At 67.3% G+C, this 57,671-nt stretch carries 46 protein-coding genes (1 of these 46 running past the window's edge); 6 read left to right on the top strand and 40 right to left on the bottom strand.

Annotated elements, in window-relative coordinates; translation table 11 throughout:
- A protein-coding gene (locus ACMGEZ_RS24220) for a type VI secretion system protein (RefSeq protein WP_436824834.1) crosses the window boundary here: on the top strand, nt 1-716 show its 3' portion. 367 nt of this gene lie to the left of the window's left edge; 716 of the gene's 1,083 nt are visible here — the last part of the coding sequence; its start codon lies beyond the left edge, outside the window; its stop codon occupies nt 714-716.
- A 130-nt stretch (nt 717-846) separates the two neighbouring features.
- On the opposite strand, the gene tssJ is transcribed toward ACMGEZ_RS24220, so the two are convergent.
- Nucleotides 847-1,374: a type VI secretion system lipoprotein TssJ gene (gene tssJ, locus ACMGEZ_RS24215; protein WP_436824833.1), complete on the bottom strand. Its 528-nt coding sequence runs from the start codon at nt 1,372-1,374 to the stop codon at nt 847-849.
- 103 nt (nt 1,375-1,477) lie between these two features.
- On the opposite strand from tssJ, the gene tssA reads away from it, so the two are divergent.
- The 4 genes from tssA (at nt 1,478) to ACMGEZ_RS24195 (ending at nt 5,229) form a co-directional block, all read left to right on the top strand.
- Nucleotides 1,478-2,548 carry a type VI secretion system protein TssA gene (tssA, locus tag ACMGEZ_RS24210; protein ID WP_436824832.1) on the top strand — a complete coding sequence of 357 codons (1,071 nt, stop codon included), beginning with the start codon at nt 1,478-1,480 and terminating at the stop codon, nt 2,546-2,548.
- A gap of 51 nt (nt 2,549-2,599) precedes the next feature.
- Nucleotides 2,600-3,136 (top strand): type VI secretion system contractile sheath small subunit, encoded by a 537-nt coding sequence (tssB, locus tag ACMGEZ_RS24205; RefSeq protein WP_436824831.1) that lies wholly within the window; start codon nt 2,600-2,602, stop codon nt 3,134-3,136.
- A 34-nt stretch (nt 3,137-3,170) separates the two neighbouring features.
- Nucleotides 3,171-4,667 carry a type VI secretion system contractile sheath large subunit gene (gene tssC, locus ACMGEZ_RS24200; RefSeq protein WP_436824830.1) on the top strand — a complete coding sequence of 499 codons (1,497 nt, stop codon included), beginning with the start codon at nt 3,171-3,173 and terminating at the stop codon, nt 4,665-4,667.
- 82 nt (nt 4,668-4,749) lie between these two features.
- On the top strand, nt 4,750-5,229 hold the full coding sequence (locus tag ACMGEZ_RS24195; protein WP_436824829.1) for an Hcp family type VI secretion system effector: 480 nt from the start codon (nt 4,750-4,752) through the stop codon (nt 5,227-5,229).
- Nucleotides 5,230-5,286: 57 nt separating this feature from the next.
- Here ACMGEZ_RS24195 and ACMGEZ_RS24190 read toward each other — a convergent pair whose 3' ends face one another.
- The 21 genes from ACMGEZ_RS24190 to ACMGEZ_RS24090 all read right to left on the bottom strand — a co-directional run bounded on the left by ACMGEZ_RS24190 (nt 5,287) and on the right by ACMGEZ_RS24090 (nt 37,104).
- Nucleotides 5,287-6,075 carry a PP2C family protein-serine/threonine phosphatase gene (locus ACMGEZ_RS24190; RefSeq protein ID WP_436824828.1) on the bottom strand — a complete coding sequence of 263 codons (789 nt, stop codon included), beginning with the start codon at nt 6,073-6,075 and terminating at the stop codon, nt 5,287-5,289.
- A 40-nt stretch (nt 6,076-6,115) separates the two neighbouring features.
- Entirely contained in the window at nt 6,116-7,675 is a 1,560-nt protein-coding gene (gene tagH, locus ACMGEZ_RS24185) for a type VI secretion system-associated FHA domain protein TagH (RefSeq protein ID WP_436824827.1), read from the bottom strand.
- Nucleotides 7,676-7,700: 25 nt separating this feature from the next.
- Nucleotides 7,701-8,102: a DUF4150 domain-containing protein gene (locus ACMGEZ_RS24180; RefSeq protein ID WP_436824826.1), complete on the bottom strand. Its 402-nt coding sequence runs from the start codon at nt 8,100-8,102 to the stop codon at nt 7,701-7,703.
- 4 nt (nt 8,103-8,106) lie between these two features.
- Nucleotides 8,107-8,733, bottom strand: coding sequence for a DUF3540 domain-containing protein (locus ACMGEZ_RS24175; RefSeq protein ID WP_436824825.1), 627 nt, complete (start codon nt 8,731-8,733; stop codon nt 8,107-8,109).
- A gap of 58 nt (nt 8,734-8,791) precedes the next feature.
- Entirely contained in the window at nt 8,792-9,844 is a 1,053-nt protein-coding gene (locus ACMGEZ_RS24170; protein WP_436824824.1) for a pentapeptide repeat-containing protein, read from the bottom strand.
- Nucleotides 9,841-12,438 carry a DUF2169 family type VI secretion system accessory protein gene (locus ACMGEZ_RS24165; RefSeq protein WP_436824823.1) on the bottom strand — a complete coding sequence of 866 codons (2,598 nt, stop codon included), beginning with the start codon at nt 12,436-12,438 and terminating at the stop codon, nt 9,841-9,843. The genes ACMGEZ_RS24170 and ACMGEZ_RS24165 overlap by 4 nt, the downstream gene beginning before the upstream one ends.
- 2 nt (nt 12,439-12,440) lie before the next feature.
- The gene (locus ACMGEZ_RS24160; protein ID WP_436824822.1) at nt 12,441-15,251 is read right to left on the bottom strand and encodes a type VI secretion system Vgr family protein; all 2,811 of its coding nucleotides are present in this window, start codon (nt 15,249-15,251) and stop codon (nt 12,441-12,443) included.
- 17 nt (nt 15,252-15,268) lie between these two features.
- Nucleotides 15,269-16,636 (bottom strand): tetratricopeptide repeat protein, encoded by a 1,368-nt coding sequence (locus ACMGEZ_RS24155; protein WP_436824821.1) that lies wholly within the window; start codon nt 16,634-16,636, stop codon nt 15,269-15,271.
- Nucleotides 16,637-16,721: 85 nt separating this feature from the next.
- Entirely contained in the window at nt 16,722-19,400 is a 2,679-nt protein-coding gene (gene tssH, locus ACMGEZ_RS24150) for a type VI secretion system ATPase TssH (RefSeq protein WP_436824820.1), read from the bottom strand.
- 37 nt (nt 19,401-19,437) lie between these two features.
- A complete protein-coding gene (gene tssG, locus ACMGEZ_RS24145) occupies nt 19,438-20,502 on the bottom strand; it encodes a type VI secretion system baseplate subunit TssG (protein WP_436824819.1) in 1,065 nt (354 codons plus the stop codon).
- A complete protein-coding gene (tssF, locus tag ACMGEZ_RS24140) occupies nt 20,499-22,403 on the bottom strand; it encodes a type VI secretion system baseplate subunit TssF (RefSeq protein WP_436824818.1) in 1,905 nt (634 codons plus the stop codon). The genes tssG and tssF overlap by 4 nt, the downstream gene beginning before the upstream one ends.
- A 4-nt stretch (nt 22,404-22,407) precedes the next feature.
- Nucleotides 22,408-22,929, bottom strand: coding sequence for a type VI secretion system baseplate subunit TssE (tssE, locus tag ACMGEZ_RS24135; RefSeq protein ID WP_436824817.1), 522 nt, complete (start codon nt 22,927-22,929; stop codon nt 22,408-22,410).
- On the bottom strand, nt 22,922-23,764 hold the full coding sequence (locus ACMGEZ_RS24130) for a type VI secretion system accessory protein TagJ (RefSeq protein ID WP_436824816.1): 843 nt from the start codon (nt 23,762-23,764) through the stop codon (nt 22,922-22,924). Before ACMGEZ_RS24130 ends, tssE begins: the two co-directional genes overlap by 8 nt.
- Before the next feature lie 26 nt (nt 23,765-23,790).
- Nucleotides 23,791-24,345, bottom strand: a complete 555-nt coding sequence (locus tag ACMGEZ_RS24125) for a hypothetical protein (protein ID WP_436824815.1) — start codon at nt 24,343-24,345, stop codon at nt 23,791-23,793.
- 229 nt (nt 24,346-24,574) lie between these two features.
- The gene (gene mltA, locus ACMGEZ_RS24120; RefSeq protein WP_436824814.1) at nt 24,575-26,215 is read right to left on the bottom strand and encodes a murein transglycosylase A; all 1,641 of its coding nucleotides are present in this window, start codon (nt 26,213-26,215) and stop codon (nt 24,575-24,577) included.
- A gap of 56 nt (nt 26,216-26,271) precedes the next feature.
- Nucleotides 26,272-28,140, bottom strand: coding sequence for a protein kinase domain-containing protein (locus ACMGEZ_RS24115; protein ID WP_436824813.1), 1,869 nt, complete (start codon nt 28,138-28,140; stop codon nt 26,272-26,274).
- 859 nt (nt 28,141-28,999) lie between these two features.
- Nucleotides 29,000-29,644 (bottom strand): type VI secretion system-associated protein TagF, encoded by a 645-nt coding sequence (gene tagF, locus ACMGEZ_RS24110; protein ID WP_436824812.1) that lies wholly within the window; start codon nt 29,642-29,644, stop codon nt 29,000-29,002.
- The gene (gene tssM / locus ACMGEZ_RS24105; protein ID WP_436824811.1) at nt 29,641-33,246 is read right to left on the bottom strand and encodes a type VI secretion system membrane subunit TssM; all 3,606 of its coding nucleotides are present in this window, start codon (nt 33,244-33,246) and stop codon (nt 29,641-29,643) included. The genes tagF and tssM overlap by 4 nt, the downstream gene beginning before the upstream one ends.
- Entirely contained in the window at nt 33,243-34,568 is a 1,326-nt protein-coding gene (locus ACMGEZ_RS24100; protein ID WP_436824810.1) for a DotU family type VI secretion system protein, read from the bottom strand. The genes tssM and ACMGEZ_RS24100 overlap by 4 nt, the downstream gene beginning before the upstream one ends.
- Complete coding sequence (gene tssK / locus ACMGEZ_RS24095) at nt 34,565-35,896, bottom strand: type VI secretion system baseplate subunit TssK (protein ID WP_436824809.1); 1,332 nt, start codon at nt 35,894-35,896, stop codon at nt 34,565-34,567. The genes ACMGEZ_RS24100 and tssK overlap by 4 nt, the downstream gene beginning before the upstream one ends.
- A 161-nt stretch (nt 35,897-36,057) precedes the next feature.
- Entirely contained in the window at nt 36,058-37,104 is a 1,047-nt protein-coding gene (locus tag ACMGEZ_RS24090; protein ID WP_436824808.1) for a CAP domain-containing protein, read from the bottom strand.
- 223 nt (nt 37,105-37,327) lie between these two features.
- Here ACMGEZ_RS24090 and ACMGEZ_RS24085 point away from each other — a divergent pair, with 223 nt between their 5' ends.
- Nucleotides 37,328-37,702 (top strand): VOC family protein, encoded by a 375-nt coding sequence (locus tag ACMGEZ_RS24085; protein WP_436824807.1) that lies wholly within the window; start codon nt 37,328-37,330, stop codon nt 37,700-37,702.
- 343 nt (nt 37,703-38,045) lie between these two features.
- Here the strand turns inward: ACMGEZ_RS24085 and ACMGEZ_RS24080 are convergent, their stop codons facing one another.
- From ACMGEZ_RS24080 to ACMGEZ_RS23995, 18 genes are all read right to left on the bottom strand, one after another.
- The gene (locus ACMGEZ_RS24080; protein ID WP_436824806.1) at nt 38,046-38,411 is read right to left on the bottom strand and encodes a hypothetical protein; all 366 of its coding nucleotides are present in this window, start codon (nt 38,409-38,411) and stop codon (nt 38,046-38,048) included.
- 1,665 nt (nt 38,412-40,076) lie between these two features.
- Nucleotides 40,077-40,529: a DUF7832 domain-containing protein gene (locus ACMGEZ_RS24075; RefSeq protein ID WP_436824805.1), complete on the bottom strand. Its 453-nt coding sequence runs from the start codon at nt 40,527-40,529 to the stop codon at nt 40,077-40,079.
- On the bottom strand, nt 40,526-41,062 hold the full coding sequence (locus tag ACMGEZ_RS24070) for a hypothetical protein (RefSeq protein ID WP_436824804.1): 537 nt from the start codon (nt 41,060-41,062) through the stop codon (nt 40,526-40,528). Before ACMGEZ_RS24070 ends, ACMGEZ_RS24075 begins: the two co-directional genes overlap by 4 nt.
- Nucleotides 41,063-41,172: 110 nt before the next feature.
- Nucleotides 41,173-41,529: an Imm8 family immunity protein gene (locus ACMGEZ_RS24065; protein WP_436824803.1), complete on the bottom strand. Its 357-nt coding sequence runs from the start codon at nt 41,527-41,529 to the stop codon at nt 41,173-41,175.
- A gap of 145 nt (nt 41,530-41,674) precedes the next feature.
- Nucleotides 41,675-41,959 carry a hypothetical protein gene (locus ACMGEZ_RS24060; RefSeq protein ID WP_436824802.1) on the bottom strand — a complete coding sequence of 95 codons (285 nt, stop codon included), beginning with the start codon at nt 41,957-41,959 and terminating at the stop codon, nt 41,675-41,677.
- 297 nt (nt 41,960-42,256) lie between these two features.
- Complete coding sequence (locus ACMGEZ_RS24055) at nt 42,257-42,430, bottom strand: EndoU domain-containing protein (RefSeq protein WP_436824801.1); 174 nt, start codon at nt 42,428-42,430, stop codon at nt 42,257-42,259.
- Nucleotides 42,415-42,588 (bottom strand): hypothetical protein, encoded by a 174-nt coding sequence (locus ACMGEZ_RS24050; RefSeq protein WP_436824800.1) that lies wholly within the window; start codon nt 42,586-42,588, stop codon nt 42,415-42,417. Before ACMGEZ_RS24050 ends, ACMGEZ_RS24055 begins: the two co-directional genes overlap by 16 nt.
- Nucleotides 42,585-43,331: a hemagglutinin repeat-containing protein gene (locus ACMGEZ_RS24045; protein WP_436824799.1), complete on the bottom strand. Its 747-nt coding sequence runs from the start codon at nt 43,329-43,331 to the stop codon at nt 42,585-42,587. Before ACMGEZ_RS24045 ends, ACMGEZ_RS24050 begins: the two co-directional genes overlap by 4 nt.
- Before the next feature lie 101 nt (nt 43,332-43,432).
- Complete coding sequence (locus ACMGEZ_RS24040) at nt 43,433-44,350, bottom strand: hypothetical protein (protein WP_436824798.1); 918 nt, start codon at nt 44,348-44,350, stop codon at nt 43,433-43,435.
- 23 nt (nt 44,351-44,373) lie between these two features.
- Entirely contained in the window at nt 44,374-44,634 is a 261-nt protein-coding gene (locus tag ACMGEZ_RS24035; RefSeq protein ID WP_436824797.1) for a CPCC family cysteine-rich protein, read from the bottom strand.
- Between the two features lie 113 nt (nt 44,635-44,747).
- Entirely contained in the window at nt 44,748-45,023 is a 276-nt protein-coding gene (locus tag ACMGEZ_RS24030) for a hypothetical protein (RefSeq protein ID WP_436824796.1), read from the bottom strand.
- A 103-nt stretch (nt 45,024-45,126) separates the two neighbouring features.
- Complete coding sequence (locus ACMGEZ_RS24025; RefSeq protein ID WP_436824795.1) at nt 45,127-45,483, bottom strand: hypothetical protein; 357 nt, start codon at nt 45,481-45,483, stop codon at nt 45,127-45,129.
- A 93-nt stretch (nt 45,484-45,576) separates the two neighbouring features.
- Nucleotides 45,577-46,308: a hypothetical protein gene (locus ACMGEZ_RS24020; RefSeq protein WP_436824794.1), complete on the bottom strand. Its 732-nt coding sequence runs from the start codon at nt 46,306-46,308 to the stop codon at nt 45,577-45,579.
- 16 nt (nt 46,309-46,324) lie between these two features.
- Nucleotides 46,325-46,582 (bottom strand): hypothetical protein, encoded by a 258-nt coding sequence (locus ACMGEZ_RS24015; RefSeq protein WP_436824793.1) that lies wholly within the window; start codon nt 46,580-46,582, stop codon nt 46,325-46,327.
- 273 nt (nt 46,583-46,855) lie between these two features.
- Complete coding sequence (locus ACMGEZ_RS24010) at nt 46,856-47,119, bottom strand: hypothetical protein (protein WP_436824792.1); 264 nt, start codon at nt 47,117-47,119, stop codon at nt 46,856-46,858.
- Between the two features lie 233 nt (nt 47,120-47,352).
- Entirely contained in the window at nt 47,353-47,637 is a 285-nt protein-coding gene (locus ACMGEZ_RS24005; protein ID WP_436824791.1) for a hypothetical protein, read from the bottom strand.
- Complete coding sequence (locus ACMGEZ_RS24000) at nt 47,634-56,054, bottom strand: hemagglutinin repeat-containing protein (protein ID WP_436824876.1); 8,421 nt, start codon at nt 56,052-56,054, stop codon at nt 47,634-47,636. Before ACMGEZ_RS24000 ends, ACMGEZ_RS24005 begins: the two co-directional genes overlap by 4 nt.
- Nucleotides 55,942-57,671, bottom strand: a 1,730-nt coding sequence (locus ACMGEZ_RS23995; RefSeq protein ID WP_436824790.1) for a beta strand repeat-containing protein, incomplete at its 5' end; no start/stop codon positions are given. The genes ACMGEZ_RS23995 and ACMGEZ_RS24000, both read right to left, overlap by 113 nt.

Raw genomic sequence — 57,671 nt, 5'->3', positions numbered from 1 at the left:
ACGAGAGCGGGGACTTCTGGCGCTGGCACTTCCTGCCGACCCTCATCGCCATCGAGACCCGTGCCGCCGCGGTGCATGAGCCGGCCACGCCGCACGAGCGCGGCCTCTGGTACCGCGCCCTGCTGGCGCTCGCCGACCAGCGCGAGCGCCTGCCGCTCAACGGCATCGTGGTCTGCGTCAACGCGGCCCGCCTGCTCGGCGACGCGCAGCATGTGGCCGCGGATGCGTCGCGCCTGCGCCAGCGCATCGACGAGGCGGCCGAGCTGCTGCGCCTGCAGTTGCCCGTCTATCTGCTGGTGACCGGGCTGGAGCGGCTGGCGGGTTACGAGGCACTGCGCGAGGCCCTGCCCTCCGCGGTGCGCAACCAGGCCCTGGGCCATCGCCTGCCCGACACCGCCGCGGCCGTGGCGCGACTCGATGCGTTGTTCGAACCGCTCGTGCTGCGCCTGCATGCCTTGCGCATGGGCCTGCTGCGCAGCCAGCCGGAGCCGGCCCCACGCCATGCGATCCATGCCTTCGTCGAACAGGTACGCGCGCTGCAGCCCGGCCTGCGCACCTTCGCGCAGCGGCTCTTCGAAGCGCCGCGCAGTGGCCATGCGGGCGCACGCTGGCGCGGCCTCTACCTCGTCGCGGCGCCGGACGACAGCGACCAGTCCGCCTTCATCTCCGACCTGTTCCAGCGCTTCCTCCCCGCCGACCAACCGCTAGCGAGATAGCCGATTGCCTCGCGGCCGGCGAAGCCAGGCCCCTTCGTGGAACACCGCGGAACCGGCTTTGCCGGGCCGCTGGTGTTGCCCCCGGTGAGGGGGTGGGCGGCTACACGAAGTGAGCCAACCTGGGGGCGAGCTAGTTGTTCCGAATGCTTATCTGGCGCGCACCGAAGGTGGTGGTCAGCACCAGCGGCTTGCCCGGCTCGACCACGCGCACCTCGCGCCAGCGCGCGCGATCCAGGTCGCGGTAGGCGGCCATCACGCCGATCGCCTTGATGTCGGCAGCCAGCGTCATCTCCAGCTTCCTGCTGTCGCCCGGACGCAGCAGCAGCTCTTCGCGCTGCGCCATCTCCGCGCCCAACGTCGCCTGGTCCTTCTCGAACAGCGAGAAGAAGTCGGCCGACTCGAAGGCACCGCTGGTCTTGAGCGCATAGACGCGCACCGTGAGCGGCGAGGCCCGGCCGCGCGCATCGGGATTGGCATCGGCACCGGCCACCAGCGTCATCGCCACGCGCGTGGTGACCGGTGGGGGCGGCGGCTTGGCGCATCCGGACAGCAACAGGCCCGCGGCCAGCAGGCCCAGGCCCCAGCCCGAGAGCATGCGACGGCAATCCGCGTTGCGCAGGCGTCCATAGGACGAACGGCGTGTACCCAGCTCACTCATGCTATTCCCTTCGTTGCATTGACCCGCCCCGGGGCATCTTTGATTATCACCAGCGTCTGTCGACACATGAATCAGCCGGAGGGCCGGGGAGAAGGAAATCCTCATGCGACGGGCTCTGTCCATTCCAACAGGCAACATGCTGACACCCGAACTCGTCGATGCACTGCAGGCTCCCGTCAGCGAGGCATCGCCATGCGGCGACGATCTGGAATACGACCCCGCCTTTACCGCGCTCGATGCTGCCGCCCAGGGCAAGGCCGAGCAGCAGTTCGGCGACACGGTGATCCCAGCGGTTGAGCCCGACTGGCGCGCGGTCGCCGACCAGGCACAGGCGCTGCTCGCGCGAACCAAGGACGTGCGGCCTGCCGTGCTGCTGCTGCGAGCCGGCACACGGCTGCAGGGTGCATCCGGCTTCGGCCTGGGCCTGCAGTTGCTGAGCGGCTTGCTCGAGCGCCATTGGGACGGCATACATCCAAAGCTGGATGCCGACGACGACCACGATCCCACCATGCGCCTCAACGCGCTCGCGCCGCTGGCCGACGAAGGCATGGTGCTGCGCGACCTGTACGACGCGCAGGTCGGCATCGCGCGCGGCGTGGGCCCGATCCGCGTGCGCGACATCGCGATCGCGCACAACGCGCTGGCCGCCGTGGGTGGCGACGCGGCCTACTCGCAGGCGCAGATCCAGGGCGGGCTCGAAGCCATCCACGCCGAGACGCCCGACGTGCTGCATGCACTGATGGCCACGCCGGCGCAGGTCGCCCGCCTGCAGGCGCTGATCACCGAGCGCACCGGCCGCGCCGATGCCATCGATCTTTCTCGACTGCGCGCGATCGGTCAGGTGCTGCACAAGGCCTGCGCAGCGGTCGCCGGCGCGGCACTGTCCGCCGAGGCCGCGGCCGATGCCGGCGAACACTCCGCCGGCGCCACCGGCCATGCACCGGCGCAGCGTGCCGCGGTCTCCGGCGAACTCCGCACCCGCGAGGACGTGCTCCAGACCCTGGATCGCGTGATCCGCTATCTCGAGCAGGCCGAGCCCGGCAACCCGGCGCCGCTCCTGATCGCGCGCGCCAAGAAGCTGATCGGCGTGAGCTTCCTCGAGATCATGGCCGACCTCGCGCCGAATGCGCTCGACACCATCGAAGCCGTGACCGGCAAGCAGACCACCGAGTAAGGCCCCTGCCGCCGCGCTCGCCTTCCCATCCATCCCGCAAGGAGTTCTTCCATGTCCACCAAGAGCAGCCAGAAGTTCATCGCCCGCAACCGGGCGCCGCGCGTCCAGATCGAGTACGACGTGGAGCTCTACGGCGCGGAGAAGAAGATCCAGCTGCCCTTCGTGATGGGCGTGCTGGCCGATCTCTCGGGCAAGCCGGCGGACCCGCTCGCGCCGGTCACCGACCGCAAGTTCCTCGAGTTCGACGTCGACAACTTCGACGCCCGCATGAAGGCCATGAAGCCGCGCGCCGCCTTCTCGGTGCCGAACACGCTCACCGGCGAAGGCGAGCTCAAGGTCGACATCAGCTTCGAGAACATGGACGACTTCTCGCCCGCGGCGGTCGCTCGCAAGGTCGACGCGCTCAACAAGCTGCTCGAGGCCCGCACCCAGCTGTCGAACCTGGTCACCTACATGGACGGCAAGGGCGGCGCAGAAGACCTGCTGGCCAAGGTGCTGGAGGACCCGGCCCTGCTGCAGACGCTCGCCGGCAGCAAGAAGCCCGAAGAGGGCGCCCCGTCCGCCCCGTCCGCCGCCTCTGCCGCCTGACATCCGACGAACCGAATCACCAGGAGAAAGCAACATGGCCGAAGCACTCGAACAGGGGAGCGCACTGAAAGACGTCGCCTACGCCGGCAGCGACTTCGCGTCGCTCCTGCAAAAGGAATTCAAGCCGCGCAGCGACGAGGCGAAGAGTGCGGTCGAGGCGGCCGTGCTCACGCTGGCGCAGCAGGCGCTGGCGAACACGCAGGTCATCGGCAAGGACGTGACGAAGTCGATCCAGGCCATGATCGCCGCGATCGACCAGAAGCTCACCGAGCAGGTCAACAAGATCCTGCACCACGAGGACTTCCAGAAGCTCGAAAGCGCCTGGCGCGGCCTGCACTACATGGTGAACAACACCGAGACCGACGAGAACCTCAAGATCCGCGTGATGGACGTCTCCAAGAAGGAGCTGCACAAGACCCTCAAGAAATTCAAGGGCGCGGCCTGGGACCAGAGCCCGCTCTTCAAGAAGATCTACGAGCAGGAGTACGGCCAGTTCGGCGGCGAGCCCTTCGGGGCGATCGTGGGCGACTACCACTTCGACCAGAGCCCGCCCGATGTCGAGCTCCTGGGCGAGATGGCCAAGATCGCAGCCTCGGCCCACGCGCCCTTCATCACCGGCGCCAGCCCCAACCTGATGCAGATGGAGTCCTGGCAGGAGCTCGCCAACCCGCGCGACCTGACCAAGATCTTCTCCACGCCCGAATACGCCGGCTGGCGCAGCCTGCGCGAGTCGGACGACTCCAAGTACATCGGCCTGTGCATGCCGCGCTTTTTGGCCCGCACGCCCTACGGCGCCAAGACCAACCCGGTGGAGGACTTCGACTTCGAGGAAGACGTCGCCGGTGCCGACCACAGCAAGTACGCCTGGGCCAACGCGGCCTACGCCATGGCCACCAACATCAACCGCTCCTACAAGCTCTACGGCTGGGGCTCGCGCATCCGCGGCATCGAATCGGGCGGCGCGGTCGAGAACCTGCCGCTGCACACCTTCCCGAGCGACGACGGCGGCGTCGACCAGAAGTGCCCGACCGAGATCGCCATCAGCGACCGGCGCGAGGCCGAGCTGTCCAAGGCCGGCCTGCTCTCGCTGATCCACCGCAAGAACTCCGACTTCGCGGCCTTCATCGGCTCGCAGTCGCTCAACAAGCCGACCGAGTACGACGACCCCGACGCCACCGCCAACGCCAACTTGGCCGCACGCCTGCCCTACCTGTTCGCCTGCAATCGCTTCGCGCACTACCTCAAGTGCATCGTGCGCGACAAGGTCGGCAGCTTCAAGGAGCGCGACGAGATGCAGCGCTGGCTCAACAAGTGGATCACCAACTACGTGGATGGCGACCCGGTCAACTCTTCCGAGGAGACCAAGGCGCGCAAGCCGCTGGCCGCGGCCGAGGTGGTGGTGGAAGAGGTCGAGGGCAACCCCGGCTACTACACCTCCAAGTTCTTCCTGCGCCCGCACTACCAGCTCGAAGGGCTGACGGTGTCGTTGCGCCTGGTGTCCAAGCTGCCGTCCGTCAAGGGCGGCAAGTAGCACGTGCCGAAGCGCAACCTGCCTTGCAGTTGCCGATCAACCCCCCGCCCGCCGCAATCGGGCTTCCTGAAGGAGCATCGAGATGAGTTCTGACTATTTCGCCAAGATCACGAAGGCCGACGGCGAGTCGAAGAAGGAAGGCCACGCCAACGAGATCGAGGTGCTGAGCTGGAGCTGGGGCGTGTCGAACGCATCCAGCGCCGGCGTGGGCGGCGGCGCGGGCAAGGGCAAGGCCACGCCCTCCGACATCACCTTCATGCACAACTACGACAAGGCCTCGCCCGTACTGGCCAGCTTCTGCGCCAAGGGCACGCACATCGACGAGATCAAGCTCACCGCCCGAAAGTCCGGCGACGGCCAGGAGGACTACCTGATCATCACGATGAACGGTGCCTTCATCACCAGCACCCAGTTCAGCGGCTCCAGCGGCGGCGACATGGTCGAGAGCGTGTCCTGCGCCTTCAAGAAGATCAAGATCGAATACAAGCTCCAGGACGACAAGGGCAAGCTCAGCGCCGGGCCCGAGATGACCTGGGACCTCGAAGCCAACAAGGTCACCTGAAGGTCGATACCAGCCCGGCAAGTACAAGCGACGAGCCGGGCGGGCCGCCTCGCGGCGCTACGGCCGCGGCGGTTCGGCCAGCGGCCGCGTGACTTCGTCGTCCTCGCCGTCCCGGTGCAGCCAGAGCGCGACCGCCGTGTAGTTGTCGTGACCGGGTTTGGCGCGTGCCCGTATCTCGGCGTCGAGCTGCTCCACCCATCGGCTGGGGTCCTGCGAACCCTGCAGCGTCTCGCACAGACACGCGTCGCCCAGCGGCTCCCAGACGCCGTCGCTGCACAGCAGCAGCACATCGTCGACTGCGAGCGTCATGCGCTCGGACACCGTGATCTCCGGCAGCGACTCGAGCGAGCCCAGCGCCGACAGCAGCATGTTGCGCTTGGGATGCAGGCGCGCGGCTTCTTCGTCGATCATCCCGCCCGCCACCATCTGCTGGACCACGCTGTGGTCGATGGTGCGCGCCACCGGCACCCCGCCGCGGAACAGGTAGGCGCGGCTGTCGCCGCTGTGCGCCCAGACCACCGCGTTCTCGTGCAGGTCGATGGCGGCCAGCACCACCGTGGAGCGCATGGCGGCCAGCTTGCCGCCTTCGGCCTGGCGCGCGACCACGTCGCGGTTGGCCTGCTCCAGCAGGTGCCGCAGCCCCTCGGCATCCAGCCCCGGCGCCGCCGCGAAGCCGCTGAGCACGCTGCTGCGCACGATCGACGCGGCCACGTCGCCGCCGCCGTGGCCGCCCGCGCCGTCGGCCACCAGGCAGGCCAGGAAGCGGCCGTCGTTCCACTGGCCGAACACGTCCTCGTTGTAGCTGCGGCCGCCCTGCCTCGACAGGGTGACGATCTCGATCTCCATGGGGCCTCCCTCGTCCTCGTCCCTCTTGCTGATGCTCTTGCTATTGCCGGCCTTCGCCCGACTTCAGGCGCGCCATCTGTTCCTCGTAGGCCTGCACGAAGGCCTTGCCGAAGAGGGCATGGAAATCGTCCTCCGCCTCGCTCGCGATGCCCGCGTAGAGCGCGATGAACTGGTCCCACAGCTTGGCCTTCCGGTTGGAGGCGAACAGGCTGTCGAGTGCCGACTTCGCGGCGATCTTCTTCTCGAGCTCGCCGGGTTCGAAGCGCTCGATGAGCTGGGACAGCGCGGCGCGCATGCCGACCATCACGCCGAACTGGTGCGCGCGCAGGTCGTCGAAGGCATCGCGCATCGCCGCCTCGGCCGGCATGAAGCCGCGCACGCCGGGCCCCAGCAGATGCGCCAGCGCGACTTCGGCGGTGGGCGAAAACTTGAGCGGGTTGTTGGCCTGCGCCGCGATCATCGTCACCTCGGCGCGCAGCTCGCGCTTGAACTCCTGGCGCGTCAACAGCAGCTGCAGCGTACCTTCGGTGGCCGAGCGCAGCAGCACGCCGATGCGCTCCATCAGCCCCGGTGTCAGCATCTCGGGCGTCTGGTGCGTGCTGCCGAGCCCGCGCAGCAGGGCGGCCAGCAGTGCATCGGGCGAGGGAACGGTCGTCGGGGTCGAGGCGGACGCCGGAGCGGGCTGCGGCGCCGCGCGGACCGGCTCGCCCGTCATGTCGTCGAAGCGCGGCTCGGACGAAGGCGCGGCGGCCTGCACTTCGCGCGGCGGCACATAGCCGAACTGCCCGATCGGAAGATGATCCCCGCGCGGCGCCGCGGCCGCGGACGGCGTGCTCTGCAGCGCCGCGAACGGATCGGCCGCCCCGGCGGTGTTGGGCTGGCGCAGCGGGTCCGCCAGCGGCGACAGCGCAAGCGGATCGTCGCCGAGACCTGCGCCCGCGCCGCCACCGAACAACTGGTCGATGCCTGTCCCCTTGGCCGCCGGCGACCTCAGGCCCAGATCGGAGAAGTCGTCGTCGAGCAGGCTGCGCGCCGGCGCTGCAGCGACACCTGGAGCCGCCTCCGGCGCCAGAAGATCGGCGAAAGGATCTTCGGCCGAAGCAACCGGACGCCCGGCGCCCAGCGGGTCGCCGAGCGGAAGGCCCGGCACGGCCGGCACCGCACCCGGTGCCGGTGCGGCCGGCCCGAGCCCGGCGAGCAAGTCCGCAAAGGGATCGTCCTCCGCAGGCCGCGCACCGGCAGCCGGCATTGCGGCAGGGGCCGCTGCAGCGCCTGCGGACACCGCGGCGGGTGCCGCCTCCACCATCAGCTCGAAGCCGCCGATGACCAGGCGCATGCCCTGCGACAGCGCGGCCTCGTTGCCCGCGCCCAGCGGCCGTCCGTTGCACAGCATCGGATTGCTGCCGCGGTCGACGATGAAGTACTGCCCCTCGCGGCACAGCACCTGCGCATGCACGCGCGAGACGGTGCGGTCGGGATCGTCGAGCACCAGCGTGTTGGCCGGCGCGCGCCCGATGGTGCCGCCCTGTGCGTCGAATTGCGCGCTCAGCGTGCGGCCCGCATGCGCGCCCTGGTGGGTGAGAACCGATATGCGAATCACGATCGTGGCTCCGTCGAGTGAGGCGTCACGGCGCCAGCATCAACACCAGCGCCTGGCTGGGCACGATGCGTGCGCCCGGGCAGTTGGTGCTGTTCTGCAGCGACATGCTGGTGAGGCGCGTCGCCGGCATGCCCATGTAGAGCACGGTGAAGGCACCTGTGAGGTGCCGGCTCGGCCCCATCACCGTGCCCGAGGCCACACCGGTCGCCACGCCCGGGTTGTCGCCGTTGGTCATGGGAATGGTGGTCGCGAGGTTGTGCACCGGCATGCCCATGATCAGGATGTTCGGGCAGTTGGGCACCGCCATCGGCCCCATCGCGATGTTGGGATAGGGGATCGGGATCGGCGAGGGCGAGGGCGGCGCGGGCGTGAGGCACACGTCGGGAAAGCCCATGTCGGTGCCCATCATCTGGCAGTTGGCGAACATGGCGTCACCCGAAGTGGATCTGCCCGCCGCGGGTCTTGACCAGCTTGTCGCCGTTGATCAGCGCATGCTCGCCCGACAGCCGCAGCAGCTGGTCGGCGTCGATCTCCAGGTGCGTGGCCTGCACCCGGTCGATGCCCTGGGTCGTCCGCAGGTGATGCTTGCTGAAATGCGTGACACGGTCGAAGACGCTGTTCAGCGCCGCGCCCACCAGCTTGATCGCACCCGCCACCACGCGCAGCCGGCTGCCGCTGAACTCGGCATCGTCCGCGACCATCTCGGCGCGGGCGGCGCGCAGTTCGAAGCACGTGGTCTCGAAGCTGAGCGCCGGTGCCTCGACCTTGAGCGGCGCCTCGCTGCGCAGCAGGTGCGCCGTGCCCTCCTCGCGCTGCAGGACGGCCACCACCCAGAGCTCGTCCGGCGCCACCAGCAGGCAGGCGACCGTGTCGCCCGCCACCGGCTCCAGCAGGCAGCTCGCGGCACGCCGCCCGAGGGCTTCGAGCCCGCCGCTGCGGATGGCGAAGGACCGGCCCGTCACACCGGTCACCAGGCCCACGCAGGACTGCGCCGGTGTCGCGCCGCCCGGCAGGCCGCGCCGGGCCGGCTGCCCGGCGATGGATGAGGAATCGGTCATGGTCGCGTGCTCCTTGTCATTTCCTTGTTCCTTGTCATCGCCCGTCTGCCGTGCCGCCTCAGGCCGCCACGGGCTGCCAGTCCTCGGCCTGCGCCAGCGCAGGATCGGTCTCCAGCGCGCGGACGCGGTCGGGCAGCTGCGCATGCTCGGTGGCCGCGCGGTGCAGCACGGCGCGAAAGAGCGTGGCCTCGCGCGCGTCCGCCGCGCGCAGGTCGGCATGGCTGAAGTCCGCGTAGGTCAGTTCGGCGCCGCGCAGCACCGCACCGGGCAACTGCGCGCGCGCGAAATGGCATTGGTAGAGATCGGCACCGTCGAAGCGCGCGGCCGGGAAGATGCTGGCGGTAAAAAGCGCCTGGCGCAGCCGGGCACCCGCGAAGCTCACGCCCGTTCCGCGGGCCTCGCAGAACACGGCGCCGGGGGCCTGCACGCCGGTGAAGTCGGCGTTCTCCAGCATTGCCCCCTGGAAGTTGCACTGCGGCATCGTCACCTGCGCGAAGCGCGCGCCGCTCAGGTCGAGGTAGGAGAACTGGCAGCCGTCCAGCGCCAACCCCACGAAGGGCTTCTGTGCGAGCCCCGTCTTGTGGAAGATCACGCGGCGCAGGCTGGCGCGCTCCCAGCTCAGGCGTGCCAGGTCGCATTCCATCACCGAGGTGTGCAGCCAGCGGCTGTCGTCGGCGTTGACGTCGACCAGGCTGCTGCCGAGGAAGGCGGCCGATTCGAGCGAGCAGCCGGCCAGCCCCGCATGGTCGAGCCGGCAGGCGGAGAAGGTCGCCATGTCGAGCGCCGCGCCGGCAAGCTGCCCATGCGGGAGCCGGCAGTTGGTGAAGGTGGCGCCGTGCAGGTTGGCCTCGCGGAAATCCACATGATCGAGCTCGCACCGGTTGAAGACGGCGCGCCGCAGGTTGGCGCCGTTGAAGAGCGCGCCGCGCAGGTCGCACTGGTCGAACAGGGTCTCGCGCGCATCGGCGCCGCGGAAATCGGCCTGCTCCAGCTGCGTGCGCGTGAAGATGCCGCCGCCCACATAGCTCTTCGCGAAGGCGGCCTTGCGCAAGTCCTGGCCTTCGATCGGTTCGCCCAGCGCGGCGGCATAGGCCAGCAGTTGCGCCTTCATGGCGTGCCCTCCGCATGCTGCTGCGGCGCCAGCCGCGGCCAGGTGCGGGCCCGCTGCAGCAGCGCGCCCTCGAGGCGTGCGTCGCCGTCCAGCCGGATGCGCGACAGGTCGGCACCGAACAGGTTGGCGTTGCGCAGATCGGCGCCGCGCAGGTCGGCGCGCTGCAGGATCGCGTCCTTGAAGTCCACGCCCGCGAGCCGCGCCCGCACCAGCACCGCCTTGCGCAGCAGCGCGCCCTTGGCGCTCGCCAGCCGCGCATCGCAGTCGGCCAGTTGCGCCATGCCGAGGTTGGCTCCGTCGAGCCGGGCGCGCACCAGCCGCGCGCCCGCGAGATTGCATTCGCCGAGGTTGGCGCCCTGCAGGTCGGCGCCGGAGAAATCGGCTTGCGCCAGGACGGTGGCCTGCACGAAGCTCGCGCCCCTCAAGTGCGCGCCCGTGAAATCGGCGCGCTCGAGCCGGCAGCCGAGGAAGTTGCTGCCCGCCAGCTTCGCACCGCGGAAGTCCAGCCCCTGCAAGTCGCACTCGATGAAGTTGCACCCGGCAAGCTCGGCCTCGGCCAGCACCACGCCCTTCATGTCCAGCTTGTAGAAGAGCAGGCCCGGGCCCACCGCGCCGCTCCAGTCGGCCGCGCCCCAGCGCGTATCCATCAGCTCGGCGCCGGCCAGGCGGGCCTGGCGCAGCTGGGTCGACTCGAAGGCGCAGTACTGCAGGTTGGCGCCCGAGAACTCGGCGCGGTCGAAGACGGCGCCGCCCAATTGCGCGTGGCCCAGGTTGGCGGACTGGAAGACGGTCTCGATCGCGATGGCGCCGCGCAGGTCGGCATGGGCCAGCACGGCGGCGCGAAAGATCGCGCCCGACAGGTTGGCGCCCGCAAACCGGGCGCTTTCGAGCCAGGCGCCGGTGAAGTCGATGCCGCGGAGGTCGAGCCTGGAAAAGTCCGCGCCGGTGAAGTTGGCGGCCGGCAGCTGCTTCGTGCCGCGCGCGAGCAGCCATTCGATCTCGCGCCGGGCTTCAGCCGCACGCTCGCCCGCGAGCGGCGCCACCGGCGGCTGCATGTGGGCGTTCTTCAGGTAGTCGAGGTGGTGCGCCACTTCCTGCAGCAGGAGCTGCGGTGCCATGGTCGCCCGGTCGAAGATGCGATCGCCCAGCGCGAAGCCCTTCTCGATCTCGGCCAGCTGCGCGCGCGCCCGGTAGCTGGGCGGGCCGCGGTGCACCAGCCGCTCGGGGTCCAGCTGTTTCTCGCGCATGAAGGCCTGCGCGTTCTCCAGCTGCGTCACCGCGTCTTCGACGGCGGCCCACTGCTGCTGCTCCATCTCGGCCTCGAGCTTCTCGAGGTACGCCGGCAGCTCCGGCGCGCTCGGCAGCTTCTCGCGGGGCGCGAGGCGAACGCCGAGGGCGTCCGGGTCCTTGCCCTGCGCTCGCAGCTGGTCGCGCGCCATCTCGACGTCGATCTGCGCGCGCCGGTACTGCGCGTCCTCGCGCAGGCCGTCGGACTTCATCACTGCCTGCGCCTGCTCCTGGCTCGGATCGACGGTGTCCAGGCCCGCCGGGACCAGGTCCGCATCGTTGAGCGCCTGCACCGCGGCGCGCCGGCCATCGAGCCGCTTGCCGAGCACGTCCAGGTAGTGCTCGGGCGGGCGCGGCTCGTCGAGGCGCTCGACCGCGCCGAGCAGCTGGCGCACATCGGCGCCGTCGTCCTCGCCGGTCTCGGCCAGGCCCTGGTGGATCAGCACCATGCGCTCGGCGTGCGGGAAGAACCACACCGTCGTCAGCCGCATCGGGATCTCGCGCAGTCGCGTGTCGCCATTGATCCTGTAGTTGGCGAAGGCGCGCACCCGCAACGCGGGCAGCGTGCCCTCGATGTGGGGGCGCTCGGGATGCATGTGGTCGAGCGCGTAAGGCTCGTCGCCGCGCAAGGGTGCCTCCAGCCATTGGTCACTGGGCGCGAGGTTGAAGTAGCGCCAGTCGACGTCGGGCGGGAAGCCCGGCGCGTGCGCCTGGAGCCAGGCCTCGTCAAAGGTGCCGCGCAACGCGGCGCGCTGCGGATGCATGACGTCGAGCGGGCCGAAGCCGGCCGGCGTCACCGCCTGGTCCGGCCGTTGCAGCCGCGCCCCGGGCAGTTCCAGGTTCGGCAGCCAGTGCACGCCGCCTTCGGCGCTGCGGCCGCGGCCCTGCGGATTGGGCGCGAAGCCGGCACCGCCGTAGGCGTGCGTCCAGGCCAGCGGCATCCGCTCGAAGGGGCGCGGCCGGCTGGGCGCGCCAGTGTCCCAGTAGCGTTCGCCGAACACCAGCAGCGTCTTGTCGCGCGCGCCGAGGCGCGCGCGCACCGCCACCGCTTCCGGCCGGCCGGGTGCGGGCCAGGCATGGCCATGCACCAGGAACTCGGGGGTGAGCTTGGCGATGCCTTCGTCGATCAGCGGCACCGCCATCTCGGCGGTGAGGAAGTTCCACATCGACTGCTCGTTCCACAGCGTGCCGCGCGCCGCCTGCGCGAAAGGCACGTGCAGATAGCCCGAGACGCACAGGCCGAAGCGCTTGCGGTACTCCATCGGCCGTGCCGACAGGCCGAGCACCTGGGGCTTGATGACATGCATGGCTAGCCGCCTCCGGAGCCACCACCGGACCCCGGTGCCGGCGGCAGCTGGAAGGGCGCATCCGCGGCCGCGATGCCGTCGCCGCTGGTGGCCTGCGTGCTGGTGGGCGCCGGTCCGCTGGTGAGCGCGCCCACGTCGTTGCCGGTGGCGCCGCCCGATTGCGACAGACGGTTGAGGCGCGCCGCCAGGCCCGGATGCCCGGCATCGGCCGCGGCCTGCGCCGCATCGCGCAGCTCCTTGCGTGCGTCGCTGTACTGGCTCGACAGTTCGCCGAAACCCATGCCGGCGGAGAACACGCTGAGGCCCGCCAGCACGCCCAGCACCTCGGCCGCCACCGCCGCGTCGGCCGCCGCCAGCGGGGCGCCGCCGCCCGCGCCACCGCCGCCCGGCGAATAGACCTTCATCGTGACCAGCTCCAGGTGCGGGCCCACGGTGGCGCTGATCTTCGCCGCCGCCACCGCCTCCATCTGCACCGCCAGCGTCGTGCTGATCTGCGCGCCCATGAAGGTGTCCACCGCCAGGCCGAGGAAGGTGCTGCGCGCCAGGCCCATGTTGGTCTCGCTCGCGTGGCCGATGTAGCCGCTGGTGTTGGTGCCCAGCACCGTCGTGTTGTTCTCGATCGATGTCTGGTTGATCTTGCCGACCGCCAGGATCGAGGCGTCGGTGTTGCTCAGCAGCGAGAACTTGTTCGCCATGATCGTGTACGGGCCGTTCGGCGAGGTGTGGACCACCGAGTTGGCGCCCGTCACCTTGTGCTCGATGTGGCCGGCCTCGAAGGTCATCTTGGCGGCCTTGTACGACAGGTTGCCGGTGATGTTGACCGTCTGGTTGCCGCCGATGGTGCGGGACTCGTTGCCGGTGGTGTTCTCGGTGCGGGTCGCCTTGGTGTCGGTGTTGATCGCGCCCTTGACCACCAGCGTGTGCACGCCGTCGACCTGGGTGCTCTGGTTACCGACCACGTGGTTGTCCTGGTTGGTGCCGACCTTGAGCTTCTGTGCCAGGTCCACCACGTGCGACTCGTTGTTCTTGACGTGGATGCTGCGGTCGCGCGTGACCGCCAGCGTCTGGTCGCGCTGCACGATGCTGCTCTGGTCGCGCTGCACCACCAGGCTCTGGTCGCGCCCGACGGTGGCCGAGTCGTCCAGCTCCACGCTGCGCGCCATGTTGCGCTCGGCGTGGATCGACAGCACCTCCTCGCCCTTCTTGTCCTCGAACTGGATCTCGTTGTAGTTGTTGGCGTTGCCGCCCGGCGTCGAGCGGCTGCGGAAACCGCTCTGCGTGGGCGACTTGTACGGGATCGGCTGCTCGTCGTTGTAGACCCGGCCGATGACGATCGGGCGGTCCGGATCGCCGTTGAGGAAGTCGACGATCACCTCCTGGCCGATGCGCGGGATGAAGTAGCCGCCCCAGCCCTTGCCGGCCCAGGGCTGCGACACCCGCACCCAGCAGGTCGACTTCTGGTCGCGCTGGCCGTAGCGGTCCCAGTGGAAGTGCACCTTGATGCGGCCGTGGTCGTCCACGTGCAGTTCCTCGCCCTCGGGACCGACCACGATCGCGGTCTGCGGCCCGGGCATGCGCACCCGCGGCGTCAGGCGCGGCGGCTTGAAGGGGATCTCCATCGGCAGCACCGTCAGCAGGAAGGCACTGGCGCCGCGCACGCCGTCGCGCAAGACCGGCGTGTCCTCGATCAGCTGCTGCAGCAGCTCGCGCGACTCGAGGTTGACGGCGTCGTCGGCCAGCGCCTGGCGCAGCAGCTCGGCCGGCAGCGCAGCGCCCTTGTAGCCCTCCAGGCCCTCGTAGCCCGGATGGGTGGCGACGAAGGTGCAGCCGGCGATGATGTATTCGCCGTTGCGCGTGCCGTCCGGGTCGCCCTCGAACTTGAAGGCCATCCCCGCCGCCACGTCAGGCCAGGTGGTCAGCGCCCAGTGGCGGTCGCGCCGCGCGCCGAGCTCGTCGGCGCGGATCTTGGCCGTGTTCTCGGCGTCGTCGGTGCTGAAGTAGCCGCCCGGGAACTCGAAGGCCTCGAGGTCGGCCAGCTCGTGGTTGTCGGAGGCGTCGATGTCCACGCCCAGCTTCTTGCGGATCGCCTTGAAGTCGCTGTCGCGCGCCGCGTGCTTGCCGGTCTCGAAGCGGCGCGCCGCGACCCAGCGGCTGATCTCGTTGAAGCGGCCCTCGCTGGCGCCGTCCTGCGCGAAGCGCAGCGTGTCCATGACCGGCAGCTTGGCGTGTGCCACGTCGCTGCTGTCGGCCAGGTGCATGGTGCCCGGCGCCTCGTGGGCGTCGAACCAGTAGTAGATGCCCTCGTCCTCCAGCAGGCGCGACAGGTAGTCGTAGTCGCTTTCCTGGTGCTGCACGCAGTAGCGGCGCGCGTTGTGCGTGCCGATCACGTTCTCGGACTTGAGCTTCTTGAAGCGCTTGATCGGGCTGTCCTCGAACACCGCGTCGAGCACCTCCAGCACCGGCTTGTCCTGCAGGATGCGCGAGTTCGTGCGCTTGCTCAGCAGCCAGAACCAGGAGCGCAGCTGGATGCGGTACTCGAAGTAGCGCCCCACCTGTCCGCAGCGCATGAAGCGCACCGCATGGCCCTGGCAGTGTCGCTCGTGCTTGCCGCCGTCGGCATCGAGGAATTCCATCACCACGTCGAAGGCGCGGCCCAGGATGTCCTTGGCATCGAGCTGCCGGTTCTTCGACAGCACCGTCAGTTCGTAGACCGAGGGCCGCGACAAGCCCTCGTGGCCGGCCACGCTCCAGAACATCAGCTCGCCGGCAACGGGCGAATCGCTCTTGATGGTGAACTGGGTGTCTTCGGCCATGGCTCTCCTTCTGCTTGCTAGTGCGCCGGGGACAGCGCCCCTTTCCTGCATGACACCACCCAGCCGTCCACGGGCTCGCCAGCCTCCGCGCGCAGCAGCACGCGCTCCAGGCTCTCGACCGCCAGGCCGGCGGCTGCGAGCACCTGGCGCAGGTAGCCCTCGCGGTGGCTGTAGCGGCCGTGGGCGTGGAGCCGGAAGCCGGCGCCCTCCTCGCCGGCCAGGGCCTCGACGGTGAAGACCAGCCAGCCCCCCGGCCGCAGGGCCTTCGCCGCGGCCTGGAAGCAGCGGCCCAGCTCGCCGAAATAGATCAGCACGTCGGCCGAGACGATGAGGTCGCAGGAGGCCGGCTCCGCGTCCTCGAGGAAGGCGGTGAGCTCGGCCTTCGTCAGCGTGTCGTAGACCTGCCGCAGCCGCGCCTTGTCGAGCATGCGTTGCGACAGGTCGACGCCGGCCAGGCGCCGCGCGTACGGTGCGATCAGCGGGCCGCACAGGCCGGTGCCGCAGCCGGCATCCAGCACGTCCAGCGCGCCCCGCGGCTCGCCCAGGTGCTGCGCCACGGCCTCGGCGACCTGCGCCGGCGCGCGGTAGTTCAGCCGCCCCAGCGTGCTGTCGAAAGTGTTGGCAAAGGCATTGAAAGTGCGCTCCACATAGGCGTCGGCCGCACGTTCCGGCACGGCCTCGCCCGAGCAGCCTGCGAGATGGTGCAGCGCCGTCGGGTCGCCGGGGTCCCGTTCCAGCCAGTCGCGATACACCTGCGCCGCCGCGTCCAACTGCCCGAGCCTGCGGTAGATCAGGCCCAGCAAGGGGCGCGCCAGCGTGAGCCCGGGGTTCAGGCGCAAGGCGTCGTTCAGGCATGCCAGTGCTTCGTCGTTGCGCGCCAGGCGCAGCAGCACGCGCCCGAGGTTGGCATGGATCTCGGCCCTGTCCGGGGCGAGCGCGAGGGCACGGCGCAGCGTCGCCTCCGCTTCCTTGAACCGCCCCCGTTCGTCCTGGAACACGCCGAGGTTGTTGTGGACGTCGGCGCGCTCCGGCGCCAGCCGCAGCGCCTGCTCGTAGGCCTCACCCGCCGCGTCCGCCTGCTCGTCCAGCAGCAGCACATTGCCGAGATTGCTGTACCAGCCGAACTGCTGGCCGTCCAGTGCGATGGCCGCGCGGATCAGCGTGATCGCCCGCACATGGTCGCCGCGCTGGTGCGCCGCCAAGCCCTTGAAATGCAGGGCCTCGGCATGGTCCGGCGCTGTTGCGAGAACGCGGTCGTAGCCTTGCTCCGCCTCGACGAACCTGCCGGCCTCGTGCAGCTCCCGGGCCCGGGCCCACTCCAGCGCCGGATCGAAGGCTTCGTCCGGCACCGCGGGCTGGACGATTGAATGTGAGAGGTTGCTCATCGGCGTTTGCTCCTTGTCATGTGCCGACGGTGAGTGGCCCGCACTCCCGATCAGTTCCACGACGAGGCCCATCTCTTCCTGGCATTCAGAACCCGTAGGCGAACTGCCCCTCGGCCACGCGCACCTGCACCCGCTCGATCGGCCTGCCTTCCATCATCCGGTTCAGGAACTCGCGGCTGATGTCGGGCAGCATCGTGTTGGTGAGGATCGCGTCGATCATCCGGCCGCCCGATTCGCTCTCGGTGCAGCGGCCGACGACCAGCTTCACCACGTCGTCGCCGTACTCGAAGGGGATCTGGTAGCGCGCCTCCACACGCTTCTTGATGCGCTTGAGCTGCAGCTCGACGATCTTCCCGAGCATCTCGTCCGACAGCGGGTAGTAGGGGATGGTCACCAGCCGCCCCAGCAGCGCGGGCGGGAAGATCTTCAACAGGGGCTCGCGCAGGGCCTTGGCCATGCCCTCGGGGCCGGGCATCAGCTCCGGGTCCTTGCACAGGCTGGCGATCAGGTCCGTGCCGGCATTGGTGGTCAGCAGGATCAGCGTGTTCTTGAAGTCGATGCTGCGGCCCTCGCCGTCTTCCATGAAGCCCTTGTCGAAGACCTGGAAGAACAGCTCGTGCACGTCGGGATGCGCCTTCTCGACCTCGTCGAGCAGCACCACGCTGTAGGGCCGGCGGCGCACGGCTTCGGTGAGCACCCCTCCCTCGCCGTAGCCCACGTAGCCGGGCGGCGCACCCTTGAGCGAGCTGACGGTGTGCGCCTCCTGGTACTCGCTCATGTTGATGACGATCATGTTCTGCTCGCCGCCGTACAGGGCCTCGGCCAGCGCGATCGCGGTCTCGGTCTTGCCCACGCCGGAGGTGCCGGCCAGCATGAAGACGCCGATCGGCTTGCCCGGGTTGTCCAGGCCGGCGCGTGCGGTCTGGATGCGCTTGGCGATCATCTCCATCGCGTGGTCCTGGCCGATCACGCGCTGGCCCAGCAGCGCGGGCAGCTTGAGCACGGTCTCGATCTCGTTGCGCTGCATGCGGCCGACGGGGATGCCGGTCCAGTCGGCGACGACCGACGACACGGCCTGCGAATCGACGGAGGGCAGGATCAGCGGGGATTCGCCCTGCACACTGCTGATGATGGTCTGCAGCTCGTGCAGCTCGGCCAGCAATGCGGTCCGATCCGGGGCGGCGCCCTCGGCCGCCGCCGCATCAATCGGCTTGTTGCCCTCGCGCAGCTTGCCGCGCAGTTCGAGCAAGCGATCGACCAGCCCCTTCTCTTCCTTCCAGCGCGCATCGAGCGTCTCGAGCTGCGCCTTCGCTTCCGCCAGCAGCGACTGCACCTGCGCCGAACGCTTGCCGACGTCGATGCCGATCGCCTCCTCGCGCCCGATGATCTCCTGCTCCACCGTCAGCGCCTCGATGCGCCGCTGGCAGTCCTCCACTTCCGGCGGGGTCGCATGCTGCGAGACGGCGACGCGCGCGCAGGCAGTGTCGAGCAGGCTCACCGCCTTGTCCGGCAACTGCCGCGCGGGGATGTAGCGGTGCGACAGCTTCACCGCCGCCTCGATGGCCTCGTCCAGCAGCTGCACGCGGTGGTGCTTCTCGAGCACGCTGGCCACGCCTCGCAGCATCAGGATGGCCTTGGCCTCGTCGGGCTCGGGCACCTGCACCACCTGGAAGCGCCGCGTCAGCGCCGGGTCCTTCTCGATGTACTTCTTGTACTCGGCCCAGGTGGTGGCGCCGATGGTGCGCAGGTTGCCGCGCGCCAGCGCGGGCTTCAGCAGGTTGGCCGCGTCGCCGGTGCCGGCCGCGCCGCCCGCGCCCACCAGCGTGTGGATCTCGTCGATGAACAGGATGATGGGCGTCGGCGAGGCCTGCACTTCGTCGATCACCTGCCGCAGGCGCTGCTCGAACTCGCCCTTCATGCTGGCACCGGCCTGCAGCAGGCCGATGTCCAGCGTGAGCAGCTTCACCTCCCTGAGCTGCGGCGGCACGTCGCCACGCGCGAGCCGCTGGGCAAAGCCTTCCACCACCGCGGTCTTGCCGACGCCCGCTTCGCCGGTGAGCAGCGGGTTGTTCTGGCGGCGCCGCATCAGGATGTCGACGATCTGGCGGATTTCCTCGTCCCGCCCGGTCACCGGATCCATCTCCCCTTTCCTCGCCTTCTCGGTGAGGTCGACAGCAAACTTCTTGAGCGCATCGCCCTTGCCCATGGCGGCCGGGGCGATCGCGCCGGTGTCCTCGCCGGGGGCACCGCTGCCGATGCCGGTGCCGTCCTGCGCGCGCATCTTCGATTCGGGCGAGGGGTCGCAGATCTTCGCGAAGTTGTCGGCCAGGTCCTCGACCTTGACCTTGTCGAACTGCCTCGACAGGCCCAGCAAGGGGTTGCGCAGGCTGGGCGTCTTGAGCATGCCCACCAGCAGGTAGCCGGTGCGCACCTGCGCCTCGCCGAACTGCAGCGTGGCATAGGTCCAGGCACGCTCGATGGCGTTCTCGATGTGCGGCGAGAAGTCGCTGATGGCGGTGGCGCCGCGCGGCAGGCGGTCGAGCGCGGCCGTCATGTCCTTGGCGATCACTGAAATATCCAGCCCGTAGTGCTGGACCACGCGGTGCAGGTCGGAGTCCTGCTGCTGCAGCAGCTGCGTGAACCAGTGCTCGAGTTCCACATACGGATTGCCCCGCATCTTGCAGAACACGGTGGCGCCTTCTATCGCCTTGTACGCAAGCGCATTGAGCTTGCCGAACAAGGCGGTGCGGCTGATTTCACTCATGGTGCTTCTCCATCCTCAGGACGAACGGCCCGGTTGTTCATTCAAGCGCGGCGCGCAGCAGCAGCGGCGCGTCGCCGTCGATGCGCACGTCGGCCGCGTCGCGCGCCCGACCGCGTGCGCCCAGCCACGACACCCAACCCAGGCGCGGCGCGTTGCCCGTGTGCGCACCCAGCCGCGTGGGCGGCACTCCCTCTTTCTCGAGGATCAGCTCGGCATCCCAGTACAGCTCGCCGCCCAGCAGCTGCTGCATCCAGCGCTGCAGCACCGGCCGCCCCGAGCCGATGGGCAGGAAATCGCGGTAGCGCTCCAGCGTGAGCGGCCCGATGTGCAGGCGCACGCGGTGCTGGCGGTCCCAGGCGCGCCGACCCAGCATCGCACCCATGCCCAGCGAACAGGCGGCCTCGCCGCGGCCAAGGCGGGTGAGCTCCTGCGCAGGCAGGGCCATCCAGTGGCCGACCCAGCGTTCCAGCCGGACCGGCACGCCGAAGTAGCTGGCGAGCACCGCCTCCACGCCTTCGGCGTTGTGCACGCGGCGCACCAGACGGCCCGCGAAATGCAGGCGCGCGTCGTCGTGGATCTCGTCGCGCTCCTGCCGCGCCGCGGTCCCGATGCCGACCAGCGCGCCGACCCGGCGGCGAAAGCCGTCTTCCTGCGGACGGTCCAGCCCGACCGCCGGCCGGGCCTGTGCCCAGGCGCGATAGAAGAAGAGCGCGAAGCGGTGCGAGAAGGTGTCGAGGAAGGCGAGCCAGGTCGGATCGCCGTGGTTGAGCACCCGCTCGCGGATGAAGTCGCTCAGATGCACCGGCAGCGGCCCGTTGGGCCCGAGGTAGCCGAAGAAATGTTGGCGCAGCCGCGGCGGCGAATGAGCGGTTGCAGCCTCGAAGCGGCTGAAGCTCGCGGGCGCGAAGGAAAGCGATGGCTCCTGCCCGACCCGCACCGGCTCCGCCCCCGGCAGCAGCGCGCGGCCCCAGCGCGGCGCAGTAACGGCCAGGCTTTCGAGCCGGCGCATGAGCGCGAAGTAGTCGTAGGCCCAGGGCTGATCCGCGCAGGCCTGCAGGCGCTGGGCCACGGTCTCGCCGCCGCGCGCGGCGTCGAACGTCAAAGGATCGGGCGTGCCCCGCACAGCGGCCTCCAGCGCATGATCTCGCCCCGGCCCGCGCTCGTCAGCACGGTCTCGACGAAATGATTGACCTCCACGTGCCGCGCCAGGTAGCGCGCCAGCACCGCGCCGAAGAGGAAGGCGCTGTGGCCATGGAATGCATTGCGGTCGACGTCCAGCGTGACTTCGAGCCCGCGGCCGAAGGCGATCGGCCCGGCCAGCGGCAGGCGGCGCGCCACCGGCTTCGCGCGTACCGAGAGCAGGCCGCGCACCTGGCTCTGCCGAACCTCGTCGGCATGCGTCGCATAGAGCATCAGCATCTCGCGCAGCGCGGCGGCGCCTTCCTGTGCGCTGCTGTCGGCCAGCGACAGATAGTTGAGCGCGAGGTGATCGATCACGCGCCAGCCCAGCCCCTGGCCCACCACCGGCGAGACCGGCCGCGAGGGCCCGCGCACCATGCGCACGCGCTGTGCCGGAAAGGCGTCGACGCAGTCGAAGTCGTTGTCGCGGCCAGCCGGCATCAGGAGCGGCAGGTCGCGGTTGGTGACCAGGGCGCTGACGGCCAGTTGCCGCAGCGAGCCGGCATAAGGGGCCTGCTGCGGATCGACGATCTGCATGTAGAGCTCGGAGCCGATGTGGCTGCTGCGATGCCCTTCCGTGCGCTGGCGCGTCGACATCATGCGCGGCTCGCGCGTGGTGGTGAAGTAGGCCGGGTGGCTGTGGCGGCTGCCGTGGAAGGCCGCGTAGAAGGGCAGGAAGACCTGCTCCGGCGGCGCACCCGCGCTGCCGGGCGCGCCGTGGCCCACCACCTCGGTGACGGTGTGCAGCTCGAAGTCCTGCGGCCGCGTGCGGTCCGGCACCAGGTGGAACTGGCTCACGCCTTCGCTGACCGGCACCCGGTCCAGCCGCTTGCCGAAGAGGTTGATGGCGGGCACGCAGTGCAGCTGCACGTTGTCGACGCCGACCAGCTTCTCCAATGCCGCATCGCCGCGCGAGAAAAGCACCACGACTTCGATCTCGGTCACCGCCATAGACGACAGCAGCGGCTGCAGCCCCGCGATGCGCGCGAACTGGAAGCGCTGCGGGAAGGCAAAGTATTCCTGCACCAGCCGATGGCCGGAGAAGCCGGTGGCGGTGACGGGCAGCAGCGCCTCGTCGTCCTCGAAGCCGATGGGCTGCAGCGCGCTCGCGGGCAGCGATCGCACCGCGCTGCCAGCCGCACCGGAAGCGCTGCCGCCCGCGGCCAGCGGCTGCACCAGCACGCCCAGCGGCTTGCCGAGCATGCATTCGTGCAGCTGCCAGGCCACGTCGTCGGCGCCGCCGAAATGCAGCACGAGCTCGTCCATCGGAATCTGGTCGAAGCGCAGGCCGGCGGTGGCAGCGAGCGCGATGCGCAGGCCGCCGCGGATCTCGCGCGATTGCGGATGCTGGGCCAGCGGCAGGTCCGGCGCGTAGCTGAAGTACTGCACGCGCCGCACCTCCACGGGCCAGAGCCGCAGCGCGCGCGAGGTGCGGAACTCGCAGTGCGTGTTCTGCCCCACCGCCGCACGCGCGCGCAGGCCGCTGCCGCGCGGCAGCGTGGGGCCGGTGGCGAGGCCGGCGTCGTCGGGATCGATGGCCATGGAGACCACCGCCATCGACGGCGTCGGCGCCATGAAGTTCGGATAGACGATGTCCAGCAGGTGCCCGGTGAAGCGCGGGTACTCGGCATCGAGCTTGAGGGCCACGCGCGCCGACAGGAAGGCGGTGGCCTCGATCAGCCGTTCGACATACGGATCGGCGACTTCCTGGCCCTCGATGCCAAGGCGGTTGGCGATCTTCGGAAAGGCCCGCGCGAACTCGGCCGAGCTCTCGCGGAAATAGCGCAGCTCCTGCTCGTACAGCGACAAGAGGCGCGGATCCATTTTCTTAGCGCTGCGGCCCCGGGTTGGACAGATCCTGGATCTCGATGCGTCCTTCTTCAAGGTCGATCCGGCTGCGCATCAGGAACTCCAGCGGCACGGGCTGGGCCCAGAGCATCCCGCGTACCTGCAGGCCGATCCGGTTGTGGGAGTCGAGTGCCGAGCCTTCCATGACGAGTTCAACTTCGAGTGTGCGAGCCAGGATGCGGGGCTCGAACTGCAGGATGGCGTTCTTCAGAGCCTGTTCCATGCTGACACGCTGCACCGATGAAGTGAACTGGCCGGACAGCATAGGCAATCCGTAGTTGAGCACCGAGCGTGCCGCGTGCGGGTAGCGCTTGTCGTCGTACGCGAGACCGTGGCCGGTGGCATTGAAGAGCCAGCCCAGGTCGCGCAGCACGGCCTGGCGCAGTGCCTGCCGCGTCAGCGTGCGCTTGTCGTCGCTCTCGCGCTGCTCGCCGGGCGCATGGTCCACGAGGCGGTCGAGCAGCGAGGGCTGCAGGCGCTCCTGGGCGGTGAGCTCAGGCATTCGCGGCGCCCTTTTGTTCCTCTTCTGGCGCTTCCTGCTGCGGCTCGAAGACGATCTCGCGCACATCGAGCAAGGCATGCTCGCCGGCATCGCTGCCGAGCATGCGCTGCCCGAGCCCGGCCCAGGCTTCGGCGCCAAGGTCGCGCCACTCGGTCTTGCGTGCGAGCTGCAGCGCGCCGTCGGCGCTCTTCTCGCTGCCCTCGTAGCGCACCGGCACCAGCGCGAGGCTCTCGCCGCCGTTCTCGAACTGCAGGTGCGCGGGCAGCCAGACGCAGTCGCGCAGGTCCTCCGGCGCCTCGAACCTGACCTGCGCCAGGCGCGCGAAGGGAATCCAGTAATAGCGGCCGTTGACGAAGGCCTCGAGCACCGGGCCCAGGCGCATGTCGGCATCGGCCAGCCACTCGAATCGCTGGCCGTCGAGCGTGCCGGCGGTGGCGGGCGCGGCATCGAAGGCGCGCCGGCGCAGGTCCTCGGCCAGCTCGGCTTCGCCGCGCCCGCGGCGCAGCAAGGACTCGATCAGCAGCGCCAGCCATTCGTCGGGCTGGCCGAACACCATGGGCGTGCGGGTGCCGGCGAAGACCTCCGCGCGCAGGCCCTCGCAGCGGATCGCCTCGCCGTAGACCTGCTTCATCGGCACGGCCAGCGCATCGAGCTCGGCCGCGACGCCGAGCTGGTTGAGCGCGCGTTCCCACTGCCCCAGCACGCACAGCAGCTGTGCGAGGAAGACGCGCAGCTTGCTGTCGGCCGGCCTGGCGCGCACCTCCTCGGTCAGGGCCTTGAGCGCGCCGGCGGCATCGGCGGCTTGCAGGTACTCGGCGGCATTGGTGGTGGTCATGCTTGTGGCCCTCGCTCTTTCTTTCTTCACTTCTTGAAGCTGCAGGTGCGCACCGCGCCGCGCAGGCCGCTGCCGCCTTGCGGCGCGGTGCGGATCTCGAGGTCGCGGTACTCGATCTGGAGGATCTCGCGCGGCCGCTTGGGACCGGGGCCGGTCAGGATGGTGTGGTTCAGCAGCCGTGCCTGGCCGAGCTCGATCTCGAGCTGCGCCTGCATGTCCCTGGCGGTGTCGCCGCCGGCATGGAAGACGGAGAGCACCACCTTCAGGTCGCTCACCTGGTCGCGCAGCAGGCTGGCAAGCGAGGCGCTGGCGGCGTCGCAGTCGCGCACCACGAAGATGGCGGCCGCGCGCAGCTGGCCCTTGGTGGAGCCCGGCGGCGAGAGCACGTCCATCTGGTAGCGGAAGCCGGCCACCTCCAGGCGCGGCTTGCCGTCTTCGAACTCGCGCTTCGCCTCGCCTTCGATCGGCTTGCCCTTGGCCTCGACCAGCATCCAGAAATCGTCGCCGTCTTCGCGGGGCACGAGGTCGAGCAGGCGCAGGGCCTCGTCGGGGTCCACTGCTCCATCCATTGTCCAACCCATGGCTTTCTCCTCAGGAACTTCGAACGTGGGGAAACAGCAAGGGGACTTTTCGGTACGTTGCTGTTGTGTTGAGTGCGGGGGCCGGGATTTCGCCCCGGCTCCAGCCCTTGATCAAGCGCAACGTCCCCATCAAAGGCCCGGTGCCCCCACCCCAACCCTCCCCCGGAGGGGGAGGGAGAGGGAGAGGGAGTGGCAGCGAGACAGCAGCACTCATGGCGCCTCCACCGATTCAGTCATCGACGCAGGCGTCCTCTTGCTGCACCAGGCATTGCGGCAGGTCCGCGCCCACCGCCGCGCCGCGCGTGCGAATCGACGAACTCGCCGCCGCCGCCACTGCAAGCCCGCGCGGCAGCAGGATCCAGAGCTGCCCCCGCTCCTTCATGCGCCGCGCCTGGTTGGCGGCGTGCTGGCCGTTGCCGAAGAAGTAGTCGGCCCGCACCGCGCCGCGGATCGCGCCGCCGGTGTCCTGCGCAATGGTGAGCCGCTGCATCGGTGCGCCGCTGTCCGGCGCCCGCGTGGAGACGAAGACGGGAAAGCCCAGCGGCGTGCTGCGCGGATCGACGGCGATCGAGCGCCCGGCCGACAGCGGCACGCCGAAGGCGCCGACCGGCCCGCCGGCGCCGCTGTCGGCTTCCTTGAAGAAGACGTAGCTCGGGTCCTTGATGCCCGAGCCGATCACCGGGCCGGCGGCGCGCCGCCCCGGCACCACCACCGCGCCGCTGGCCGCCGGCAGCGCCAGGGTGAAGCCGCGGGTGCGGATGGCCGGGGTGTCCGCCACCTCGTCGTCGCCGTCGTCCAGCTCGAGCTCGAGCGACAGGCCGCGCGTCTTCACCCGGCTGAGCGTCTTGCCCGATCTCGACTGCGCGAGCGTGGGCCGGAAGGGCTGGCCGTTCTGCTCGGCGTACGCGACGCGGACGATTTCGCCGCTGGGCAGGCGGATGCGGCCCGAGCCCTGGATCTGCATTTCATAGAGCGCGGTGGCGCTGCTCACGAAGGCCAGCACGCGGGCGTTGGGCGCGCCCTTGGTCTCGATCTCTTCGCGGGTGTAGTAGGGCAGCAGGCGGCGGCCCTCGATGCGCAGGCGCACCTTGCGGTCCAGCGTGTCGCGCGTGATGCCCGAAAGGTCCAGCGCATAGAGGCCCGGCGCGCCAATGTCGCGCGTCGACAGCCCCTGCTGCACCACCACGTTGCGGCCCTGCACGCGCGCGGCCACCGTGCCGGTGCCGGGCGGCAGCTTGCGCGCGTCGGCGAACAGCATGTCCTCGGGCTGACCGTAGACCGGGTAGATGTGGGGCGGCGCGTAGTTGCGGCTGCCGGCGATCTCGGGCTCGAAGTAGCCGGTGACCACGCCGTCGGGCCTGCGGTCGTCGTCGCGGATCTGGTAGGCCGAGAACTCGCGCTCGAAGAAGCTGCGGATGGCCGGGTTGCTCTTCGCGTCCACCACGAGCGCGCGCTGGCAGATCTGCCGCCACTCGGCACCGCGGCCGGTCAGCACCTTGCAGCTGCCGAGGAAGGCGGGCCAGGTCTCGGCGAAGTCGTCGCGGCCCCAGCCGGGCAGGGTCTCGTAGGTCACGGCGGTATAGGTCGCGAGCTGGGTCGAGAAGCTGCGCGCCTGGCCGGCCACGCTGGCATTGGCGCTGGACGGGCGCGAGGCCACCGGTTCCGGCGCGGCGGGCGCGAGCGCCGATGCCGGCGCGGCCACCGCCGGTGAAGTAGGCGCGCTCGGCGCGGTCGATGCGGTCGAGGCCGTCGATGCGGCATTGGGCGCCGGCATCGTGGCGCAGCCCGCGAAGAGGGCCGACGCGGCCGCGGCGAGCGCCAGGCGCATGGGTGCGAGAGGCTTCGGGCAAAGAGGCTGGGTGCTGCTCATGCGGATCTCCTGGTCTCTGAAGGATGGGGCGCGACGGCCCGTCGCCTTGAAGACGATTACTTCTCCGTGATCTTGAAAAAGGCCGTGCCATAGGCGTCGTTGCACGGCGTGCCGGGCGCACACACCGGCTTGCCCAGCAGCGGCGGCGGCCCGCTGCCGCGCGTGGCCTCGAGCGCCGCCAGTACCGGCAGCGGGAATTGCGGAAACACGCCCTCGCTCTGGATGCCCGAGCCGCTGAAGTCGCGCTCCTGCGCGCTGACCAGCACCGCGAACTGGTTGACGCCGGCCGGCCCGCCCGCGTTCATCGGCCAGGAGGCGCGCGGCAGCGCGAAGCTCTGGCCGGCGCCGATCTTGTTGTGCTTGTCGAGCAGGTTGGGGAACAGCAGGAACAGCTCGCCGCCGCTGGACAGCAGGTAGACGTAGACGTAGCCCTCGCGCTTGCTGCGCAGCTCGAAGCCCAGCTTGTCCTTGCCGATCGTGACCTCGCTCTTGCGCGCGCTAGCCGTCACTTCGAAGCCGGGCGCGGCGCCCTCGGCCAGCGACAGCAGCGACTCGGCCGGCGTGCGCGGCTGGGCGGATGGCGGCGGCGGTGCCGGCGGCGGCGGTGCGGGCGCCTGGGCAACGTCGGCGGGAGGCGATGGCGCGGCGACGATCGGCGGCTTGCCGTCGTCGATGCCGACAGCGCGGCCTTGCCACCACCACCAGCCGCCGGCTGCAGCCAGCACGACCACCGCGGCCACGCCGCCGAGGGCCGCGCCCTTGCCCTTGGGGGGTGCCGCGGGCGCAGGAGGCGGCGGCATCCGCGCGCGCCCCGACGAGGGCGATGGACCGGCTGGCGGCCGGATCAGCGTCGCACTGCCATCGAGCCCCAGCGCCTCGCGCAGCGCCGCCATGGACTGCGGCCGCGACTCCGGACGCACGCCCAGGCCGGCATCGATGGCGGCGAGCAGGCGGGATCCGTAGCGTTGGCGCAGCGCCTCGTTGCCAGACAGCGGCACGTAGCTGTCGGCCAGCAGCCGGGCCACCGAGGGCGGCGGCGCGCGCCCGCTCACGGCCACGTGCATCACGGCCGCGAGCGCATAGACGTCGGTCCACGCGCCCTGCGTCATGTCGGGCATCTCGGCGTACTGCTCGATGGGCGCGTAGCCGGGCTTGAGGATGACGGTGATGGCCTGCGTCTTGTCGGTGATCACCCGCCGCGCAGCGCCGAAGTCCAGCACCACCGGCCGGCCCGAGTCCTCGAGCAGGAGGATGTTGTCGGGCGCGATGTCGCGGTGATAGCAGTGGGCCGCATGCATCACCGCCAGCGCCTGCGTCACGCCATCCATGATGTGCAGCAGCCAGCCCTCGTCGGCGCCGCCCGGCATCGCGTGCAGGGCCTGGCGCAGGGTGTCGCCGCGGTAGAAGGGCATCACCATGTAGGCGGTGCCGCGCTCCTGCCAGAAGCGGTAGACCTTGAGCAGCGAGGGATGGTCGAACTGCGCCAGCAGGCGCGCCTCGTTGATGAAGCTGCGCATGCCGAGCTCGAAGGTCTCGCGGTGCCGCTCCGACAGGGGTGCAACGGTGCCGTCCCCCTGGCGGGTGGACAGCGAGCTGGGCAGGTACTCCTTGATCGCGACCACGCGCTCGAGCGTCGGGTCCCAGGCTTCGTAGACCACGCCGAAGCCGCCCTGGCCGACCACGCGCGTGACCTCGAACTCTGCGAGGTGGCTGCCGATGGGGAGCAGGCCGGGCTGGTCGGTGTTGCTCGGTGGCGTGCGCGAGGTCGGTGCGAGGGTTGGTGCCTGGGTGGACGGGATCGTCGGACTGCCAGTGGTGATGACGGTCGCGCCATCGTCCTGCTTTGGGCGGGCGGTGATGACCTGCGTGGGGTCGTCGGCGCCTGTTGACGGCAAGGTCCGCGTGTTGGGGTCCGGCTCGGTCATGGGGAAACCTCTTCCGGGGTTCTTTCGGACCTTGCGCTGGGTCCGAGGCAGGAGCCGGGAATTCGCCCCGGCGGGCGAGTCACTTTCTTTGTCTCGCCAAAGAAAGTAACCAAAGAAAGGCGACCCCACTGCGCGCGTCCCTCCGCTTCGCTACGGGCAACCTGCGGTGCTCGCTTTTCGCGGGGTCCGCGCAAACTCGCCTGCGGCTCAAACACGCGCGGCCCTTTATCCGCGAAAAGCTGCGCTCCTCGGCACGCGCAGAGGGGATTTGAACTCCAACGCGCCATGGCGCGTCCTTGAGTGGGGTGCAGGTTGGCGTGAGCTCCGGGTCCTCGCTCGCGCTGACACTCGCGCACACGCACACGCACACGCACACGCACACGCATGTGCTGGTGCTGGTGCTCGTGCTCGTGCTCGTGCTCGTGCTCGTGCTCGTGCTCGTGCTCGTGCTCGTGCTCATGCTCACGTCCGAGCGCACACGCATGCATCTGTTCCAGGCCTCGCGCAGCGAGGCCGTTGGTGGCCGAGCGAAGCAATGGCCCGACCGTCCCCCAATCCCCTCTGCGCGCGCCGAGGAGCGCAGCTTCAGGCGGAAAAAGGGCCGCGCGTGTTTGAGCGAAGCGAGTTTGCGCGGACCCCGCCTGAAGCGAGCACCGCAGGTTGCCCGCAGCGAAGCGGAGGGTCGCGCGCAGTGGGGTCGCCTTTCTTTGGTAACTTTCTTTGGCGAGACAAAGAAAGTGACTCGCCCGCCGGGGCGAAATCCCGGCTCCGCACTCAACAAAAACACAACGTACGAAATCACCCGAACAAGCGCCCTCACCCCAACGAGGGAGAGGGGAAGGGACCAACACAGCCGCCGTCATGACCCCGCCTCCTGCCGCCCACTCGTTTCCCCCCCAAACCCGAACAGCGCCTCGAACTGCTCATCCTGCGGCAACCCCTGACTCGTCATGCCCGGCCCATGCTCGCCCCCCGGATCGGTGAACCACAGCGAGTGCCCCACCTCCGGCAGCGCCAGCGGCGAACGCTCCCCCGCCGCCACCTCGGCTCCGTAATCGGCGAACAGCTCTTCAAGACGCGCATCGAATCGCGGCGCATCGAAGTCCTGCTCCAGCCCTTCGACCGCAGCCTGCGCAGCCAGGGTCCACCAGCGTTGCGTGCGCGCCAGCACCTCGCCTTCCAACGCCGTGCGCGAGGACACCAGCTCGGCCGCCAGCGTCAACGGGAAGTAGCGCCCGACGCCGTCGACCGAGGGCATCAGCACGCCGAGCCAGCCGGGGGTGCCGATCACGCCTTCGCCCAACACGAAGCACCACAGCGGCGCCTTGAGGTAGCGCTCGGTCCAGTCGGGATGCCGCGCGCGCAGCCTGGCGAAGCCGTTCTGCAGCCACCGGTCCCACGCATCGCGAAACACGGTCGGCATGCGCCGCTGCGCGAAGTCGCCCATGCCGGGTAGCTTGCCGAACCAGCCGGGCGCGGCCGTAGAGCCTTCCTCCTGAATCACAGCCCCTCCGGACAAGCGAACTCGCGCAACTCGCGCAGGCGGATCGGATGCTGCACGCTGTTGGTCGTGACCTCGAAGCGGGTCTTGCGCGCGCCGACCTGGAAGGTGATGAAGAACTTCTCGGGCGCGTCGCCGGCCTCCAGCTGCCCGTCGTCGAGCACGCGGAACAGGGCCCACGGCCCATCCACCGCCATGCCCGAGGGACCGCTGGCCGAGGGCGGGGCGACCTGCACCCGCACCTGGTTGCTGCCCTTGGGGCCGGGCCACTGCACGGCCATCGGCACCACCGGGCCGTGCGCGTACTTCACCAGCTGGCCGTCGACATCGAGGATGAACTGGGTGATGCCGGCATCCATCTCCACCGGCTTGAAGTCCAGCCGCATCGCGGGCGTGCGGCCGGCGGCGCGGAAGAAGATCTCCTTGATGCGCGCGGCGCGCTCGAACTGCGCGACGGCCTGCGCGGTGATCGCGCCCTGCTCCGCCACCGGCTTGTAGCGCCAGGGCCGGGTGCTGGTGTCGACCAGCGCGGCCAGCCGCTTCTGGAAGAACTCGTCCATCATCCCGCCGGGGCCGAACATCTGGCCGAAGTCCTCGGGCAGCACATCGCGCTTGCTGCCGTTGACGAAGGGGTAGCGCCCGGCAATCGCGCGGTGGCAGAACTCGGTGACCGGCCGCAGGTCCAGGCTCAGGCTGCCGCGCTCGGCCACGCGGGCCTGGGTGGCGCCGGACTGGCTCAGGTTCTCGACCATCGAGCGCACCGGCTCGGGCAGCCGGCCGGCATCGGACTTGAGCTTGCCCGCGACATCGCCGGGCGGCGGCGAAGTGCGGCTCTTGACCGCGGTGTCCACTGCGGTGAGATAGACGTAGACCTCGTTGAAGAGCTTGAGCGCGTCATCGATGGGCGCAGGCCCGCCGGGCGTGGGCGCGGTGACCATCCGGCGCAGCGGCTCGAAGCGGTCGTCCACGATGCTCTCGATGCGCTTGCCCGCGGCCACCGGCTTGTTGGGGTCGCCGCCGAACAGTTCCTCCAGGCCCTTGCGGGTGTTGCGCACGGTCTCGCTGGCCTTGGCGACGACGTCCTTGCCCTGCTGCTCGGCCGGCGTGAGCGTGGTCTCCTTGACGACCGCGCGCAGGAAGCTCGCGAGCGGCGAGCCGACGCCCGAGAGGATGCGCGCGTTCTCGATGTTCTTCTCGAGGCCGGTGGCGCGAACCAGGCGCACGTCGGCCAGCAGGGCCTCCCACACCTTCGCGTATTCCTCGAGGTAAAGCCGGCGCACGCGATCGGTCAGCGCGCCCAGCGCGGCGGCGTCGCGCAGCCGGTCGGCCGCGCCACGCTCCTGGCCCAGCACCCACGGGTCCTCGCTGGCCAGCAGGCCGGTGACCACGGTCACCTCGTTCTGGAAGCGCTTGTGGTAGCCGTCGTAGGTGAACATCCCCGGCACGCCGTCCGCGAGCGGCTTGCCGCTGGCACGCTCGAAGACCAGCGGGCCGGCGGGGCCGGCAGCCGCGGCGACGCTGAAGGGCGGGATGTCCTTGCCCAGGCGCTGGCGCTTGAGCCGGCTGAACACGCGCTGCTCCAGCGGGTAGCTGGCGAGCACGGCGCGCACGTTGCGCACCAGCGCCTCGTCCATCTTGAGCGGCGAGCGCGGCGGGCCCTGGGCGATGAGCACATCGAGCTGGTCCTCGAGCAGCTTGCGCTGGTCCTCGGGAATGCCACGGTCGAGGTTGCGCGCCCAGTCGAGCGTGATCCAGGCCTTCAAGGCTTCGGCGTCGAAGCGGTCGGGCTGGTGCAGCATCAGGTAGGTCTTGAGCGCCTCGTAGCTGAACTCGAGGTTGTCCTTCTGCGCGGTTCGCAGCTGGTCCTCGATGCGCTTGGCGAGCTGCGGCAGGAAGACCTCGTTGAGCGCGCGCTGGTGCGCCAGCATGGCGGCGGCGTCCAGCTTGTCGCCCTGGTAGAGGCCCAGGGTCATCGACAGGGGCTCGTCGCCCTCGCGGTTCTCGGGCACCTTCCAGATGTTGCGCAAACCCTGCAGCACGGGCGCGACCTCGACCAGGTTCGACACGCGCGCCGGCAGCGCGGCCAACTGCTGGCGCGCGGGTGCGATGCGCGCGTCGACCGCCTTCAGGTACTCGAGGTTGCGCCAGCCGCTCCAGCCCCAGCCCGCCAGCAATGCGAGCGTGACCAGCGCCATCGCCGCCAGCCCGGCCACGCGCAGCCCATGGCGGCGCCGCTCCAGCTTGACGTCGGCGCCGGCCAGGCGCTGTTCGGGGAAGACCACGTCGCGCAGCAGCGAGGTGAGGAAGTAGCTGCGCCCGCTGCTCTTCTGCGGCGGCAGCATCGCGCGCTCCAGCCCGAAGCTGCGCGAGAGCGCGCCCATCACGCGGTCGATGGGGCTGCCCTCCTGCGTGCCGCTGGTGAAGTAGACGCCGCGCACCCAGGGCGGCTGGCTGAAGCGCGAGCCGGTGAAGACCTGGTCGAGCAGGTCGGCGAGCAATGGTTCGATGGAACCGAACTGCGCCGGAAATCCGAAGATCGCGGCGCGCCGCGTGCCCTCGGTCTCGCGCTGCATGCGCTGGATCAGCGCATCGTTGACGCGCGCATGCAGCAGGCCGAACTCGCGATGGAAGGCGGTGGCGAGCCCCTTCTCGTCGACCACAGCGCCCTCCTCGGCCGGCAGCGTGAAGCCGAAGACCTGCGCGCGCTGCTCCTTGCCGAGGTCGGCGAAGTATTCACCGAAGCCGTAGAGCAGGTCGCTCTTGGTGACCAGCACATACACCGGCAGGCGCGTGGCGAGCTTGGCGTCGAGCTCCAGCAGGCGCGCGCGGATCGAGGCCGCGAGCGTGCTGCGCGCCTCGGCGTTCTGCGACAGCAGGTCCTGCACGCTGACGGTGAGGAACACGCCGTTGAGCGGGCGCCGCGGGCGCACCTTCTTCAGCAGGCCGAGGAAGCTCTCCCATGCGCCCTTGTCCTCGGCCTGGTGGCTGTCCTGGGTGGTGTAGCGGCCGGCGGTGTCGATCAGCACCGCGTCGTCGGTGAACCACCAGTCGCAGTTGCGCGTGCCGCCGATGCCGCGGATCGCGCCGGGGCCGAACTTCTCGGCCAGCGGGAAGGACAGGCCGGAGTTGACCAGCGCCGTGGTCTTGCCCGCCCCCGGCGCGCCGATGAAGACGTACCAGGGCAGGTCGTACAGGTAGCTGCCGCCCGAGAGCGAGAGCCAGTCGCGCCAGCCCGGCTTGCGGCCGGCGGCATGCAGGCGCATCTTCTTGAGCGTGGCGACGGCTTCGGTGAAGCGCGCGTCCAGCACCTTGCGCTCGCCGCCATCGTCGCCCGCGGCGGCCGGCGCGGCCTGCGACTTCGTCAGCCCGTCGGTGAGGTGCTGGCTGGCCTTGCGCACGCGCCAGCGGCGCCACGCCGCGCGCAGCAGCACCAGCAGCACGACGGCGCCGATCAGCACGGCGCGCGAGAGCTCGCTCTCCAGCGGGGCCAGCTCGCCGATGCGCACCAGCGGCCCGATCCACCAGACCAGCAGCGCGACGACGAGGAGCGCCAGCAGCGTCAGCAGCACGGGATGGAAGAGCCATCCGAAGAGCTTCTTGATCATCGCCTGGCCTCCGACAGCTCGGCGGCCACACGCTCGGGTGGGGAGAGCAACACGACCTCGACGCGGCGGTTGCGCGCACGATTCGCTGGCGTGTCATTGGCTGCGACCGGCTCGGCGTCCGCCTTGCCGTCGGAGCGCATGCGGGCCGGCTCGACCAGGGTGGAGAGCGCGCCCTTCACCGCATCGGCCCGCGCCGCCGACAGATGCCAGTTCGACGGATAGCGCATCGAACGGATCGGCTGGTTGTCGGAATGGCCGGTGATCAGCACCTCGCCCTTGACCTCGGCCAGCGCCTGGCCGATGCGGTGCAGCACGGGCAGCGTCTGCGCCATCGGCTCGGCGCTGCCGGAGCCGAAGAAGCTGTCGCCACGCAGCCGCACGGTGCTGCGATCGGCTTCGTCGGTGACGGTGACCAGGCCTTGCCTGATCTCGGCCTCGAGAAACTTCGCGAGCCGCGGCGACTTGGCCAGGATGGCCGGCGGCGCGATCTGCAGGTTGGGCACGCGCAGGCTGGAGACGGCCGAATAGGTGGCGTCGGAGCGCTGGTTCAGCGCGAGCCGGAAGCCGAACCAGGCCAGCGCCAGCAGCAGCGCGAAGCCCGCCGCGAACACCCACATCGGCAGCGACTCGCGCAGCCGCACCGTGCCCGCGCCCTGCCCGCGCCAGTGCGGCGAGAGCTCGGGCTCGACCGGCGGGCGTTCCTTGGCGATGAGCTCGGCCAGGCGCTGGCGCACGCTGTCGAGTTGGGCGCGGCCGTTCTCCACCACGCGGTAGCGGCCCTCGAAGCCCAGCGCGAGCACGCAATAGATCAGCTCCAGCAGCGGGCGATGGGTGGGCACGTCCTGCGCGAGCCGGGCCAGCAGCTGGAACACCTTCTCGCCGCCCCAGGTCTCGTTGTGGAACTGCACCAGCAGGCTCTGCTTGTTCCAGCCGGCCTGCGCCCCCCACGGCGTGTTGGCCACCGCTTCGTCGAGAGAAGTGCAGAGCACGTAGCGCGCGGCCATCACCGAGTCGTTGGAGACGCCGGCGCGGCGCACGGCGGCATCGAACTGGTTGACGGCTTCTGCAGTCGAGGCGCGCAGCGCCGGCACGTTGGGCGCGTGGACCATGTTGCGCAGCTGGCCCATCAGCACCAGCAGCTTGCCCGCGGCCGACACCACCGGATTGAGCAAACCCAGCTCGCCGAGCTCGACCGGCAGCGGCTCGACGTTGCCCGTGGGTGCGGGTGGCGGCACCGGCGCCGCACCGCCCGGTGCACGCGGCTTGGGCTTGATGACCGTGCGTTCCGACTCGAAGGCCGCGAAGGGGTCGGGGGTCGTCATGATCGAATCGCCCAGAAGGCGAGGTCCAGTCCGGGGAAGTCGCCGGCGATGTGCATCGCCATGCCGCCGGACTGCTCGAGCTGCCGCCACAGGTCGCTGTTGCGCGTCTCCAGCTCGAAGTAGTTGGCGCCCGCGTGGAAGGGGATCTGCCGCGGCGCCACCGGCAGCGGCATCAGGGTGACGCCCGGCAGCGCGAGGTTGACCAGGTCGCGGATGCGCTCCACCGGCCCGATCTTGACCTGCGTGGGGAAGCGCGCGCGCAGCGCCTCGCCGGGCATTTGCGCGTTGACCGCGAGCACGAAGGTGGCGTTGCGCTGCAGCTCCACGTCGGGGATCAGCGCCACGCGCACGCCGTGCTTGCGGTCGTGCAGCTCGATGCGGATGGCCGACTGCTCCAGCACCATCGAAAGGCTGCGGCGCAGGTCGTCCATCAGCGGCTTGAAGCTCGTCGCGAGCTCGTCGTGCACGTAGGGCGGAAAGCGGGCCACGCGGCGCGCATCGCGAAAGCTCGCGAGGTCGCCGGCCAGCGCCAACGCCTGCTCGAAGAAGCGCTGCGGGTGCAGCGTCGCGCTCTTCGCGAGATGCGCGAACACCGCCTCGTTGCGGTTGACGGTCTGCAGCAGCAGGAAGTCGGCGATCTCGGCCACGCCGCCGGTGCCGCCCTGCGTCATGCGCCCGGCCAGCGCCTCGCCGCGCTGGCGCAGCAGCCCCAGCAGCTCGTCGAGCCAGCCGCGGATGGCGGGATGGGCGGCCACGTCGAGCAGGGGCGGCAGCAGGGCGCGGTCGAGCTGCACCTGGTTGTCGGCGCGGCGCTCGACCACGCGGGCGACGTTGAGCGTGGTCCAGGCGTCGGTGGCGTCGCCCGCGCGCAGCAGGCGGGCATTGAGCGCGCCCAGCTGCAGCATGGCGGTGCGCTCGCCGGCGGTGTTGGAGTCGGGCACTTCGGTTTCGAGCACGCGGTGGCGCACCAGGTCCTCGTAGGCCTCGGCATCGGCCTCGCGCGCGCCAGCGCGGCGCAGCGGCAAGGCCAGCACCACCGCCTCGTCGCGCATCGTGGAAGGGATGTCGATGGGCTCGGGCAGCGGGTCGACCGCCGGCATGTCGAACACCGTGCCGTCGCCGAACACGCCCACGGCACGCACCAGCGCCAGCTTGCCCAGCGTGAGCGCGGCAGCGTCGATTTCGAGCTCGGCGAAGCCCCAGGCGTAGGGTGCGGTGGTCCGCAACAGCAGGTGCCGCGCATGGTCGGCATGGCGCTCGCTTTGCTGCAGGTGCTGGGGCTGCAGCAGCATCCCCTCGCTCCAAACCACTTTAGTTCGCCAGGTCATCCACGCTCCGTCGATGGCGGGCGATCCCGCCGGTAGGAAACATCTAGTTTCCGGCGCGAGCGGTGCGCGGCAAATCTGGCTAACGGCCTAGCCGGGGCATGCGGGATAGTGCGAAGGGGCTAGGGGGCTGGGCGTGCGACGGCCCGGTGCACGCAACTTCTTCAGCGCGCAGCGCCGGCGCCCGTGGAGAAGTTGAAGGTCTTCTCGAACGGCACGCCATCGTTGGTGCCGGCGACGTTCACCGTATAGCTGGTGTTCGGCGTGAGCGAGGCGTCGGGAATCAGCACCGCCTGATGGGACGCCAGCACCGCGTTCGGGTCGCTGGCCTTCGTCAGCGGCGGGCGCAGCGCGACAGGTGTGCGGCCCGACAGCGTGATCATCGAGGCCGAGGAGATCGTGAGCGTCTGTCCGCTTCGCACGGCGACCACCACGCCGGGCCCGAGCGGGCTGGCCCGCAGGTCGCGGCCGGGCACCGGGTTGGGCGTCTCGTTGGTGATCTCGTAGAAGACACCGGTCGTCCCTTCGCAGGGATAGGTGAGCACCTGGTCGCTCGCGGGCTCCTGGCGGCCGGCCGTGCGCGTGAAGCCGAGGTTGAACTGCTGCACCGTGCGCGGGCCCCTGCTGGCGGTGGTGCCGAGCTGGTCGCTGCCGCGCAGTGCGATGCCGACGTCGCGATAGCCGCCCAACATGCCGAGCTGGTGATAAGGCAGCGCGAGCAGCGCCCGAACGCCGAAGACGCCCGTGCCGACGATCGAGCCCGTATAGAACAGGCTCGAGATCTCTTCGCCCACGCCGCCGGCCACATAGCCTGCAGCCGAAACCCGGTCGAGGGGAGTGACGCCGGTGAACCCGGGCGTGCCCGCCACCTCGGTGTGGCTCAGCTGGGTGTTCAGGATCTGCCAGTCCGCGTGGGCCTGCGCGGCCGTATCGAGCTGGGCGTTCTGCGCCACCAGGCCGAATCCGCAGCGCCCGCGCTCGGCGTTCAGCAGCTCGAAGGCTTGGCGGCCTTCCGAGCCCGCGCCATAGGTGTCGGGCGGGACGGACGCGACCAGCGTCGAGGGTTGCGCGCCGTCGCTGGGCGTGGCCGTGGTCGCCGGCGGCGGGGCGGCGGGCGCGCCGGTGGTGCTGGCGGGCGTCGAGTTGAGCACCGGCACCGCGCCCCCGCCTCCGCCGCCTCCACCACAGGCGGCGAGGGCTGCGTAGGACAAGGCCGCAAGCGCACGGCCAATCATGTTGTAGGAAGGGGGGAGGAACCGCCGGCACGTCATAGGGACATCACCTCACGCGCGGGCCTCCTGCCCTGTCAGCGCGCGGCCATCGTTCGTGTAAGGGCGGCGCCACGGCGCCTTTGGGCGGCACGGGCCGCCTTCCTACAACGGCGCGCCGTTCGGCTCGCAGAATGCGGGGCCTGGGCTCCACAGGAGAAAAGCCATGCTTCAGAAATCCCCGATGTATGCCTACATCCCCGCGAAGGACCTCGAGCGCGCGCGCCGCTTCTACGAACAGAAACTGGGGTTCCAACCCAAGATGGAGATCGGCGGTGGCGTGGTCTACGACTGCGCCGGCGGCACCAGCTGCTTTCTGTACCCGACGCCCAACGCGGGCACCTCGCAGGCCAGCCAGGCCTTCTGGCAGGTCGCGGACATCGAGAGCGAAGTGGCCGAGCTGAAGAAGCGCGGGGTGGTGTTCGAGGACTACGGGATGCCAGGGCAGGATGCCAACGGGATCCTGAACGAAGGCGGGGCCAAGGCGGCCTGGTTCAAGGATTCGGAGGGGAACATCATGGCGGTGATACAGGGGGTGTGAGGGATAGAGCCAGAGCTGCAATCCTGCGTCTTGACGGCAGGAAACGATTCGCTCGGCTGACGCGAGACAGCAGCCTTCGTGGTGCCAGCCGCAGGCGAGGCGTCACCATCGACGCCACGGCCAGCGCCCGGTTGCAGAATTCAGCCTCAGGCCGCGCATCAATCCGTTAACGCATGTGCTGCATGGTCGAAGCGGTAGTTCACGTCGCCGAAAAGCCGCAATTCACCCGCGTCCCTAGTAACGCAACCTAGGTGTCCAGCCAGCTCACTTCAAAAGTGGCTGAGTGAAGACCCGGTACAGGCCAGCGCTTGCCTTCAAACTGACTAGCAAGGGCCAAATACGCTTAGGTTCGCCTGAATGCCGGGTGGCGGCGAAACGCATCCTCGCGAAGCAGGGAGGCGGCGGTGGAGATGTCACGCATGAGGTCGGCGAAATGAAGGTTGACCCCGGAGCGCATCGGATGGCAATCCAATTCGACTCTCCCTGCGTGATAGTCCAGGTCCCACGCGTGCCAGATTGCCTCCGCCTCTACAACATCGGCCAGAAGCGTGACACCGATGGGCGCGAGGTCAAAAATTCCACGTCCCGGCGTCGAACTGCTTTCACGAAGCCAAAAGTAATGCGGGGCGCCTCCGAAATCTGCCACTCCTTCTTCCGGCAGTTCGACCTCTCCGTCATAGTCAAAGTAGCTATAAACGCGCTCGGCCATCACAGTTTTTCCTACTTTCATAAATGTCGGCTAGTGGCCCGACTGTAGCCGTCCGATCAGATGGAGGAAGTACGCGTTGTTTCCCAGGGCATGACTTTGTTTCGGCTTCGGCGGGCGCTCAAGGACTATGGGCGCCAGTACGAGACCCTCAAGAATCCGCGGGCACCGCCGATATTGAAACCATGCCGAAGAGAAAATTCCTGGTTCTTTACGCGATCCTCACATCGTTGGGTGGGTGTGCGGTGGAAAAGTACGAGCTGCCCGCCGGCACACCCTATGCGGAGGTCAAGAGCCGGCTGCAGAGTGGGGCCAGCCGCCATGACAGCATCAGAATAGCAGTGGGCGAAGCGGGCTGTGGCACGCCATCGGCGAAGCTTGCTATCAAGGTCAGGCACTCGGGCCCCATTCCAAAAACTTCTGTAAGGATCGCCGCAAATCGGCCGGTGGCGTTCTACTACACCGACGGGCGCTCAGCGGGATCGCTGGGACATGCCGTTTGCAGCCAAACCCACCTCGTCGTCTTGGACGAGGGCCAAACGTATACCCTCCATGGCGGAGCCAAGTTCGAGCCCGGCAAGTCTTTCCCGACGGCTTGCACGTTCTCGATCCGCAATGATAGGACCGGGGAAGAGCCTCGGCGAGCTCACAATCTATGCGCAAAGAGTGGGCAGGTATTGCTGCCGGAATAGCTGCATCGAGGAGCGCTCCTAGTTGCGAGCATCCTGCTGCTCAACGAAAAGCGGCTTGCAGGAGCTTGCTGAGCTGTATAGAAGTTCTACTCTTGGCTGTTGCGGCTATGGAGCCGGGTCCTTCCAGTTTGGTCTTAGCCCTTCGGTGGCCTCCTTGCGAACTTGCGCGAGAGAAGAGTCCGAACCTATCTCCGCTTCGATTTCGCCGATACAGCCCCAACAGTCCTCGCCGCAATCCACCGACAGTGGGTCCACGTCTCGACCTAACTCGCGACCGCAAATCCGACAGTTCATGCGATGAATCGTGCCATAAGGTTGAGCGACTGCTCCTGGCCTGCTGGCGCCGGTCATCCTCAAGAACCCATTCGGGATACTTCTCCAGCATCTCTTCGTAGGTCATCAGCTTCTTCTTCGACATCAGGGCCCTAACGCCCTGGGTGCCGCTGAGGTGCGAGCCTCGCGGGTGATGTCGTTCTTGGCCCCCAGCGAGACGAGCCCGCCCGACAAGCTGCTGCCGATGCTGGTGCTGGTCTCGTACTCGCCGCTGCCCGGTTGGTGGTGCTCTCGAGGAAGCCCTTGTCGGTCCATTGCATCGAGTAGCTGCCGGAGCTTTGCTGCTGGCCCGATTCGATGTGGATGTCGCGCCCCGCAGTAACGCCGAGCAAGCCGTTGCCGGCGTCCACTGTGGCTTGGCGTGCGTTGACGTCGCGGCCCGCGTTCTCAGCAGCGTCGTGCCGTTGGTGGTGAGGTGCTGCGCCGAGCTCGTGGTGTCCTTGTCCTTGTCCTTGTCCTTGTCCTTGTCCTTGTCCTTGGCCTTGGCCTTGTCCTTGGCCTTCTGGTAGCCGAGGGCCCTGAGTGGTTCCGATCTGGCTGTGCTTCGTGGTTTGAGTGCCGAGGTGGTGATGTGGTCGTCGGTCACGACTCACCCAAATGCCTGACGACACGGCTCATGCCCGCAAGCTCACACCGGTCCGCGTCACTGCCCGTTCTCCGAGCTCGTCTGCGATGGGCCATTCAACCAAGCACGGTAGCGGGAGTCGATCAGTGGCGCGACGATTCGATAGGTATTCCAACTATCGGCCATGCAGTACTCCGATCGCCCGCCCACTTGGCAGATTCGCTCATAGGTGCCGAGATATCCGTCCTTGCCGTTGTAGTACGCCTCAGCAAATCGTTGCCCATCTGCGTTTAGATCGTGCTCGGACAACTTCCCATCCAGGAATCGCCAGACAAATTGACCGGGGGTTATCGCTTTGCTACGCAAGGACTCGAGTTCCTCCCCGAAGTCCTCCTTGAGTTCGTCACTAACTAGGCCATTGAGCACAGCCCAAGCGAAGAACATCCCGATGTGCGTTGCTCCTGCCTCAGGCGGAAGTTCTTCAGGAAAGCCCGTGCCGCCATAGTGCCAACTTGCGTCGTCGATCTTCATGATGAAGTCGCGCCTGAAGCACGAAGTTTCGCCAACGCCTTTTCAAGCGGCTTAATGTTGGTAGGGTCGGAGTCAATGCTTCTATCCAGCAGACCGAGCCAGTTCAGGTAGCCAGTCCGATAGTGCTCGAGTCCTTCCGGAGTCACATCGAGCAGATGCACTCTGAAGTTGTCGGGAATGTCGGGTGCTTGATCACAAAGAACACGTTTCAAAAGGCCGTGATCTTGCAGAAATCGAACGTAGATGCCGAGCACCCTTTTCTTTTTCTGACGTGCTCGCTCCGTAAGCTCAGGAGTTTCTTCGCGGCCGTAGGTGTTCGTATCCTCGAGGACCCATTCGGGATACTTCTCCAGCATCTCTTCGTAGGTCATCAGCTTCTTCTTCGACATCAAGGTCTCTTGACGATTCGCGATGAGGGGTGGCCGATATGCACGGCCAAGGAGGCGGTCTGGTATGTCAACGATGTGCTCGTCGCAGCTTTCATTCGGCGAGAGGTCTCGCGCCGCTTCGAGCGCGCCATCATTGGTTTCCAAGCTCCGCCGGGTTCGCCCAGCCATGATGGTGAACTCAAGATTGCGCCTTCGGTTTCAGGACAACTGTCCAGGCACTCCGGGTGTCCCGCCGATACGATGGTGAGGAGGCATTACGCATAGCCGTCGAACTCCCACTCCGCCAGCAATCGAAGCTTGGACGCGACCTCCGCCCAGTCTCGGCCTTCGACGGAACTTACGGCCCGTTTTACGAAGCCTTCCAGTTCATTGAAGTTGTATGAGTTGATGATCAACTTGGCACGCGACCATTGAGCGCCCCATTTACGCACCTCCTCTTCTAGCCACCTCGGCGTGCACACGAGCACCTGAAAGAGGTCAGAGCTCTTTTCACCGACAGGGCCAATCTCCATCTCCATCCAGAATGCGAAGAAATTGTCGATTTCTGGAACATAGATGCGCATGTCGAAGTCGCTGCACATCACACTTTTTAGCTCGGCACGAATCGTCATGGCTACTTCACAATGCTTGGTCCGTTGCTTGTCCAGGTCGTTTCTATGGAAGCTCCGCCCCGAAAAGTTGGGCTGCACGCCGTGGTCGCGTAGGCACTCGATTTTGAGCAGGTTGCCGGTACTGCCTCAATCGATCCGCACTGACTTAGTCTGGTATTTCAACAATGCGCTCGTCGCAACTTTCATCGGCGAGAAAGTCTCGCCAAGCTTCAAGTGCACGACGATAGACTTCCAGGCTCACTCTGCCGCCGGGCTCGCCATCCATGACGGTATAAATGAACTCAACTCCTCCAGAGTCTGCAACGAGATCCCAAGCATTGCCTTCCACTCGGAAATGAGAGACCACGTTCTTAGCGACGTCGTCCAATCTCTTGAGTACTTTGTCGCACAGCTCAGGAGTCCGTAGCTCCATTTGAATTTGAGAGAGCATGTATAGGCGCTCATCGGGTGAACTCGGATCCCAGCCGACAACTTCACCCTGTGAATTCAGCAGCCTGATGTATGCGTGCGAAGGAGGTCCTTTACCTTGGCGTCTCAGCCTCTCGTATGAAGGAGTGCTGGGCCAAACTTCTAGAAGACGACAATACTGGAGAAGCATTCGGGTAAATCTCATCTGATTGGCCAAGCGCGCCACTGTGTAACAGACCCAGTGGGTGGAACGAACTGTACCTTTACCCCACTGGGAGTAGTCGCAAAAAATCCAGTAGGAGCACCCGATGGGCGCTGTTTAAAGGCGTCTGCCAACTCGAAACCAAGCCTGGCCTTCCGACCAACTCTGGGGGAAAAAAGTAGAAGGCTTGCTCTTGTCAACCCACTGACCCGCAGGATTTTGCACCTGCACCGTTCCCTCATAAATTCCGTTCGCATCCGGCGGCTTCGTAGCTGCTAGCCCGTGAAACACCCTCCCCGCTTGGTGGTGGTCTCGGCATCGAGCGTGTCGCCGCTCCTGGCGCCCAGCCCGTGGCCCACGTCGTGCAAGCCCAGGGGACCGAAGTCGCCGCCGCGCTGCCGCTGCTCGCCGTGGACTTCGCTGCGATTGACGGCCCCGGCGATGTTCACCGTGCCGCCTTCATGGCGATGTCCTTGGCCGCGGAGACCTGTACGCCCTGCAGGTTCACCGCACCGCCGCGCAGCACGACGCCGCCCTGGCTGCTGCTGATGGTGCTGAGGACGGCGGTGTCGGAGCCGATGTCGATGCCGGTGCCCGAGGCCTTGTTCTGCATGAACGCCGGGTCGAAGATCGGGCTGGAACGCTTCCTGTCGAAGTCGCCGCTGGCGCTGCTCGTGCTGCGGCCCTCGACGATGGTGAGCTGGTTGCCCGCCGACAACATCACGCCCTGCGTGCCGCTCACATGGGCGCCCTCGATGACGAGGTTGTTGCCCGCACCCATGGCGACGACCCCGCCAGAGAAGCTGCTGCCGATGCTGGTGCTGTTGTCGAACTGGCCGCTGACCTGGGTGGTGGTGCTCTTGAGCAAGCCCTTGTCGGTCCAGCTGGCCGTGTAGGCGCCGGATCTGCGCGCCTCGCCGGATTCGATGTGGATGTCGCGCCCGGCCTGCACGCTGAGCAGGCCCTGCCCCGCATCCACCGTCGCCTGGCGGGCATTCACGTCGCGCCCGGCGTTCAGCAGCGTGGTGCCGTTGGTCGCAATGGTGCTGCCGAGCTCGCTGGACATGGACAGGACGCTGGCCATGTCGTTGCCCATGGCCATCATGGTGGTGGACTCGCGCACGGTGCCCAGGTTGATGTCGTTCCTGGCAGCGATGGCGGTGTAGCCGCCGGCGCCCTGGTTGGAGATCACGGCGCCGAGCAGGTTGACGTCGCGCCCGGCGCTGGCGACCAGGGTGCCGCCCGGGTTGGTGACGTAGAGGCCGGCGACGCGGTCGACACCCGTGCTGCCGATCAGGCCTCCCGTGGTCTGGTGGTGGTCTGGGTGGTGGTCTGGATGTTGATGTCGCGGCCCGCGGTGATCGACAACGCGTCTCGCGCGTCGATGGTGCCCCCGATGTTGTTCAGGTCCGTCCGGGCTTGCAGGCCGACGCTGCCGCCGGTGATGCGGCCCCCGAGGTTGCCGATGGTGTCCGCATCGATGGTGACCAGCGCGCGACCTGCAATGGTGCCGGCGTTGACGAGGTCGCCCGAGCTCTTGATGACGGCGGCATCTGCACTGAGCAGTGCCCCCGACCCATCGATGTCCCCCGGCCGCACGCGCACGTACACCTGCGGCACCAGCACGCGCTGGGTGCTGCCATCGGGCAAGGTCACGGTCTGCTCGACCAGCCAGACGATGTCGCTGGTCAGTTGCGCCATCTGCTCGGCGCTCAGGGCCACGCCGGGGCTCAGGCCGTAGGCCTGCGCAAAGGTGGCGCCCGCGCTCATGAGGGCCGCGTACTGCTCCTCGTCGTTCTGGAAGCCATCGAGGTAGCGGTAGCCGGTGAGCTGCGCGATCTGCTCGCGGATGAGCTTCTGCTCGTAGAAGCCGTCGCCCAGGCGCTTCTGCACGATGTCGGCGTCGAGGCCGAGCTTGTCCAGCAGGTAGTCGCTGTTGAGCCAGCTGCGGTAGTTGGCAAAGCGCGGATCGGTCTCGACCAGGTAGCGGCTGCCGGGGTCGGCGCGGGTGCTGAAGAGGCTGGCGGGGGGGACGGTGGTGCCAATGGATGCTGGTGGTGACGCTGGTGCTCTGGCATACGTTGCAGCTGAGATTGACGCTGACGCGGTAGCAGATTGCGACGCTGCCGCTGTGCCTCTAGCTGTGCCTCTAAGCTGTCGCGGGCCTGCTTGCCGCTCGTGGTGAGCCGATTGCGCCCATCGCGAGTCCACAGGAAGTCAGTTGGGGTCAGTCCTTAAGAATTCCCATGAGGTGAAAGTTCCGTGTCCAATGGACGACGGACAAAATTAAGCATTGCTTGATCGGATGCACCGTAACTCAAATAATTTTGACGAGCCTCGACAAGGGACACCCGGTTTGCCCCGCCTGCGTATTCAGGGTCTCGACTCTGGATCGGATCGTCCTCCCATCCGCAAACAGGACAGATTTCAAAGGAGCCGTCCGGAGGGGAACCAAGAGTAAACAAGTTGCAGCAATGACATTGGAATCTGGTCACGGCGCCCCCTTAATTTGCTGAAGCCAGTATTGAATGCCGTCAATCGGTCGAAACATCGACTTCGGCACTCCCCCACTTGAAAAACTCACTGTGCTCATCGCCATCTCGCGCTTCTAAATCAACTTCATCACGTGCATGTCGTGGCGCAATTCATTCGCTTCCTCCTTTGGAATATCCGCCAACAAGATATCAAGCCCAGGATGCACAAGAAGCTGATTAATCACACTAAGATGGTACGCTGCCTGGCCTGGGTACCAACCGCCAAGGAGCATGATCGCAATGCTTTCAAGCATCAACACTTCAACTGGCAATCGATAACCCCAATCCGTCGTTGCTTCAGAGACTATATCCTGATGCGACCACTGGCGTGCAACCCCTTTTCCTTGCACAAATGCAAATAGAGGTAACTCACCTCACGTTTGATTTCTTCATAAGTTGATCGCTGATAGCTCATGGCTTTTTTGTCTAACATTTACTGCCAATTACCTGGCTTTAGCTCAGCACATTCAACAACTTCAGGTCCGAACCGAACTCCTCTCGACTGGCTATCGAGACGAATGACAAAAGACTCTCCAACCCATCACCCTCCAGTAGATTGGCAATTTTGCTTCGATGAAACTCTTCCGCTCCGCCGCGCCCCGCAGCCAGTACTAGCGCAACAACTTCAATCATCAATCTCTCTGTTGGATGAGTAAATGCATGTCGATACTCCTCGTATGCGAACGCAAACTCGTGCTCTCCAGGACTCCATTGCCGGCTTGCCAATATCTTTGACCGGCAATATTGATAGCAAACTTCCAGCATATCGGTCTTAATTTTGAAATACGAGAATTCTTCCTTCATTGCCATTGAACCCTCTCTGAATTCGAACAATATTCCCTGCAGATAGTCGACCGTTGATCTACTATCAGATGGTGCTGCGACGATGAACAGGGAATCCTTCTACCTAGATTTCTTCATAAAATTCCACGCGAAATTAAGCTTTTCAAGAGCGCCAACTGGACTAGCCTCGAATCGGTGCATCATCCATAATGCCACCCTAGTCCCATAGCCGTTCTTGAGCCATTTGCCTTCTACATGGGAAAAAAGAATCTTATCTTCCAGCGAAAAGTAGTCGTCGGTCAATGCATTCCCTGCCAGCCTAGTTTGGCAAAATAAATATCCGACGCGGCCTGCCGTCAAGGATTTTGACTCACCTTGCACGAGCCTTTCATACTCTTCTACACCTGCCTGATAAGAACCACTGAGCCCCGCCAGGATCATTAAATCACCCAGCACGGCCTCATCAAAATTTTTGGACGAATGTGTCTGCCTGCTGTAATTTAAGAAGCTCTCAAATGCGCGAACAAGATCAGCTCGAACAAGTTGATCATCTTCGCCTTTCAACCAAGATGCCACTGCACGGCCACGGAAAAGAAGCATCAAATGAAAACTTGGCGACTCTCCAAACCACTTCTCCTCATGCTTGTCGATGGCCTCATTAATCCATTCAATCAAGCTCGGAAGCGCAGAATGAAATTTTGGCACCGCAAGAAGATATCCGTAAATGAAATTGTCTAATCGACTGGTTGCCACATTTCCCACGGGCAAACCGTCTTTGCGGCAAAATGTAGTATAAAAATCAACCATTGCAGGCGAGTATGCCGTTCGCAATTCAGTTGCTCGATCAAACATATACACACCTCATTCCCTATCCGTGCACACGCATCAGAAAGTCCTTTAGTTTGGCCACGCCTACGTCGCTCGATAGGGTTTCCAGCGGCCGCATGCCCAAGGTCGAAAGATGGCCGCTATGCAACCAATTGATAGAGTTATCACCGAAACCGCCGTAGATTCCGATTGCCAGCTCTATGTCTCCTACTTCGACTAATAGTTGTCGGGTGAACTCATTGTCCTTCCACAGGTCGCGGAGTACATCGATGAAAGCCTTCCATTGATCTGATGTCATCTTGCTCCCGCCAAGCGCGCCGGCTCAAGCGCATTAAAGCAAAAAGTTAGCGCCGATTGGTGGCTGTGCCGACGGTGAAAGTATGATTGTGTGAGATCTTCTAAAGTTACGCCAAGCGCCTGCTGTACTGCCGCCTAGTCAGGTCTAGTACGTTATTTTCTGTTATACAACGTTGCGGCGCTAAGTGGGCCGTAGCTTTGAACCTCTGCTGCTGCTGCCGCAGGCGCTGCACGGCATAAAGATGCCCATTCCGACTGGTGAGTAGCGATGCATCTATTGCTTCAACGATTTTGCAGCATCAGGGAAGTACTTTTCGCAAAACTCTTTAAGTCCATCAAATGAATCGAGAGCACAAATCTCCTTTCCAAGATCAAATCTTACAATTACCCCTGCAGCAATTAATATTTTCAGTCTAGCGAGAACAGAAATCAACCACTGCATAGAGCTCGCCGCACCGTATTGTTCAGCTTCTTTCATTCTTTCAAAAAGCTCACAATCAATTTGGCCGGACTGAATTTGTCTTTCAAATTCAATCATTTCGTTTGACCATCTGGTGCAATGACCATCTGATGCAAAAAGCAATCATAAATGTATCCGTTTTTCCTGTGATATTCGGACTCGCGGCCGAACCCAGTCAATCCACCACCGCGCGAAAGAACAGCGCCGGTCGGCTTTGTATTCAAATCGGCTAGCAGCGACGAGTTTAAAATTGGCCGCCCAGGCGCAGCGACTCCGATGCCTTCTAAACAACTTGGTGGAAAAACAGGGGCTCAGGCAACAATTGAAATTTCAACCTTTGACCAAGACGGTAAAACCATTTTCAAATCGAAGAAATCATCAAAATAAATCAACCCGATTTTTGCGAGACGCGCAGAAAGCACGTCTAGCGCATCTTGACCAAATATTGGGCTAAACATCAGCAATTCGGCATTCTGATCGGACGGGCCATTGCCCTCCATTGCTTCGAGCAAGATCTCCATAGATACGCCTCGCTCTTCCAGCGAAGCCCGGCGAATCACAATTCCATGTTCACCAGAAAATTTCACCGTATTCATTGACCCCTCGGCAAGGTTATTCCATTGGGAACATTGATTCTAACATTGTAAATTGGCGTACTTTGCATGGGCTGGTACATCTGACTCCATTGGGAATTACCCGCTGTTTTAAGTGCATCAAACGGAACGGCAAAATCAATACGCACAGGACCTGTTCCACCCGGCTTCGCAGCGCCAGGAGCAGTCACGTAGACCGTAGTTGTGCCGGCGCCGTGAAGTGGTGTCCCCACACCGGCCGGTATGGCAGTGCCTTGATTGTTCATCCACTGACTAGCCTCTTCAACGGACACCCATCTTGATACTGTGACGTATCCAGAAGGAACTGAGCCAGTTGAAGCTCCGGAACCTAGCGGCGTAACGGTGGAGAAGCCTGGAGGGGCAGGCGGCGGTGTGTATTTAACTGATGGAGCAGAAATTCCGTCTGCCGCGGAGGTCGAATCTCGCAAGACTGGTTCAATAGTAGTTCGACCATTGACAATCTTGACGGCAGTGGCACCAGCTACGACGGAAGCTCCGAACGTTGCGACATCCACTAACGTCTGCCGATTTACAACCTGCTGGCGTTCATCGTAAGTTTTTTTCTCGCTCGTAGTTGGCTGATCGGGTCTCAAATTTATCTGAAGCGTCTCCCAGTAGAAGTCTCGATACTCCGCGTCATTACTGTACTCAGAATATGTTAATGGACTTCTAAAATCAGATGGGGTCGCCGAGAAAAGAGGTTGCGAGCGCCCCGTCGAATCGACAAATGTGTCTCCGGCGTTGCGATTGATGAACTCCTTGGCAGACACGTAAGAGTTGTACTCCTCGCTTGCATAATTTCCCAGGTTATTGGAGTTGGTGGTTTGACTATATATGTCGGCATTTCCTTCGCCTGCTAACGTAAGCCACCTAGCTGCCTCCGCAACGGACACGGCGCGCCCTAGCTTTTCCGTCAGCACGGCTGCAAAACTGGATGCCTTACCTTTAATCCAAGTGATTTCCTTTGGATGCAGCTGCCGGTTGTTGATGTCGACGCTATAGGCACTCGCTGCCCCAGCGCCGCCTCCCACTGTTGCCCCGATCGCCGCCGCCGTCACGGCGCCCAGGGCCTGCGCCACCGGCGTAGGCAAGCCCATCCCATCGATGGCCTCACCGATGCGCGGCATCAATCCAGCGCTGGCTCCCGCCCCAAGCGCACCGGCAACCCCGCCACTCAACCCCCCTGCCGCCGTGTGCAGCGCCACGCGGTACTCGCCGCCTTCTGCCCATTTCGCCGCTTCGGCCGGACTGGAGTCCCTCAACTCGCTGTACTTCTTGTCCGCATAGGTCCCAATTTCTCTCGCCGCGTTCCTGTTGAACTCCTGCGTGACCTGCGCCTGCGCCTGCACATCGCGCACGATCGTCAGCGTGTTCCAGTCCCTCACCAGCGTGCCGGCACTGGCGTTGTCGCCGGTCCGCACCGACTGGTCTCCCGCGACGCCGCTGATGCCGCTGCGCGTGGTGCTGTTCTGTTCGTCGCCCGAGTCACTGCCCACGCCGGCACTGCCGGTCGGCGGGACCGCCGCTTGTCTTGGCTTGGGATCCCACGACGGATTCCCGTCCGTTGCCGAGGTGTAGCCCAGGCTCACCCCACCGCTGACCGCATAGCTGCTCCCGTTCGACCTGCTCACGTTCTGCAGGTCGCTCATCGTCAGCGCCCCGCCGGTCCGGAAGCTGTTCTTGCCCGCGTCGATCGCCGCCTGCGTGCTCTCGATGACGGCCCCCGTCAGATGGGTGTCGCCCCGCACGTTCACATCGAAGCCCCCGTCACCCGCCTTGATGCCAGCCTGCGTGTTCGGGCTGATGAACACCCCATTGGCCTTGGCACCGGCAGCGCTGCCGCCCACGGTGGCCACGGCCCCGTAGCAGATCGGCGGGATGCACAGGCTCACGTTCAGGCCACCGCTCGATTGGCGGCTCTGGCCCACGCTCACGTCCTGCAGGCTCTCGATGCTCAGGTTGCCGCCCACGTCGGCGGTGACTCGGTGGCCATCGACCACGGCACCGCGCAGCGTCAGGTCGCCGCCGCTCGCGATGTTCACGGCCTGGCCGCCGCTCACCTGCGTGGCGTTGAAGCGGGTGTCGTTCTGGTTGTTGCTGCCCCTGCCCTGGCTCACGCCCAGCTGGATGCTGAAGCCGGTCTGCGCCCCTAGACCGAAGGTCACGCCGACGTTGGCGCCGCTGCTGCTGTTCTGGCCCACGGTGACGCTGGTGTCCCTGCTGGCCTCCAGGGTGATGTCGTTGTCCGCGGCGAGGTTGGCGGTGTTGCCCGCGGCGATGGTGGAACCGACCACGTGGATGTTGGAGCCCTGCCCGGCGCCGGTGGCGATGATGTTGACGTTGTTGGCACCGACGACGCCGGAGCCCACGGCCTGGCTGCTGGTGGTGACGCTGGTGCTCTGGCTCTCGTTGCGGCTGAGGTTGACGCTGACGCCGTAGCTGAGTTGGCCGCCGCTGGCCACGGCCTGGGCGCCGTCGTAGGCCTGCTTGCCGCTCATGGCGAGGTTGGCGGCACCCAGCGCCTGCATGCGGCTGTCGCTGGTCTCGCCCATGGCCTGCACGGTGCTGACGGCGCCGCGCACGCTGTCGGTGCTCAGGCCAGCGACGTTGGCGCTGCCGCCCAGCACCGTACTGGAGCTGCGGCCGAGCGTGATGGACTTCTCGGTGTCGAAGGCCTCGTTGATGACGACGTTCTTCGCGAGGATGTTGACGTCGCCCCCGGCGAGCGGGCCCGCCTGGCCCAGGGCCATGACGCTGCTGGCGGTCTGGCGGTATTCGTTGCCTGCCACCAGGGTCACGTTGCCTGCGAGGCTGGCGACCTGACTGGACTGCTGGGTCGTGCGGAAGGTGGCGGTGGACTCCGCGTTCTTGACGTTGCCGACCGCGGGGTTGTACCAAGTGCCCACGGAACCGCTCTTGCCCGTCGCCTCGTGCCGCACTTCGGTGCTGGTGTTCTGCGCGCTCTCGATCGTGAGGTTGCGACCGGCGATCATGGTGATGTCGCCATCGGTCACGACGGTGGCGGCCTTCAGGGTGGTGTCCCGGCCGCTCACCGTCTGCAGGCTGCCGGCAGAGACGGTGGTGCCGATGGCGTCGTTGCGGGTGATGGCCTCGGCGCCGGTGCCGAAGCTGCCGCCCTTGATCAAGGCGCCGCCCCAGATCACACCGCCTGGCATGCCGGTGGCCACCATTCCCGCGCCGATGGCTTTGCCGACGCCGGTGGCACTGGTCCGGGTCTGGCTCGCGTGCGCTTCCTGGGTGGTCTGGGTGGCGGTGCTGAAGTTGATGTCGCGGCCGGCCGAGAGGCTCATGGCCTCATCGGCGCGCAGCTGCGCGGCCTGGGCATGGATGTCGTTGCCCGCCACCAGGGCGACGGTGTTGCCGCTCAGGCTGCTGGAGAGCACTTCGGTGCTGTTGCTGCTGTCGAAGGTGCTGCTGCTGGTCTTCTTGAGCAGGCTGCTCGAGGAGCTGACAGTCGCGACGGCGAGGTTGGAGGTGGCCTGGCCCGCCGTGAGGTTGATGTCGTTCCTGGCAGTGGCGACCAGCGCTCCGTCCGTGCTGGCGACCGCGCCGGCGCGGATGTTGAGGTCGTTGCCGGCGGCCAGGCGCACATTGCCCGTGCCCTGGATGACCGAGCCGATCTCGCGGCTCTCCGAGCCCACCGCCGCCATGCCCTGGCCGAAGACGGCGGAGCGGCTGGATTCGGTGACGGTCCCCATGTTGATGTTGCGCCCGGCGCCGACCGAGACCGAGCCGCCGCTGCTCAACGCTGCGCCGAGGAGGTTGACGTCACGGCCGGCCGAAGCGATGAGGACGCCGTCGGGATTGCTCACGTAGACGCCAGCGACGCGGTCGATGCGGGTGGCCCCGTTCAGGCCATCCCCGGTCGACTGCGTGGTGCTCTGGAGATTGATGTCGCGACCGGCCGTCAGGACGGCTGCGTTGTCCGCGGTGATGCTGGCGCCGATGTTGTTGATGTCGTTCTTCGCGTTGATGCCGACGCTGCCGCCGACGATGCGTCCGCCGGCCAGGTTGTTCACGTTCTCGGCACTGAGCGACACCATCGTGCGTCCCGCGATGGTGCCGGTGTTGACGAGGTCCCCCGAGCTCTTGATGACGGTCGCATCTGCACTGAGCAGTGCCCCCGACCCATCGATGTCCCCCGGCCGCACGCGCACGTACACCTGCGGCACCAGCACGCGCTGGGTGCTGCCATCGGGCAAGGTCACGGTCTGCTCGACCAGCCAGACGATGTCGCTGGTCAGTTGCGCCATCTGCTCGGCGCTCAGGGCCACGCCGGGGCTCAGGCCGTAGGCCTGCGCAAAGGTGGCGCCCGCGCTCATGAGGGCCGCGTACTGCTCCTCGTCGTTCTGGAAGCCATCGAGGTAGCGGTAGCCGGTGAGCTGCGCGATCTGCTCGCGGATGAGCTTCTGCTCGTAGAAGCCGTCGCCCAGGCGCTTCTGCACGATGTCGGCGTCGAGGCCGAGCTTGTCCAGCAGGTAGTCGCTGTTGAGCCAGCTGCGGTAGTTGGCAAAGCGCGGATCGGTCTCGACCAGGTAGCGGCTGCCGGGGTCGGCGCGGGTGCTGAAGAGGCTGGCGGTGGGCACGCTGGCATTGGGCGTGCTGGTGCGCACGACCATCGCAATGGTGCGGCTCGCGCCGGCCTGGGCGTTCGATGCGGTGCTGCCGCCGGCACCGCCCGGGCTGCCCACGGCGTTCGGATCGCTGCCCGTGGGCGTGGACGCGGTGCCATCGGGCCCGCTGGCGCCGCTCGCGCTGCCGGCGCTGCTGCCCGCGGTCTTGGCGACTGCGCCGACGTTGGCAGGCACCTCGACGACGGTGCCCGGGCGCGCGCTGCCGCTCACGCCCCCTGCAGCACCGGCATTGGCAGCGACGTTGGCGCTGCTGCCCGCGGCCCCGGGCGCGCTGCCGCCGGTGGCGTTGGTGTTGGCCTCGTACCTGTAGGCACCGAGCTTGAGGCTCGTGGGCGCAACGGTGAGCGGCACCAGCGGGCCGACCTCGCCCTTGTGGTTGATCACGAAGGCGGTGCCGGTCGTGGTGCGCGTGCCGCTCAGTTGCTCCGACTGGTAGTCGGTGGCGCTGAGCGTGCCGCCGGCCAGGACCTGGCTGTCCTGGTTCAGCAGGCGCCCGTTGACCGTCATGTTCCCGCCGGCCACCAGCCGCGCGGGGGCGAGGTTGGTGGCGGTCTCCTCGGTGACGGTGAGGTAGTTCGTCCAGACGCCGTAGCCGCCCATGCCGACCAGTTCCTCCGTGCCATCGGGCTTGCGCAGGTACACCATGCCGTTGGCGGGATCGAGGCGGACCTGCTCGAAGGGGTGGAAGGTGATGCCGTCCAGGGGCACCATCGCGGCCACCTGGACCACGGTGCTCTGGGTGGTCGTGGGCGTGCCCTTCTGGATGTGCACGTCGCGGTTGTTGACCTGCGCCATCGACACGGTCATGTTGCCCAGCGATTCGATGTCCGCGCTCAGGTTGTCGAGCGTGGCGCCCTGGCCGGTGGCGTAGCGGTTCGCGTCCAGCGCACCGCCGATGAACATGTCGCCGGCGCTGAAGATGAGCGAGCGCTCGCGGTTGTTGATCGTGCCGGCGCCGATGTCGAGCGAGTCACGCGCGGCGATGCTGGCCGAGCTGGTGATGCCGTTGACCGTCTCGGCGTGGTTGTTGAGCACGCCCGCGCCGATCGAAATCGAATCGCCGTAGATGCGGCCGGTGCCGATGTTGTGGAGCGTGCCCGCGTTGATCTGCGTGCTGCCCTTGCTGTCGATCAGCCCGCGATTGGCGAAGGTGCCGCTCGCGCTGACGATGGTGGTGCTGCCGGACATCTCCGCACCGGCGGAGTTCTCGATGTTGTGGCCGCCGATGTTGAGCGTCTGCCCGGCCAGCAGCTTGCCGTGGTTGGCGAAGTTGCCGGTGGTGGTGTAGCTGAGAGTGCCGTTGGCCGCGATCTCGGCGTTGTTCACGATGTCCTGGTTCAGCGCGATGCTCAGGTCCTGGCCCGAGAGGGCCTGGCCGTCGGCGCTGAAGGTGCCGGCATCGATCTGCAGGCTCTTGTTGGCGACCAGCTTGCCGCTGCTGTTGACCAGGCCCAGGGTCTTGGCGGCCGGATTGGCGGCGTTCGGGTCGGTGATGCGCAGGGCGTTGCCGGCGGAGATCAGGCCGAAGCTGTTGTCGATGCCGCCGCCGCTGGTGATGGTGGCGTCGACGTCGGCACGGATGGCGCCTGCGTTGTTGACCAGCATGCCGGCGGCGATGACGACGTTCCTGCCCTCGATGCCCTGGTCGGTACCCAGGGTCGCGGCGTTCGCGAGGCTGCCGGTGTCGAGGGTCGTGGTGGCCGATGAGCGGATCAGCGCGCCGGTGTTGTCGATGGCGCCGGCGGCGATGCGCAGGTCGCCCAGCGCCAAGGTCCGGCCGCCGCGGTTGTCGTAGCCGGCGCCGTTGGCGTCGATGCTGACGCTGTCCTGGCCGAGCACGAGGCCGCCGCCGGCGTTGATCACGGTGCTGGTGCTGGCGAGCAGCGCGGCCTTCGCGCCGATGAAGCCGGCGGTGTTGTCCAGGGTGCCGCTGGCGAGCGTCAGCGTGCCGCCGCTGGCGATGCCGCCCTGGCCGTTGCCGTAGCTGGCGGCGTAGGTGTTGGTGAGCTGCTGGCCATGCGTATCGATGACCATCGCGGCGCCGGACTGGATCAGGCCGGCGTGGTTGTTCAAGGCGCCCGATTGCAGGTTGGCCGTGCTGGTGGCGGCGATGGTGCCTTGGGCGTTGGTGAGCGCCTGGCCGCGTGTGTCGATGCTCAGGCTGTCGCCGAAGATCTTGCCACTGCTGTTGTCGAGGCCCGCGTTGCTCAGGGTCGCGGCGCCGCCAGCCTGGAGGCGGCCACCGGCGTTGGTGGTCGCGCCGAGGGTGCCGATGTTCAGCTTGCCGGTGACGGCGGCGACGGTGCCGCCGCTGTTGTCGAGCGTGCCGGCGTTCAGCGTCGTGCTGCCGTTGGCGGCCAGGGTGCCGGCGCGGTTGCTGGCAGGGCCGGTGACCGCGGCATTCAGATCGCCCACGGCGGTGATGCGTCCGCCGTCGTTGTTCAAGCTGCCGGCATTGAGCCACGCGGTGCCGCCGGCACCGATCTCGCCATGGCTGCTGTTGTCGAGCATGCCGCCGATGGCGAGGCCGAGGTTGGCGGTCTCGGCGGCGCGGATCGTGCCGCCTTTGTTGGCGAGGCTGCCGGCGGCAACGGTGGTGTCGCCGTTGCTGGCCAGCGTGCCGGCGTTGTTGTTCACGGCGCCCACCACGGTGATGCGCGTGGCCGCTGTTCCGGCCTGCACGATCTTGCCGCCCTGGTTGCTCAGGGCGCCTGCATCGATGGTGATCTGCCTGGCGTGGGTGCTGCCGCCGTCCTGGCCGAAGCCGCCGGCCACGTTCACGGCCAGCGCGCCGTTGCCGACGATCTCGCCTTGCGCGCCGCTGTAGCTGCTGCCGGCGATGCGCAGGGTGCCGTTGCCGGCGTGCTCGATCTTGCCGGCGGTGTTGACGATGCCGCCTGCGGCGTCGAGGGTCAGGTCCTGCGCATTGGTGGCGATGCGCCCGCCGCTGTTGTCGATGGCGCCGGAGGTCGCGATGGTGGTGGTGCCGCTGCCGGTCTGGACCATGTCGCCGCCGGCAGTGTTGGCGAGGTTCGAGACGCTCAGGTTCAACTGGCCGGCGTTGAGCTTGCCGCCCTTGTTGACGAGCGTCTGGGCGCCTTGGCTGTTGGCGACGACACGCAGCGTGCCAGCCGTCGCCACCGCGGCGCCGCTGGTGACGACATTGCCCTGGGTGGCACTGAGCGCGATGTTGGCGGCACCGTTGGTGCTGCCGGACAGGTCGATGCTTGCGCCCTGCAGCACGGCGTCTTCCGCGGCGAGGTGCGTGCCCCGGGCCACCAGGGCCCCGGCGGTCGTCACGCGCAGCTGGCCCGCGGTGCCGAGCTTGCCGTCGGCCTGGATGCCTGCGCCGAGAACGCCTGTGCTGCCCTCCTGCACGCTGCCTGCCGTCAGGGTGGTGTGGCGCCCGGCGGTGATGCTGCCATCGTTGGCCAGGAGGCCGGTGACGTCGATGCTGGTGTCGTTGCCGCCGCGCAGGGTGCCGCTGTTCGCCAAGCTGGCGGCCTGGATGTTCAGGTCGGTCGCGGCGCTGACCTGACCCTGCGCATTGGTCAAGGCGCCGGTCACATTCAAACGTGTGCCGGCTTGCACCGACTGGATCGTGCCCTGCGTGTTGTCCAGTGCGCCTGCATCAAGCGTGACGCCTTGGTTGGCAGCCAGCGTGCCTGCTTTGTTGTTCACCGCGCCGAGGATGTTCGCCGTCACGCTGCCCAGGCCGGAAACGGTGCCCGCGTTGTTGTCCAGGCTGCCGGCGACCAGGCCGGTGTTGCCGTTGGCAGCGATGGTGCCGCCGGCGTTGCTGGTCGACCCGATCGTCGTGCTGGAGAGGTCGGGCGGAGGTGATGCGCCCGGCGTCGTTGACCAGGCTGCCGGCCTGAAGCGTGAGCTTGCCGCCGGCGCTGAGCTCGCCTTGCCGGCTGTTGTCCAGCAGGCCGGCCACGGTCAACGAAAGATCGGAAGTTCCGGCGGCGCGGAGGGCGCCGCCCTGGTTGTTCAGGCTGCCCGCGGCGATGGTGATGGCGCCATTGCTCGCGATGGTGCCGCTGTTGTCGATCGCGCCCGAGCTCGCGATGGTCGTTGCGCCGCTGCCGGTCTGCACGATCTCGCCGCCTTGGGTGTTGGCGATGTTCGAGGCGCTCAGGTTCAGTTGGCCGGCGTTGAGGTTGCCGCCCTGGTTGACGAGCGTCTGGCTGGCTTGGCTGTCGGCCGTCACGCGCAGCGTGCCCGAGGTGGTGATCGTCGCCGCGCTGGTGATGACGTTGCCCTGCGTGGCCGTCAGCGCGATGCGGGTGGCGCTGGTGGTACCGGAGGACAGGTCGATGCTCGCGCCCTGCAGCGTGACATCGCCGGCGGCGAGCGTCGTGCCGTTGGCCACCAGCGCGCCCGTGGTGGTCACGCGCAGGTCGCCCGCGCTGCCGAGCTTGCCGTCGGCCAGGGTGCCGGCAGCGAGCACGCTGGTGCTGCTGCCTTGCAGATGGCCCGCCGTGATGGTCGTGTGCCGCCCGGACGTGATGCTGCCGTCGTTGACGAGGGCGCCCGTGACCTCGATGGTGCTGTCGTTGTTGCCGCGCAGGCTGCCGCTGCTGCTCAGGCTGCCCGCCTGAATGGCGAGATCCGTCGCCCCGCCGATGGAACCCTGTGCATTGAGCAACTGCTGTGCCACCGTGAGCCGCGTGCCGGCCGTGGCCGACTGGATGCTGCCCTGGCTGTTGTTCAGCGACTGCGCGCCGATTGCGACACCTTGGTTGGCGACAAGCAGGCCGGCGGTGTTGTCGATGGCGCCGTTGGCGTTGGCCGTCAGTGCGCCGGTCGCGGAGGCGCTGCCGCGCGTGTTGTCCAGCGACCCGCCGGCGCTCAAGCTCGCATCGGCGTTGCTCTCCAGCTTGCCGTCCGTGTTGATCAGGTCGCCCGTGCTGGCGATCTGCAGGCTGCCTGCGCGCAGCGTGCCGCCGGTGTTGTCGAAGCGATCGACGTTGGCGCTGAAGCCCTGGGCCACGTTCACGCTGCCGCCCACGTTGCTGAAGCTCGGCCCGCTGACGGCCAGGCTCGTCGTGGTGAGGGAGCCGCCGTTGTTGTCGACCTGCGGGGTCTGCAGCTGGATGGGGCCGCCCGCGTACATTCGGCCCGCATCGTTGAGGACGCTGCCGGCAGCGGTGATGGTCCCTGGCGTGGGCACGTAGCTTGGTGATGCGATCGTTGCACCGCCGGTGCCGCTGCCGGGGGCGGTGCCGGTGCCGGTGCCGGTGTCCGGCGTCGTCGGATTCGAGGTCCCGGTATCGCCGCTGCCTGTTCCCGTGCCCGGCTGCACAGGCGTCTGTGGCACCGGCTCGGCGCCGATCACGCCACCGCCCGTGTTGCTCA

Origin of the sequence: Variovorax stachyos, assembly GCF_051400855.1 — a bacterium.
Taxonomy (GTDB): domain Bacteria; phylum Pseudomonadota; class Gammaproteobacteria; order Burkholderiales; family Burkholderiaceae_C; genus Variovorax.
This window is presented reverse-complemented; position numbering and strand designations above follow the sequence as displayed.

What these genes read in the sequence shown, in the direction of transcription:
- tssH (WP_436824820.1), bottom strand. Translation starts at nt 19,400, where the DNA reads ATGAGTGAAATCAGCCGCACCGCCTTGTTCGGCAAGCTCAATGCGCTT.
- ACMGEZ_RS24020 (WP_436824794.1), bottom strand. Translation starts at nt 46,308, where the DNA reads ATGTTTGATCGAGCAACTGAATTGCGAACGGCATACTCGCCTGCAATG.
- ACMGEZ_RS24075 (WP_436824805.1), bottom strand. Translation starts at nt 40,529, where the DNA reads ATGAAGATCGACGACGCAAGTTGGCACTATGGCGGCACGGGCTTTCCT.
- ACMGEZ_RS24175 (WP_436824825.1), bottom strand. Translation starts at nt 8,733, where the DNA reads ATGACCGATTCCTCATCCATCGCCGGGCAGCCGGCCCGGCGCGGCCTG.
- ACMGEZ_RS24125 (WP_436824815.1), bottom strand. Translation starts at nt 24,345, where the DNA reads ATGGGTTGGACAATGGATGGAGCAGTGGACCCCGACGAGGCCCTGCGC.
- tssE (WP_436824817.1), bottom strand. Translation starts at nt 22,929, where the DNA reads ATGCCTGAGCTCACCGCCCAGGAGCGCCTGCAGCCCTCGCTGCTCGAC.
- ACMGEZ_RS24015 (WP_436824793.1), bottom strand. Translation starts at nt 46,582, where the DNA reads ATGACATCAGATCAATGGAAGGCTTTCATCGATGTACTCCGCGACCTG.
- ACMGEZ_RS24115 (WP_436824813.1), bottom strand. Translation starts at nt 28,140, where the DNA reads ATGACCGAGCCGGACCCCAACACGCGGACCTTGCCGTCAACAGGCGCC.
- ACMGEZ_RS24100 (WP_436824810.1), bottom strand. Translation starts at nt 34,568, where the DNA reads ATGACGACCCCCGACCCCTTCGCGGCCTTCGAGTCGGAACGCACGGTC.
- mltA (WP_436824814.1), bottom strand. Translation starts at nt 26,215, where the DNA reads ATGAGCAGCACCCAGCCTCTTTGCCCGAAGCCTCTCGCACCCATGCGC.
- tssM (WP_436824811.1), bottom strand. Translation starts at nt 33,246, where the DNA reads ATGATCAAGAAGCTCTTCGGATGGCTCTTCCATCCCGTGCTGCTGACG.
- tssA (WP_436824832.1), top strand. Translation starts at nt 1,478, where the DNA reads ATGCGACGGGCTCTGTCCATTCCAACAGGCAACATGCTGACACCCGAA.
- ACMGEZ_RS24160 (WP_436824822.1), bottom strand. Translation starts at nt 15,251, where the DNA reads ATGGCCGAAGACACCCAGTTCACCATCAAGAGCGATTCGCCCGTTGCC.
- ACMGEZ_RS24190 (WP_436824828.1), bottom strand. Translation starts at nt 6,075, where the DNA reads ATGGAGATCGAGATCGTCACCCTGTCGAGGCAGGGCGGCCGCAGCTAC.
- ACMGEZ_RS24025 (WP_436824795.1), bottom strand. Translation starts at nt 45,483, where the DNA reads ATGGCAATGAAGGAAGAATTCTCGTATTTCAAAATTAAGACCGATATG.
- ACMGEZ_RS24080 (WP_436824806.1), bottom strand. Translation starts at nt 38,411, where the DNA reads ATGGCCGAGCGCGTTTATAGCTACTTTGACTATGACGGAGAGGTCGAA.
- tssC (WP_436824830.1), top strand. Translation starts at nt 3,171, where the DNA reads ATGGCCGAAGCACTCGAACAGGGGAGCGCACTGAAAGACGTCGCCTAC.
- ACMGEZ_RS24085 (WP_436824807.1), top strand. Translation starts at nt 37,328, where the DNA reads ATGCTTCAGAAATCCCCGATGTATGCCTACATCCCCGCGAAGGACCTC.
- ACMGEZ_RS24005 (WP_436824791.1), bottom strand. Translation starts at nt 47,637, where the DNA reads ATGAATACGGTGAAATTTTCTGGTGAACATGGAATTGTGATTCGCCGG.
- ACMGEZ_RS24180 (WP_436824826.1), bottom strand. Translation starts at nt 8,102, where the DNA reads ATGTTCGCCAACTGCCAGATGATGGGCACCGACATGGGCTTTCCCGAC.
- tssB (WP_436824831.1), top strand. Translation starts at nt 2,600, where the DNA reads ATGTCCACCAAGAGCAGCCAGAAGTTCATCGCCCGCAACCGGGCGCCG.
- ACMGEZ_RS24165 (WP_436824823.1), bottom strand. Translation starts at nt 12,438, where the DNA reads ATGCATGTCATCAAGCCCCAGGTGCTCGGCCTGTCGGCACGGCCGATG.
- tssK (WP_436824809.1), bottom strand. Translation starts at nt 35,896, where the DNA reads ATGACCTGGCGAACTAAAGTGGTTTGGAGCGAGGGGATGCTGCTGCAG.
- ACMGEZ_RS24155 (WP_436824821.1), bottom strand. Translation starts at nt 16,636, where the DNA reads ATGAGCAACCTCTCACATTCAATCGTCCAGCCCGCGGTGCCGGACGAA.
- ACMGEZ_RS24060 (WP_436824802.1), bottom strand. Translation starts at nt 41,959, where the DNA reads ATGCTCTCTCAAATTCAAATGGAGCTACGGACTCCTGAGCTGTGCGAC.
- ACMGEZ_RS24065 (WP_436824803.1), bottom strand. Translation starts at nt 41,529, where the DNA reads ATGACGATTCGTGCCGAGCTAAAAAGTGTGATGTGCAGCGACTTCGAC.
- ACMGEZ_RS24130 (WP_436824816.1), bottom strand. Translation starts at nt 23,764, where the DNA reads ATGACCACCACCAATGCCGCCGAGTACCTGCAAGCCGCCGATGCCGCC.
- ACMGEZ_RS24170 (WP_436824824.1), bottom strand. Translation starts at nt 9,844, where the DNA reads ATGAAGGCGCAACTGCTGGCCTATGCCGCCGCGCTGGGCGAACCGATC.
- tssJ (WP_436824833.1), bottom strand. Translation starts at nt 1,374, where the DNA reads ATGAGTGAGCTGGGTACACGCCGTTCGTCCTATGGACGCCTGCGCAAC.
- ACMGEZ_RS24010 (WP_436824792.1), bottom strand. Translation starts at nt 47,119, where the DNA reads ATGATTGAATTTGAAAGACAAATTCAGTCCGGCCAAATTGATTGTGAG.
- ACMGEZ_RS24195 (WP_436824829.1), top strand. Translation starts at nt 4,750, where the DNA reads ATGAGTTCTGACTATTTCGCCAAGATCACGAAGGCCGACGGCGAGTCG.
- tssF (WP_436824818.1), bottom strand. Translation starts at nt 22,403, where the DNA reads ATGGATCCGCGCCTCTTGTCGCTGTACGAGCAGGAGCTGCGCTATTTC.